The 57,671-nt window shown below is 42.4% G+C and carries 57 protein-coding genes and 1 riboswitch (2 of these 58 only partly in view); of the genes, 54 read left to right on the top strand and 3 right to left on the bottom strand.

Annotated elements, in window-relative coordinates; translation table 11 throughout:
- The 8 genes from deoB to MKX62_RS21835 all read left to right on the top strand — a co-directional run.
- A protein-coding gene (gene deoB / locus MKX62_RS21870) for a phosphopentomutase (protein ID WP_340742331.1) crosses the window boundary here: on the top strand, window positions 1–1,116 show its 3' portion. It extends 78 nt beyond the left edge of the window; 1,116 of the gene's 1,194 nt are visible here — the last part of the coding sequence; its start codon lies beyond the left edge, outside the window; it ends in the stop codon at window positions 1,114–1,116.
- Between the two features lie 14 nt (window positions 1,117–1,130).
- Window positions 1,131–2,429, top strand: coding sequence for a pyrimidine-nucleoside phosphorylase (locus MKX62_RS21865; RefSeq protein ID WP_231885839.1), 1,299 nt, complete (start codon window positions 1,131–1,133; stop codon window positions 2,427–2,429).
- A gap of 968 nt (window positions 2,430–3,397) precedes the next feature.
- Window positions 3,398–3,751, top strand: coding sequence for an anti-sigma factor antagonist (locus MKX62_RS21860; RefSeq protein ID WP_067210483.1), 354 nt, complete (start codon window positions 3,398–3,400; stop codon window positions 3,749–3,751).
- Window positions 3,741–4,187 (top strand): anti-sigma F factor, encoded by a 447-nt coding sequence (gene spoIIAB, locus MKX62_RS21855; protein ID WP_067210481.1) that lies wholly within the window; start codon window positions 3,741–3,743, stop codon window positions 4,185–4,187. The genes MKX62_RS21860 and spoIIAB overlap by 11 nt, the downstream gene beginning before the upstream one ends.
- Window positions 4,188–4,190: 3 nt before the next feature.
- Window positions 4,191–4,979 carry a SigF/SigG family RNA polymerase sporulation sigma factor gene (locus MKX62_RS21850; RefSeq protein ID WP_067210478.1) on the top strand — a complete coding sequence of 263 codons (789 nt, stop codon included), beginning with the start codon at window positions 4,191–4,193 and terminating at the stop codon, window positions 4,977–4,979.
- Between the two features lie 4 nt (window positions 4,980–4,983).
- Window positions 4,984–6,435 (top strand): spore germination protein, encoded by a 1,452-nt coding sequence (locus tag MKX62_RS21845; RefSeq protein ID WP_067210476.1) that lies wholly within the window; start codon window positions 4,984–4,986, stop codon window positions 6,433–6,435.
- 66 nt (window positions 6,436–6,501) lie between these two features.
- The gene (lysA, locus tag MKX62_RS21840; protein WP_340742330.1) at window positions 6,502–7,830 is read left to right on the top strand and encodes a diaminopimelate decarboxylase; all 1,329 of its coding nucleotides are present in this window, start codon (window positions 6,502–6,504) and stop codon (window positions 7,828–7,830) included.
- 505 nt (window positions 7,831–8,335) lie between these two features.
- Entirely contained in the window at window positions 8,336–8,701 is a 366-nt protein-coding gene (locus MKX62_RS21835; RefSeq protein WP_335339500.1) for a GNAT family N-acetyltransferase, read from the top strand.
- Here the strand turns inward: MKX62_RS21835 and MKX62_RS21830 are convergent, their stop codons facing one another.
- Entirely contained in the window at window positions 8,702–9,214 is a 513-nt protein-coding gene (locus MKX62_RS21830) for a DUF309 domain-containing protein (RefSeq protein WP_067210470.1), read from the bottom strand.
- Between the two features lie 45 nt (window positions 9,215–9,259).
- Here MKX62_RS21830 and MKX62_RS21825 point away from each other — a divergent pair, with 45 nt between their 5' ends.
- From MKX62_RS21825 to MKX62_RS21760, 14 genes are all read left to right on the top strand, one after another.
- Window positions 9,260–10,009 (top strand): segregation/condensation protein A, encoded by a 750-nt coding sequence (locus tag MKX62_RS21825; RefSeq protein ID WP_067210467.1) that lies wholly within the window; start codon window positions 9,260–9,262, stop codon window positions 10,007–10,009.
- A 1-nt stretch (window position 10,010) separates the two neighbouring features.
- Entirely contained in the window at window positions 10,011–10,622 is a 612-nt protein-coding gene (scpB, locus tag MKX62_RS21820; RefSeq protein ID WP_067210465.1) for an SMC-Scp complex subunit ScpB, read from the top strand.
- Window positions 10,619–11,620 carry a D-alanyl-D-alanine carboxypeptidase family protein gene (locus tag MKX62_RS21815; RefSeq protein WP_187045149.1) on the top strand — a complete coding sequence of 334 codons (1,002 nt, stop codon included), beginning with the start codon at window positions 10,619–10,621 and terminating at the stop codon, window positions 11,618–11,620. Before scpB ends, MKX62_RS21815 begins: the two co-directional genes overlap by 4 nt.
- A 322-nt stretch (window positions 11,621–11,942) precedes the next feature.
- Window positions 11,943–12,674, top strand: a complete 732-nt coding sequence (locus tag MKX62_RS21810; protein ID WP_067210459.1) for a pseudouridine synthase — start codon at window positions 11,943–11,945, stop codon at window positions 12,672–12,674.
- Between the two features lie 259 nt (window positions 12,675–12,933).
- Window positions 12,934–13,464, top strand: a complete 531-nt coding sequence (gene resA / locus MKX62_RS21805; protein ID WP_338656328.1) for a thiol-disulfide oxidoreductase ResA — start codon at window positions 12,934–12,936, stop codon at window positions 13,462–13,464.
- 17 nt (window positions 13,465–13,481) lie between these two features.
- Window positions 13,482–15,131: a cytochrome c biogenesis protein ResB gene (resB, locus tag MKX62_RS21800; protein ID WP_340742329.1), complete on the top strand. Its 1,650-nt coding sequence runs from the start codon at window positions 13,482–13,484 to the stop codon at window positions 15,129–15,131.
- Window positions 15,131–16,315 (top strand): c-type cytochrome biogenesis protein CcsB, encoded by a 1,185-nt coding sequence (gene ccsB / locus MKX62_RS21795; protein ID WP_067210451.1) that lies wholly within the window; start codon window positions 15,131–15,133, stop codon window positions 16,313–16,315. Before resB ends, ccsB begins: the two co-directional genes overlap by 1 nt.
- Before the next feature lie 596 nt (window positions 16,316–16,911).
- Window positions 16,912–18,174: a group II intron reverse transcriptase/maturase gene (ltrA, locus tag MKX62_RS21790; protein WP_340741359.1), complete on the top strand. Its 1,263-nt coding sequence runs from the start codon at window positions 16,912–16,914 to the stop codon at window positions 18,172–18,174.
- Window positions 18,175–18,384: 210 nt separating this feature from the next.
- Window positions 18,385–19,737: an IS1182 family transposase gene (locus tag MKX62_RS21785; protein ID WP_338652378.1), complete on the top strand. Its 1,353-nt coding sequence runs from the start codon at window positions 18,385–18,387 to the stop codon at window positions 19,735–19,737.
- Between the two features lie 613 nt (window positions 19,738–20,350).
- On the top strand, window positions 20,351–21,070 hold the full coding sequence (locus tag MKX62_RS21780) for a response regulator transcription factor (RefSeq protein ID WP_340742328.1): 720 nt from the start codon (window positions 20,351–20,353) through the stop codon (window positions 21,068–21,070).
- Window positions 21,063–22,847 carry an ATP-binding protein gene (locus MKX62_RS21775; RefSeq protein WP_187045147.1) on the top strand — a complete coding sequence of 595 codons (1,785 nt, stop codon included), beginning with the start codon at window positions 21,063–21,065 and terminating at the stop codon, window positions 22,845–22,847. Before MKX62_RS21780 ends, MKX62_RS21775 begins: the two co-directional genes overlap by 8 nt.
- Before the next feature lie 45 nt (window positions 22,848–22,892).
- The gene (sigX, locus tag MKX62_RS21770) at window positions 22,893–23,456 is read left to right on the top strand and encodes an RNA polymerase sigma factor SigX (protein WP_067210443.1); all 564 of its coding nucleotides are present in this window, start codon (window positions 22,893–22,895) and stop codon (window positions 23,454–23,456) included.
- A complete protein-coding gene (locus MKX62_RS21765) occupies window positions 23,422–24,654 on the top strand; it encodes a hypothetical protein (protein ID WP_340742327.1) in 1,233 nt (410 codons plus the stop codon). Before sigX ends, MKX62_RS21765 begins: the two co-directional genes overlap by 35 nt.
- 76 nt (window positions 24,655–24,730) lie before the next feature.
- Window positions 24,731–24,862: riboswitch (FMN riboswitch) on the top strand.
- A 209-nt stretch (window positions 24,863–25,071) separates the two neighbouring features.
- Complete coding sequence (locus tag MKX62_RS21760) at window positions 25,072–25,653, top strand: ECF transporter S component (protein WP_340742326.1); 582 nt, start codon at window positions 25,072–25,074, stop codon at window positions 25,651–25,653.
- 203 nt (window positions 25,654–25,856) lie between these two features.
- Here MKX62_RS21760 and MKX62_RS21755 read toward each other — a convergent pair whose 3' ends face one another.
- The gene (locus MKX62_RS21755; protein WP_067210431.1) at window positions 25,857–26,108 is read right to left on the bottom strand and encodes a ferredoxin; all 252 of its coding nucleotides are present in this window, start codon (window positions 26,106–26,108) and stop codon (window positions 25,857–25,859) included.
- 109 nt (window positions 26,109–26,217) lie between these two features.
- Between MKX62_RS21755 and MKX62_RS21750 the strand changes: the two genes are divergently transcribed.
- From MKX62_RS21750 to MKX62_RS21730, 5 genes are all read left to right on the top strand, one after another.
- Complete coding sequence (locus MKX62_RS21750; protein ID WP_067210428.1) at window positions 26,218–27,258, top strand: helix-turn-helix domain-containing protein; 1,041 nt, start codon at window positions 26,218–26,220, stop codon at window positions 27,256–27,258.
- Complete coding sequence (locus tag MKX62_RS21745) at window positions 27,258–28,694, top strand: RecQ family ATP-dependent DNA helicase (RefSeq protein ID WP_340742325.1); 1,437 nt, start codon at window positions 27,258–27,260, stop codon at window positions 28,692–28,694. The genes MKX62_RS21750 and MKX62_RS21745 overlap by 1 nt, the downstream gene beginning before the upstream one ends.
- Before the next feature lie 193 nt (window positions 28,695–28,887).
- The gene (locus tag MKX62_RS21740) at window positions 28,888–29,550 is read left to right on the top strand and encodes a LysM peptidoglycan-binding domain-containing protein (protein ID WP_067210423.1); all 663 of its coding nucleotides are present in this window, start codon (window positions 28,888–28,890) and stop codon (window positions 29,548–29,550) included.
- 222 nt (window positions 29,551–29,772) lie between these two features.
- The gene (locus MKX62_RS21735; RefSeq protein ID WP_067210420.1) at window positions 29,773–30,558 is read left to right on the top strand and encodes a metallophosphoesterase; all 786 of its coding nucleotides are present in this window, start codon (window positions 29,773–29,775) and stop codon (window positions 30,556–30,558) included.
- A gap of 18 nt (window positions 30,559–30,576) precedes the next feature.
- Entirely contained in the window at window positions 30,577–31,551 is a 975-nt protein-coding gene (locus tag MKX62_RS21730; RefSeq protein ID WP_340742324.1) for a YpdA family putative bacillithiol disulfide reductase, read from the top strand.
- A 67-nt stretch (window positions 31,552–31,618) separates the two neighbouring features.
- Here the strand turns inward: MKX62_RS21730 and MKX62_RS21725 are convergent, their stop codons facing one another.
- Window positions 31,619–32,557 carry an asparaginase gene (locus MKX62_RS21725; protein ID WP_340742323.1) on the bottom strand — a complete coding sequence of 313 codons (939 nt, stop codon included), beginning with the start codon at window positions 32,555–32,557 and terminating at the stop codon, window positions 31,619–31,621.
- 59 nt (window positions 32,558–32,616) lie between these two features.
- Here MKX62_RS21725 and prsW point away from each other — a divergent pair, with 59 nt between their 5' ends.
- From prsW to MKX62_RS21590, 27 genes are all read left to right on the top strand, one after another.
- The gene (gene prsW / locus MKX62_RS21720; RefSeq protein WP_067210413.1) at window positions 32,617–33,300 is read left to right on the top strand and encodes a glutamic-type intramembrane protease PrsW; all 684 of its coding nucleotides are present in this window, start codon (window positions 32,617–32,619) and stop codon (window positions 33,298–33,300) included.
- A gap of 101 nt (window positions 33,301–33,401) precedes the next feature.
- On the top strand, window positions 33,402–34,166 hold the full coding sequence (sleB, locus tag MKX62_RS21715; RefSeq protein WP_370570005.1) for a spore cortex-lytic enzyme: 765 nt from the start codon (window positions 33,402–33,404) through the stop codon (window positions 34,164–34,166).
- A gap of 93 nt (window positions 34,167–34,259) precedes the next feature.
- Window positions 34,260–35,546: a PepSY1/2 domain-containing protein gene (locus MKX62_RS21710; RefSeq protein WP_340742322.1), complete on the top strand. Its 1,287-nt coding sequence runs from the start codon at window positions 34,260–34,262 to the stop codon at window positions 35,544–35,546.
- 125 nt (window positions 35,547–35,671) lie between these two features.
- Window positions 35,672–36,313, top strand: coding sequence for a flagellar brake protein (locus tag MKX62_RS21705; protein WP_340742321.1), 642 nt, complete (start codon window positions 35,672–35,674; stop codon window positions 36,311–36,313).
- 258 nt (window positions 36,314–36,571) lie between these two features.
- Window positions 36,572–37,249, top strand: a complete 678-nt coding sequence (gene cmk / locus MKX62_RS21700; protein WP_338656346.1) for a (d)CMP kinase — start codon at window positions 36,572–36,574, stop codon at window positions 37,247–37,249.
- Window positions 37,246–37,830 carry a lysophospholipid acyltransferase family protein gene (locus MKX62_RS21695; protein WP_067210403.1) on the top strand — a complete coding sequence of 195 codons (585 nt, stop codon included), beginning with the start codon at window positions 37,246–37,248 and terminating at the stop codon, window positions 37,828–37,830. The genes cmk and MKX62_RS21695 overlap by 4 nt, the downstream gene beginning before the upstream one ends.
- A 78-nt stretch (window positions 37,831–37,908) precedes the next feature.
- Window positions 37,909–39,057 carry a 30S ribosomal protein S1 gene (gene rpsA, locus MKX62_RS21690; protein ID WP_067210400.1) on the top strand — a complete coding sequence of 383 codons (1,149 nt, stop codon included), beginning with the start codon at window positions 37,909–37,911 and terminating at the stop codon, window positions 39,055–39,057.
- A 656-nt stretch (window positions 39,058–39,713) separates the two neighbouring features.
- The gene (ltrA, locus tag MKX62_RS21685; RefSeq protein ID WP_340741359.1) at window positions 39,714–40,976 is read left to right on the top strand and encodes a group II intron reverse transcriptase/maturase; all 1,263 of its coding nucleotides are present in this window, start codon (window positions 39,714–39,716) and stop codon (window positions 40,974–40,976) included.
- A 261-nt stretch (window positions 40,977–41,237) separates the two neighbouring features.
- Window positions 41,238–41,927 carry a peptidoglycan recognition protein family protein gene (locus MKX62_RS21680; RefSeq protein ID WP_187045136.1) on the top strand — a complete coding sequence of 230 codons (690 nt, stop codon included), beginning with the start codon at window positions 41,238–41,240 and terminating at the stop codon, window positions 41,925–41,927.
- Window positions 41,928–42,798: 871 nt separating this feature from the next.
- A complete protein-coding gene (der, locus tag MKX62_RS21675) occupies window positions 42,799–44,109 on the top strand; it encodes a ribosome biogenesis GTPase Der (RefSeq protein WP_067210395.1) in 1,311 nt (436 codons plus the stop codon).
- Window positions 44,110–44,142: 33 nt separating this feature from the next.
- A complete protein-coding gene (locus MKX62_RS21670; RefSeq protein WP_067210392.1) occupies window positions 44,143–45,165 on the top strand; it encodes an NAD(P)H-dependent glycerol-3-phosphate dehydrogenase in 1,023 nt (340 codons plus the stop codon).
- A gap of 182 nt (window positions 45,166–45,347) precedes the next feature.
- Entirely contained in the window at window positions 45,348–45,542 is a 195-nt protein-coding gene (locus MKX62_RS21665; RefSeq protein WP_445683559.1) for a DUF2768 domain-containing protein, read from the top strand.
- A complete protein-coding gene (locus MKX62_RS21660; protein ID WP_340742319.1) occupies window positions 45,542–46,264 on the top strand; it encodes a hypothetical protein in 723 nt (240 codons plus the stop codon). Before MKX62_RS21665 ends, MKX62_RS21660 begins: the two co-directional genes overlap by 1 nt.
- Before the next feature lie 77 nt (window positions 46,265–46,341).
- Window positions 46,342–47,820 carry a stage IV sporulation protein A gene (gene spoIVA / locus MKX62_RS21655; RefSeq protein WP_067210387.1) on the top strand — a complete coding sequence of 493 codons (1,479 nt, stop codon included), beginning with the start codon at window positions 46,342–46,344 and terminating at the stop codon, window positions 47,818–47,820.
- Window positions 47,821–47,982: 162 nt separating this feature from the next.
- Window positions 47,983–48,255 (top strand): HU family DNA-binding protein, encoded by a 273-nt coding sequence (locus tag MKX62_RS21650; RefSeq protein ID WP_067210384.1) that lies wholly within the window; start codon window positions 47,983–47,985, stop codon window positions 48,253–48,255.
- Window positions 48,256–48,432: 177 nt separating this feature from the next.
- Window positions 48,433–49,002 (top strand): GTP cyclohydrolase I FolE, encoded by a 570-nt coding sequence (gene folE, locus MKX62_RS21645; protein WP_067213970.1) that lies wholly within the window; start codon window positions 48,433–48,435, stop codon window positions 49,000–49,002.
- Between the two features lie 68 nt (window positions 49,003–49,070).
- Window positions 49,071–49,292 carry a trp RNA-binding attenuation protein MtrB gene (gene mtrB / locus MKX62_RS21640; RefSeq protein ID WP_067210381.1) on the top strand — a complete coding sequence of 74 codons (222 nt, stop codon included), beginning with the start codon at window positions 49,071–49,073 and terminating at the stop codon, window positions 49,290–49,292.
- A gap of 50 nt (window positions 49,293–49,342) precedes the next feature.
- Complete coding sequence (locus MKX62_RS21635; protein ID WP_340742318.1) at window positions 49,343–50,077, top strand: heptaprenyl diphosphate synthase component 1; 735 nt, start codon at window positions 49,343–49,345, stop codon at window positions 50,075–50,077.
- Window positions 50,078–50,095: 18 nt separating this feature from the next.
- A complete protein-coding gene (locus MKX62_RS21630) occupies window positions 50,096–50,794 on the top strand; it encodes a demethylmenaquinone methyltransferase (protein WP_340742317.1) in 699 nt (232 codons plus the stop codon).
- Window positions 50,795–50,818: 24 nt separating this feature from the next.
- Window positions 50,819–51,799 (top strand): polyprenyl synthetase family protein, encoded by a 981-nt coding sequence (locus MKX62_RS21625; RefSeq protein ID WP_067210375.1) that lies wholly within the window; start codon window positions 50,819–50,821, stop codon window positions 51,797–51,799.
- An 85-nt stretch (window positions 51,800–51,884) separates the two neighbouring features.
- Window positions 51,885–52,331, top strand: coding sequence for a nucleoside-diphosphate kinase (ndk, locus tag MKX62_RS21620; protein ID WP_067210372.1), 447 nt, complete (start codon window positions 51,885–51,887; stop codon window positions 52,329–52,331).
- A 103-nt stretch (window positions 52,332–52,434) separates the two neighbouring features.
- On the top strand, window positions 52,435–53,205 hold the full coding sequence (locus MKX62_RS21615) for a CheR family methyltransferase (RefSeq protein ID WP_340742316.1): 771 nt from the start codon (window positions 52,435–52,437) through the stop codon (window positions 53,203–53,205).
- A gap of 114 nt (window positions 53,206–53,319) precedes the next feature.
- Window positions 53,320–54,501 (top strand): chorismate synthase, encoded by a 1,182-nt coding sequence (aroC, locus tag MKX62_RS21610; protein ID WP_340742315.1) that lies wholly within the window; start codon window positions 53,320–53,322, stop codon window positions 54,499–54,501.
- 1 nt (window position 54,502) lies between these two features.
- Window positions 54,503–55,609, top strand: coding sequence for a 3-dehydroquinate synthase (gene aroB / locus MKX62_RS21605; protein WP_340742314.1), 1,107 nt, complete (start codon window positions 54,503–54,505; stop codon window positions 55,607–55,609).
- On the top strand, window positions 55,609–55,971 hold the full coding sequence (gene aroH / locus MKX62_RS21600) for a chorismate mutase (RefSeq protein ID WP_067213969.1): 363 nt from the start codon (window positions 55,609–55,611) through the stop codon (window positions 55,969–55,971). Before aroB ends, aroH begins: the two co-directional genes overlap by 1 nt.
- Window positions 55,972–55,999: 28 nt before the next feature.
- The gene (gene hisC / locus MKX62_RS21595) at window positions 56,000–57,100 is read left to right on the top strand and encodes a histidinol-phosphate transaminase (RefSeq protein WP_067210361.1); all 1,101 of its coding nucleotides are present in this window, start codon (window positions 56,000–56,002) and stop codon (window positions 57,098–57,100) included.
- On the top strand, window positions 57,097–57,671 hold the 5' portion of the coding sequence (locus tag MKX62_RS21590; RefSeq protein ID WP_067210359.1) for a prephenate dehydrogenase. Its footprint extends 526 nt past the window's final position; 575 of the gene's 1,101 nt are visible here — the first part of the coding sequence; the start codon lies at window positions 57,097–57,099; its stop codon lies beyond the right edge, outside the window. Before hisC ends, MKX62_RS21590 begins: the two co-directional genes overlap by 4 nt.

The following is a 57,671-nucleotide window of genomic DNA, read 5'->3' as shown; positions in this document are numbered from 1 at the left end:
GCATTCGGCGATGAAGGTGCTGATACGCTGGGACACATCGGGGAAGCAATGGGAGGCCTGCATATGCCGAACATGGGCAAACTAGGTCTTTCTAATATTAGGGAAATTCAAGGTATTTCCGTTGCGGAAGAACCACTTGCTTTTTACGGTAAAATGCAGGAAGCATCTGTAGGGAAAGATACGATGACGGGGCATTGGGAGATCATGGGTCTTAACATTGACACGCCATTTAAAGTATATCCAAACGGCTTTCCGCAGGAATTGATCGCGGAACTTGAACAAAGAATAGGACGTAAAGTAATCGGCAATAAACCGGCTAGTGGCACCGCAGTCATTGATGAATTTGGCCAGGAACATATGGAGACGGGCGCAATTATTGTCTATACGTCTGCAGATCCTGTGCTACAAATTGCGGCGCACGAGGGGATTATTCCAATTGAAGAACAATACCGGATTTGTGAAATCGCACGTGAGTTGACATTGGAACCAGAATATTTAGTTGGTCGCGTCATTGCACGTCCATTTATTGGAGAACCGGGCAACTTTACACGAACAACAAATCGACATGATTATGCACTTAAACCATTTAATCGTACAGTGATGAATGAATTGGTGTCTGCGGATTATGATGTTATGGCGATTGGCAAAATTGCTGATATCTTTAACGGTGAAGGCATTACCGAATCCGTTCGCACTGTGAGTAATATGGACGGCGTCGACAAATTACTTGATGTTATGAAAAAAGATTTCAAGGGCCTCAGTTTCACGAATCTCGTTGATTTTGATGCGTTATTTGGACATCGGAGAGATCCGCTTGGTTACGGCAATGCACTACAAGAATTTGATGTCAGGTTGCCAGAAATTTTAGAATCACTGCGTGATGACGATCTACTTATTATTACAGCGGATCACGGTAATGATCCAACTTATCCCGGAACGGATCATACCCGTGAATATGTCCCACTCGTGGTCTACTCGCCTTCATTAAAAACTGGTGAGGAAATGCCACTGAACGAGACTTTCTCAGATATTGGTGCTACGATTGCGGAAAACTTTGAGGTAAAGATGCCTGAGTTTGGTAAGAGTTTCTTGCGTTTATTAAAAGAAAAGGTGTGATGAAATTGTTCAGAATGGTAGATGTAATTGAGAAAAAACGAAACGGTGAAGTCCTTACAAAAGAAGAAATCACCTTTTTTGTGAACGGCTATACAGTTGGTTCGATTCCGGACTATCAAGCGAGTGCATTCCTTATGGCAATTTACTTTAAAGGGATGACTGCAGAGGAACAGGGATATTTGACGATGGCGATGGTCGAATCTGGAGATCAGATTGACTTATCCGCAATCGAAGGGATTAAAGTCGATAAGCATTCTACGGGCGGAGTTGGCGATACGACTACGTTAATTCTCGTCCCCCTTGTCGCGGCGTGTGGCGTTCCTGTCGCGAAAATGAGTGGAAGGGGTCTTGGTCATACAGGCGGGACTCTCGACAAGCTAGAGGCCATAGAAGGGTTCCATATCGAATTGACAGAAGAGCAGTTCGTCAAGCAAGTGAATGATTTGAAATTAGCGGTCATCGGCCAAAGTGGCAACTTGACGCCTGCTGATAAAAAACTCTATTCATTGCGCGATGTGACAGCAACTGTTGACAGTATCCCGCTAATTGCCAGCTCAATTATGAGTAAGAAAATTGCTGCAGGTGCAGATGCGATTGTCCTCGATGTTAAAACGGGTGACGGTGCATTCATGAAGACTGAGGCAGACGCAAGAGCTCTGGCTCATTCGATGGTGGCGATTGGTAAACAAGTCGGTAGAAATACGATGGCGGTTATTTCGGATATGAGCCAGCCGCTTGGGTTTGCAATTGGGAACTCGCTTGAAGTGATTGAAGCGGTTGAAACGCTAAAAGGGAATGGTCCTGAAGACTTGACGGAACTATGTCTAGTTCTTGGTAGCAAGATGATTGTTGCAGGCGAAAAAGCTACTTCAGTTGAGGAAGCTAGGGAAATGTTAAAAGCGGTCATTACTGACGGTTCAGCACTTGAACTGTTTGGTAAACTGATTGAAGCGCAAGGCGGAAATGGGGCAATCATTCATGATACGTCTCTATTACCGACAGCGAAATATCAGATTGAAGTACCTGCACTTTCATCGGGTTATGTAACGAAGATGGAAGCGGATGACATCGGTGTTGCCGCAATGCTTCTTGGCGCGGGTAGAGCAACAAAAGATGATGAAATCGATCTTGCGGTAGGTATTGTGCTTACTAAAAAAATCGGAGATGCTGTGCAAGAGGGAGAACCACTTGCCATTATCCATTCGAATACTGAAGCTGTAGAACAATCCATGACACTGATCCAAAAACATATAACGATTGGAAAAGAAGCTGTGGAAAGCCCACGCCTTATAGGCGACATGATTACGGGCTAAATAGTAGTTGAAAATAAAAGCTACCCTATCAACCGAATTTGGTTGATAGGGTAGCTTTTTGAAATTAATCAAACCCGCAGCCAACCGAGCATATCTGAGCCAAACCAATCATACCCGCAACCCAACCGAGCATATCCGGCCCAAACCAATCAAACCCGCAGCCAACCGAGCATATCGGAGCCCACCCAATCAAACCTGCAGTCTGGCCGAGCATATTCGGCCCAAACCAATCAAACCCGCAGACCGACCGAGCATATCCGAGCCAAATCAATCATACCTGCAGCCCAACCGAGCATATCCGGCCAAAACCAAATCATACCTGCAGCCAACCGAGCATATCCGGTCCAAACCAATCATACCTGCAGCCAACCGTGCATATCCGTCCCAAACCGATCATACCCGCAGCCCGACCGAGCATATCCGAGCCAAACCGATCATACCTGCAGCCCAACCGAGCATATCCGGTCCAAACCAATCATACCTGCAGCCCACCCGAGCATATCCGGTCCAAACCAATCATATCCGCAGCCAACCGAGCATATCGGAGCCCACCCGATCATACCCTCAGCCCGACCGAGCATATCCGAGCCCACCCGATCATACCCTCAGCCCGACCGATCATATCCGTCCCCACCCGATCATACCCGCAGCCAACCGAGCATATCCGGTCCAAACCAATCATACCTGCAGCCAACCGAACATATCCGAGCCAAATCAATCATACCTGCAGCCCAACCGAGCATATCCGAGCCCACCCAATCATACACACAGCCAAACCGAGCATATCTGCCCCCAAAACATTTCTTTTTTTATCGGATGTGTAAATCGTATGGAAGACGTACATACTTTCATCAGTAGTGGGCAATGTCGAAACATAAGAACTTTACGCTGACTGTGACTAGTTCTGTCAGGCGAAAGGGTTTCGGCCTCCAAATGTGGAATATTTCGCAGGAAGGAGGGGGTTCAGCATGGCTGACATCGAAATTATTGACAATGGGATTTTAATTGCAACACTGCAAGGGGAATTGGACAATCATGAGGCAAATCGAATCCGGTCCCACATTTCTTCATCTATTTATAGCGGACAAGTCCGAGCGATTATTTGGGATTTGTCGAGGCTTGGTTTCATGGATAGCGCAGGAATCGGGCTCATTCTTGGAAGGATGCGCGATTTAGCACCTGTGGAAGGGGAAACGCTCATTTTGAATCCGTCCACGACAATGGAGAAGATATTCACATTTTCCGGTCTTGGACCAAATATAAGACATAGTACGGTCGATTTAGCGATCGGTGAAATCGGAGGGGTATTACATGAACAATGAAATGACGTTATCATTCGTCGCAATTGAGGAAAACGAAGCACTGGCAAGGATGGCAATGACTTGTTTTATAACGCCGTTGGACCCGACTATTGAAGAAATTTCAGAATTTAAGACCATTGTGTCGGAAGCCGTGACGAATGCAATTATTCATGGCTACGAATGTGATGGGAAGAGTCTTGTCACAGTCCGCGCTGTGATTGAAGAAAACAAAGTTACAATGACGGTCCGCGATGAAGGAATGGGTATTTTTGACGTAGAACAGGCGATGGAACCGATGTTTACGACACGCCCCTTCATGGAGCGTTCAGGAATGGGATTTACGATAATGGAAAGCTTTGCCGACAGTTTGTCCGTCGAATCAGTATTGGGAAATGGAACAATCGTCAAGTTCGAGAAAACGTTTTCTCCGGTCCCGGAAGCAAGCAGAATGAGGTGACCCATGGACGCATCCGTTGAAGTGAAACCTGCATTGTTGACCCAAGAAAAGATGAGAGAACTCATTAAAGTTTCTCAAGAAGGTGATAAAGAAGCGAGAAGAATGATGGTGGAGGGAAATACGCGGCTTGTCTGGTCTATTGTCCAGCGGTTTGCTTCCCGTGGCGCAGATCCCGAGGATTTGTTCCAAATTGGTTGTATTGGGCTTATGAAATCAATTGATAAATTCGATTTGTCGTATGAAGTGAAATTTTCTACTTATGCGGTACCTATGATTGTCGGAGAAATTCAGCGTTTTCTAAGGGATGATGGAATGGTGAAAGTGAGTCGATCCATCCGTGAACTTAGTTTCAAAATCCGGCATGCAACTGATGATTATATTAAATTGCATGGAAAATCGCCATCGATTTCAGAGGTTGCAGCAGTCTTGGAGGTATCCGTCGACGATATTGTTCTCGCATCTGATGCTTTACGTGATCCTGCATCACTTCATGAACAGCTATATGAAAGCGAAGGAGATAGCTTAACGCTGATGGATCAGTTGCGAGATGATCGGTCTGAAAGAGTGTTCGACCATATCCCACTTCGGGATGTCATTTCTAAATTAAATAAACGAGATCAAACGATCATTTATATGCGTTACTATTTGGATTGCACGCAAAGTGATATTGCAGAAAGAATTGGCATATCACAAGTCCAGGTGTCACGGCTTGAAAAGAAAATTTTAGCCCAATTGAAATTATGGATGGGCGTTGATTCGGAAGAAATTATACTAAATGTGAGGACGGATTGAACTAATGGAAAAGCTATTCCAATCGGTGAATGAAGGGGAAGAGTGGTTCTATACCTGTTTCGGTAAAGACAAGACGTTCGATGCTACTGCCAGATCATTGCATCTTTGGGATATGCCTGCTCTGTTGCTTTATATTAATGGACTCATAGACAGTGAAACAATCACGACTTTATTGACTGAAATGCAAGGGGCTAGAGGAAAAGAGGACGAAAACCAGGAGGATGGAGGGGAACGATTCCTCTCCTTTTTCCCGTATCACGCCGTTTCCAATGTGAAAGATAGGGACGAATTACTTACTTCAATATTAAGTGGACAGGCAGCCTTCATCACGCCTGATGGCTATGTGTTTACCATTGATATTCGGTCTTATCCAGGCAGGCAACCTGAAGAGCCTGACAATGAAAAAGTCGTCAGAGGATCGAGAGACGGATTTACGGAGAATCTTATTCAAAATACCGCGCTAATTAGAAGGCGGCTTCGTACTGAGGATTTACGATTTGAAATGCATAAAGTGACGATGAATGGGAAAACAGATGTTACAATCACCTACATGCAAGGGGCAGCAAGTAAAGAACATCTTGATTATATTCGTGAAAGGCTGGATGCTATTCACCATGATGGGCTGACAATGACGGATAAGTCGCTTGAAGAATTTTTGTTCAAACAGCGGTTTCATCCAATGCCTTTCGTTCGTTTTACAGAGCGTCCTGATATATGCGCGGCGCATTTATTGGAAGGGCATGTCGCTATCATCGTGGATACATCACCTTCTGTTATACTTGTTCCGGCTCCACTATTTCATCATTTACAACATGCTGAAGAATACCGTCAAGCCCCGCTTATTGGAACATTTGTCAGGATTATGCGTTTGTTTGCAGCTACCATGAGTCTTGTTCTTTTACCATTTTGGTACTTGCTCGCAACGAACCAACACTACTTACCCGATTTCCTCAGTTATATAGGACCGAAAGATATCGGGGAAATCCCATTACTTGTTCAGCTTCTTATCGCAGATGGCGGAATCGAAATACTTCGAATGGCGGCTATTCATACACCGACACCGATGTCGACCGCGATGGGGCTTGTTGCAGCGATTGTCATTGGACAAGTAGCGATAGACGTTGGTCTTTTCACCCCGGAAGTTGTTTTATATGTGGCGGTAAGTGCAATTTTCACATTCTCAATACCTTCTTACGAATTAAGTCTTACGACAAAAATCTTCAGGATTTGTATTCTGTTGTCGACTGCATTATTAGGAGCACCCGGATTTTTCTTGTCCATAACCGTACTATTCTATTACTTATGTGCATTGAAGCCAATGGGGGTACCGTATTTGTGGCCCGCTGTACCATTTTTTCCAAAGGCAATGTTACGTGTTCTTATTAGGTTTCCAATGACTGCCGATGCACCTAGACCGTTTATAACGGATTCTCCTGATCGAGACCGTGTCTCTTAGATCATTGCCTCAACCCTTCTTTATATGATAAAATTTTAGTTATCTAATTCGAGAGGGGCAGGCAACATGCATTTATATGGAACACAATCAGTCAACGAACGTGGCCATCTGACAATTGGTGGCACAGATACGGTTGATCTCGCACATACTTATGGAACACCACTTAACGTCTATGATATTGCCTTGTTCCGTGAACGGGCAAGCGCCTTTAAGAAAACATTTGAATCGATGGGCATCCGTGCGCAAGTCGCTTATGCGAGTAAGGCATTTTCGTCTATTGCTATCTACGAAATCGCCGAACAGCAAGGACTTTCTCTAGATGTTGTTTCTGGAGGGGAATTGTTTACAGCGGTGTCTGCGGACTTCCCGCGTAATCGAATTCATTTCCACGGTAACAATAAAAGCTTTACCGAATTACAATATGCTTTTGATGAAAAAATAGGATGTATCGTTATTGACAATTTTTCTGAAATCGAACTGGTTAAGGAAATCGCTGAATCTCGTAAAGAGTCTATGAACGTACTTATCCGTGTAACACCGGGAGTGGAAGCTTCTACACATGATTATATTACGACAGGCCAGGAAGATTCGAAGTTTGGTTTTGATTTGAAAAATGGCCAGACAGATGAGGCTTTCCTTCAGTTGTACAATCATCCTTACATCAATTTGTTAGGTATGCATTGCCATATTGGTTCTCAAATATTCGAAACAGATGCGTTTCGTTTAGCGGCAGAGGCGCTTATGAATAAGATGGTTGCCTGGCGCGATAATTATGAATTCATCTGCACAGTTCTGAACTTAGGTGGCGGATTTGGTATTCGTTATACTGAAGAAGACAAACCGCTTGAACCGTCAGTATATGTCGAAGAAATGGCGACGGTTGTTCTTTCAATGACGCGGAGCCATAACTACCCATTGCCAGAAATTTGGATTGAACCCGGCAGATCGCTAGTCGGAGATGCAGGTACAACTTTGTATACTGCTGGTAGCTCAAAAGAAGTGCCTGGTATTCGGAAATATGTCGCAGTTGACGGTGGAATGTCGGATAATATTCGACCGGCGTTGTACGGTGCAAAATATACTGCCGTTTCGGCAAATCGTATGAACGAACCTCACGTCGATAAAGTGACGATAGCGGGGAAATGTTGTGAATCCGGTGATAAGCTTATTGAAGAGGCTCAACTCGCTGATCCAACTGAAGGAGACATCATCGCTGTTTTCTGCACAGGTGCTTATGGCTATTCGATGGCTAGTAATTACAACCGTCTTCCAAAACCGGCAGTTGTATTCAGTGAAAATGGACAACATCAGCTTGTCGTCCGCAGGGAAACTTATGAAGACATTGTCAGATTAGACATTCCGTTGCAACTAGTAAGACGGGAGGAGAGGATTTGAGAAAACGCAACATCCTCCTTTTCATCTTCATTGTAGTTGCAGCTATTATGTGGGGAGCGGTATACTGGAAGTTCGTCATGCCAATTATTGATCCGCGATAAAGTGAAACTTCAATCAGTAGGGGGCTTTTCTTCCACTGATTGTTAGTTGCGGCCACAGGGATTATGTTCCGATTGATCTGGCTTTTCCGGAAGTGGGTCCTCCACTTAATGTGTTAAATCACTATATATATTGAACAAATGAATACCTATATAAACTGAGCGAAGGCGGCCTTTCAAGGGGTAGCAGAAGCCAAAAGAATGGCTGCGCAGCTGCCTGACTGATGGCGGAAGGAATCCCCTAGCGCCGCAGCGAATACGGTGGGATTTCTGTATGTCAATATATGTAGGCCTTAAATGGGCTCTTACTGCCCATTTAAGGCGCGATAAAGGAAACTGCTTATCATTGGAAAACGTAGTTAGTTCTATCCAATGACCAAAGTGTTTTCAGAAAAGAAGGGATTCAATTGATACTTTTGCGTTATAAGAAAACGTACGAAAAAATTGCGATGGGGCTGCTTTCTTATATGCCCGGCGATAAAACCGTCAAGAAATTGCAGGAATGGATTCAACGATATGAAACAGATGATAGTTGGCAACTATATCTTTTGAAAAAAGATGAGGACTTCATCGGTTTGATAGGCATCGAATTAGGGGAAGAAGACTACACTTTACAGCATCTCTCTGTCAATCCATCTTTCCGTGGTGAAGGAATTGGTCAAGAAATGGTCATGAAGCTGCAAGCGCTCTTCCCTGATAAAACATGTATTGGAACTGAAGAAACTGATTTATTCATACAGAAATGTAAGCCTAAAGAAGAAGGTTCAGACTAATTAACGTCTGCCCTTCTTCTTTTCTTCGCGTTCCCGAAGAATATCACTACGGTCTCTGAGCATATGTTTATGAATGACAGCATCACTGCCGAATGGTAGAAGTGTCATAGATTGTTCCAACTTACTAGCCAGGTCAGTAACGTTAGCTGATAGGATAGTGATGGGGAACGATTCGAATGGCAGATCTTGCTCCAAACGGTTGACTGCTTTTGTAACATCGTAAACTAATTGGTCAAAATCAATTTCTTCCGTGTATTTAGGGTAGTTAGCAAGGAAAGTCGGAAACTTTGTCATTGCTTTGTTAAGTGTACGGGATGCTCCTGGTTTATTGCCTCTACGCCAATGATACATTCCTGTCGCAAGGAGGATATAGGCTGTCAACGGGTGATCTTTATCGCTGTCAGGAATAGACTTCCAATACTCCTCCAGTACTTCGTGGCATTCAAAATAGTCTTGATTGCCATTGAAATAAACAATAAAATTTACGAATAGCGGATGATGATACGGATGCATGTAATCAGCCCTTTCCATAGTCTGAAAGATAGGTAGGTGTCACGAATGACATATCAAGTAAAATTAGAGGCTTTCGAAGGGCCACTAGATCTATTATTGCATTTAATCAACCGACTTGAAATTGATATATATGATATCCCGATGGCGGAACTGACAGCGCAGTACATAGAACACCTCCAAGCGATGCGAGTACTGCAATTAGATGAGTTAAGTGAATACCTCGTCCTCGCTGCGACGCTGATTGAAATTAAGAGCAAAATGCTTCTACCAGTCCACGAAGGAGATGAGTTTGATGACGACTTTGATTTTGACATGGAAGACGATCCACGTGACGAGTTAGTTGCGCGCCTGATTGAATACAAAAAATATAAAGATGCAGCAATTAGTCTGAAAGAGTCTGCAGATGAGCGATCCGGTCATTTTACCAAACCACCCGAAGATCTTACGGAGTTTGGTGAAATTGTGGCGAGTGAATCAGATGAAAGTTTGAACGTTTTCGATTTAATTGGCGCGTTTCAAAAGATGCTTAACAGAAAACGTTTGAAGGCACCTATGATAGCAAGTATATCTAAGACGGAAGTTTCTATCAGTGAAAAGATGGATGAAATTATGGCAATACTAGAAAAGGGCGGCGGGAAATGTGATTTCTACTCCTTATTCGACAAAGGCGAAACAACAGATCTTGTCGTAACTTTTTTATCGTTGCTTGAATTGATGAAACGGCGGGACATCATTGTCAATCAGGAAGGTAATTTTGACGATTTGACAGTATCGTACCGACGGGAGGATGAGTGAAATGGAATTTAAAGACCGTTTGCCTGGGATGATCGAAAGTTTTTTATTCATAGTAGGGGATGAAGGGTTAACGATTAAACAGTTAACATCTCTAGCTGAGCGTAAAGAATCAGAGGTTACTGAGGCAATTGACTGGCTACGTATGAGTTATGAAGAGCGCAAAGAGAGCGGCATTATGCTGAAGCAGTTTGGAGGGGCATATCGTCTTGTGACGAAAGCTGACTTCGCGGAAGATATAAAACGGTTGTTGGAAAATCCATCTCCGAAATCCATGACCCAGGCATCACTTGAAGTATTGGCAATTATCGCATATAGGCAACCTGTGACACGTGTTGAAATTGACGATCTTCGGGGTGTTAAATCCGAGGGACCTATCAATACGCTAATTGCCAAGGGACTCATAATGGAAAAAGGTCGATCGGAAGGAAGTGGACGAGCGATTCTCTTTGGCACAACAGACTTGTTCCTGGACCGTTTCGGTTTGGCATCACTAAATGGATTGCCACCCCTTTCGCAGGAAGAAGAAGGCGAGACAGTTGAAACAGACTTGTTCATGACAAAGTTCCAAGAAGCGTTTGCGATGGAAAATGATGGAGGAGGAAGCATTTCTTGAAACGGGCGATAATCGTTGTCCTATTTTTCACGTTACTAGTTGGCGGAGGTTTGAAAGAAGTCGCTGCGTCCGGCCAAGCATGGGCCGTTATTGACGCTGATACAGGCAGATTGTTGGAAGGTCATAATGAAAACGTTAGACTGCCGATAGCCAGTCTAACAAAAATCTGGACGGCTTTTACGTTCCTTGAAAGTGTTACAGAGCCCGGAGACGTCATAATTTCGCCACAAGCTGCTTCGGCCGAAGGTTCGTCCCTTTATTTACCGCAAGGGATGAAGATTGAAGCAGATGCCCTGCTAACTGGTCTAATGCTACGGTCAGGCAACGATGCAGCGCGTGCGTTAGCAGAACACGCGGGCGGTTCAATGGACGGCTTCGTGGACCTGATGAACGACAAGGCACTGTTGTATGGATTGAATGATACTGTCTTTTCGAATCCGTCAGGTCTGCATGATGAACGTCACTTGTCTACTGCATACGAAACAGCGCTCATGCTACATTATGCTATGGAAAATGACCAGTTTCGTACTATTGCTACCACAAAGAATTTTAGTTATCAGGGGAAGGATCAAGCCTATAGCTGGCGTAACAAACACCGCCTCCTACATTCCGAATCGACTGCGATTGCAGGAAAGACTGGTTTTACAAAAGCCGCGGGCAGAACGCTTGCAACTTATTTCGAGAAAGATGGCAAAAACATCATCGTTGTCACTCTGAACGATGGTGACGACTGGAATACACATAAAAGTTTGGCCAATAACGTGTTTTCCTCATTCAAGTTGGTGACTGTCGCTAAAAAAGGGGTATATGATATTCTACCCGGTGTAGAAGCAGAACTGTCCAAGCCAATCCGTTTGTTATTGAAAAAAGGGGAGAAATCGAAACTATCAAATGTTATTATTATCCCCCGTGGAAAAAATGAAAAAAGTACAGGGCATTGGACCGTGTCACTCAGTAATGAGCCACTTATTACGACGGAAGTACTTATAAAACAATGAACTTGTTACCAATGGCAAAAAACACAGCAAACTTCAAGCGAATATTAATCGAAAATATGCAATTGTGACGGTTTGGGGAAGACTGACGCCATATAGGTCAGTCTTCTTTTCATTTGCTACAAAGTGTGACATAATTTTTTCAAAGGTAAGAAAGTATAAGTTTCTTGACATGGAACAGTGTCTAGACTTCAGGCGCCAGCCGCTTGGCTCATAAGCAATCCAGCTATGTGGCAAAGAGCGCCACGTCGCTGGATTGACTTATGACCATCGCGTCTAGCGGGCGCCTTCCGCTTTTCTTACAGAATGAAGATGGGGTGACTTAATGGAAAGATTACAGAAAGTGTTGGCACAAGCAGGCGTGGCATCACGTAGAAAATCAGAAACACTAATTGTTGCAGGAAAAGTGAAAGTGAACGGTGTCGTCGTAACAGAGCTTGGAACAAAGGTATCTAGTTCGGATCGTGTAGAAGTTGAAGGAGTTCAGCTTGTTAAAGAGACTTACGTCTATTTCTTATTATATAAACCAAGAGGAATCATTTCGACAGTGGATGACGAGAAAGGCAGGAAGACGGTGTTAGACCTATTCCCGCAAATCGAACAACGGATTTTTCCGGTTGGGCGTCTAGACTATGATACATCCGGTGTTATTATCATGACGAATGATGGCGATTTCTCTTACTTAATGACACATCCGAAATTCGGTATTAAGAAAAAGTATATTGCAAAAGTAAAAGGAATCCCTAGTCGTGAAGCGTTGCGCAAACTTGAGACTGGAATTGACCTAGAAGACGGTAAAACTGCCCCTGCACATATAAAAATGCAGTCAGTAGATAAAAAAACTGAAACTGCGCTTATTGAGATTACAATACATGAAGGAAGAAATCGTCAAGTACGCCGTATGTTCGATGCAATTGGATGTCCGGTCCAAAAACTTCGCAGGGAATCATTTGGTAACGTAACAACTCACGGAATGAATGCTGGAGAAGCTCGGGAATTAACAAAACATGAAGTGAAACAGCTACGTGTACTCGCGGAAACAGGTAAAATAGGCTGATTGTGAGTCAATTGCGCCTCGATTTAATTGCGTCTAAATTTTGAATTGCGCTTGTAGCCGCAGGACGCGGCGAACTCAGGTTGCCTTCCCAAACTCCTGTCAAAATTTGTGACATCCGCCTGGGGCTTGCCGTAACTAGTAGGAGACTTCTACTGATTACGGCAATTGTTCACAATCCCTTCAATTATGATGCGTTTATACAAAGGTCTATTTGTTATAATTAAAGGCAGAACTTATTTATTGTAAGGAGGCATTACGTATGGCTAAGGCGGATCAAAAGAAAACACGTCTTATTATAAGGACAATCGTCCTGTTACTTCTCGTCTCGGCAGTTGTCTATACAATCGCTTCAAAAGATAAAGTGAAGGTATTAGCAGTTGGAGATAAAGCACCCGATTTTGAGCTTGTCGATTTGGAAGGTAACAAACAACGACTTTCTGATTATAAAGGTGAGGGAGTTTTCTTGAATTTTTGGGGAACTTGGTGTCCCCCTTGTAAAAAAGAAATGCCCTATATTGAAAGACAACACAAAGCTTTTGAGGGAAAAGGCGTCCATGTACTGAGCGTTAACATCGCGGAATCACGGTTGAAAGTTGAGACGTTCAGGGATCAGTATGGAATGACATTCCCAATTGTGATTGACAAAGGTAAAAGTGTCATGGGGGTCTATAATGTCGGGATACTTCCGGCGACATACCTCATTAATAAAGATGGCAGAATAGAACAAATCATAACCAGGGAAATGACTGAAAATGAGATTGTTACATTCATGGAAAGCATTCAACCCTAATAAGGAGTAAATCCAAAATGAGCAAAATCAAATGCCAGTGCGGTCATGATAATCCATTTGGCACAGTGCTTTGTGAGCGATGTGGTAGACCGCAGACTGAAGAAGCGAAAGAAAGCAAACTTGTCGACATGCGTTACGAAGGTGCGGCAAGAAGATCGCAGACATATAAACGGTCGATCATCGATAAAATATGGAATTTCTTTTCGAGTGTAAAAATTGGAATTAGTATTATCGTTGCCGTTCTCGCAACTGCTGCGATAGGTACTATTTTTCCACAGAAACTGTATGTAGCCGCGTCAACTGAGGCGGAGTATGCAGCTTACTACGAACGGCTTTATGGATTGGCAGGCACGATTTATTACAAACTTGGTTTTCATGACATGTATAATAGCTGGTGGTTCATTACGTTGGTCGGGATGCTTGGAACTTCCATCATTATTGCCAGTGTCGACCGAGTTATACCGCTTTATAAATCATTGAAAAGGCAACGTACAAAACGCCATCCTTCATTCATGAAAAAACAACGAGTCTATGGTGAAGGACCGTCGGAAGACCCAGAAGCTGCACTTATAAAAGCTGAGGGGAAACTGAAGGAACTTCGTTACAATGTGAAAATCGAAGACGGAGCTTTGCTTGCAGAGAAAAACCGTTTTTCAAGATGGGGTCCGTACGTCAATCATTTAGGACTTATCATTTTTCTGTTTGGTATTCTACTACGCGGTATTCCTGGGTTTTATGTTGATGAAACAATGTGGATTCGCGAAGGGGAAACACGCTCTATTCCAGGTGCAGAAGGTTATTATTTGGAAAGCAAAAATTTCATTATGGAAAACTACACGAAAGAGGAAGCTGATGAGGTATTCGGCGATGCGCTTGAACGTGTCGGCATGATTGCGAAAAACTATCAGACGGATGTCGCTCTATATCAGACACCTGAAGGCGGTCTTCCAGGATCTGATGAAATGGACTTCGTTAAAGAATACTCTATCATTGTTAATAAGCCATTGAAATTTGATGGATTCAACGTTTTCCAAATGGATTTTCGTTTAGATGAATTAAAATCGATGACATTCCAATTAACTGAAAAAGCTACGGAATCTTCACTTGGGGAGTTTACAGTCGATCTTACTAATCCGGAACGTGAATATGAACTTGATAATGGCGCGCGCGTTATTTTGAGCGATTATTATCCGGATTATGACGGGATTGAAGACGGAGAACCGAAATCGAAATCTCCAGTACCGAATAATCCAGCATTCATCTTTAAAATGGTGACCCCAGCCAAGTCGGACGGCGAGATGAGTTTCGTCGCCATCAAACAAACGCTTGAAACGGAAGTCAACGATTATAAGGTGAAATTCGTTAGTGCAGAAACCCGTGATATATCTGGGCTGACAGTACGCAAAGATAAAACATTATATCTCCTTTTACTAGGAGGAATTATCTTTATGATTGGTGTTTCGCAAGGATCTTATTGGAATCATCGACGAATCTGGATTCAAAAAGGACCTAATGGAGAGCTACTAGTTGCAGGACATACGAATAAAAACTGGTTCTCCTTGAAAAAAGAGTTAGATCAAGTGAAAGACGTTGCTAATTTACCGACCTATGAAGACAGACAGGACAAGGAATCTATCTTGCGAGATAAGGAAGTGGACAAAGTATAATGGGACTTGCATCGTTAAGCGCTAACTTGCTGTTAGTTTCATTTATCGCTTACCTCGTCGCGACGCTATTTTTTGGCGGCGCGGTGAAAGGCGCTAAATCTGAAGCATCTTATAAAAATAACCGTTGGGGAAAAATTGCGATTACCATCACGGTCATCGGATTCATTACCCATGTAGGTTACTTCATCACACGCTGGATTGCATCAGGTCACGCACCAGTAAGTAATATGTTCGAATTTACGACTGCCTTTGGGATGATGCTCGTTGGGGCATTCATTCTTCTGTATTACTTATATAGAACACCATCACTCGGCTTGTTTGCTTTGCCGATTGCGATTATTATTATCGGCTATGCAAGTATGTTCCCGAAGGAAATTACACCACTTATTCCAGCACTGAAAAGTTACTGGTTGACAGTTCATGTAATTACAGCTGCACTTGGTGAATCGATCCTCGCGATTAGTGCCGTAGCTGGGTTAATCTATTTATTGAAGAATATCGATTTGACGAAAAAGTCGAAACAGCGGTTCTGGCTAGAGGCGGTTATTTTCACGCTTATCTTAGTAGTCGGTTTCGTATTATCTTCGTCAACGTTTAAATTGACTGGCTATGAAGCACATTTCACTTATATTGATAAAAATGAACAAGCTGCTAAAATTGAGTACAATTATCCACCACTTTTCGGTATGTCTGGCTATGAATCGCTAACACCGGACGCGATGACGCCTTGGGCTGAAATGCCACCAATCGTCAATGCGAAGACGCTGACGACGTTCGTCTGGTCAATCGCAAGCGGAATCATTCTCTACTTGATTCTTAGACTCATTTTCCGTCGTCCAATTGCGGCATTGTTGCAGCCATTCGCTAAAAAAGCGAATTCGCAACTAATGGATGAAATTGGATACCGTGCGGTTATGATTGGTTTCCCTATCTTTACACTAGGTGCTCTCATTTTCGCAATGATCTGGGCTCACGAAGCGTGGTCAAGGTTCTGGGGATGGGATCCAAAAGAAGTATGGGCCCTTATCACATGGTTATTCTATGCTGCATTCCTTCACGTGCGTTTATCACGCGGTTGGGATGGCGAAAAATCGGCATGGCTTGCGGTTATCGGTTTCGTCATCATTATGTTTAACCTGATTGCCGTGAATTTGATCATCGCAGGGTTGCATTCATACGCTTAAGCGAGAACTGCCTAGTAGTTATCTAACTACTAGGCAGTTTTTTTGGTGCGCCCAGCATGGGTGTAGTCTATAGGGTGCAAGTCCCGAACTGTGAAGGCAGAAGTAACAGTTAGCTTAACGCAAGGGTGTCCATGGTGACGTGGAATCTGAAGGAAGCGAGCAGCAAACCTCCGGTCTGAGGAACACGAACTTCATATAAGGCTATGTACGATTGGGTGAGTTTGCCAAACAAAACAAAGCCCTTTCTGCCGAAGGTCGTATGTAGTAAATGAAGCAGATAGGTGGAGGGAAAGACTACGTTCTTACCTGGGGAGGTCTGATTGATACGCCAAGTACACTTGGTAACCTACTCAGTGATGGGTAGCTGAACAATCAGAAGTCAGCAGAAGCCATAGTACCATTCGAACTCGAGAAGAATGGGAAGGGCTGAACAATTAAGAGAGAACAACATCTTGGCATTCAGTAACCTGCGAAGAACACAGATAACCGATAAGGCATGCTTGAAGGAGGAAGTGGTGAATCCCACGGGGGACTTCGAGATGGTGGAGCAGAGCTGGTATAAGAAGAAGCGTTGTTCACGGAAAGAGGCGTAACCAATGTTGATGGAACGAATACTGTCGCGTGAAAATCTGCTTTCTGCCCTGAAACGGGTGGAACGCAATAAAGGGAGCCATGGTGTAGATGAAATGCCCGTACAAAACCTACGAAAGCACATCTTGGAACACTGGGAATCCATGAAAATGGAACTTCTTGAGGGTACTTATAAGCCGCAACCTGTCCGCAGGGTCGAAATCCCGAAACCTGACGGTGGCGTGCGGTTATTAGGTATCCCTACCGTGACGGATCGTCTCATTCAGCAAGCCGTTGCCCAAGTATTATCTACTTTGTATGATCCAACGTTTTCCGACCATAGCTATGGTTTTCGACCAAAGCGAAGCGCCTACGGCGCAATAAGGAAAGCGAAAGGATATATACAGGAAGGTAATCGGTGGGTAATCGATATAGACTTGGAGAAGTTCTTCGACAAAGTGAACCATGATAGGTTAATGGGAACACTTTCGAAACGAATCGAAGACAAACGTCTGCTTAAGCTAATCCGTGACTATTTGAAATCAGGAATCATGATAAATGGTATCGTGACAACCAGTGAGGAAGGTACGCCGCAAGGTGGCCCACTCAGTCCATTACTTTCCAATATTGTCCTTGATGAACTAGACCAAGAATTGGAGGAAAGAGGACATAAATTTGTCCGATACGCTGATGACTGTAACATCTATGTGAAAACACAGAGAGCAGGTAATAGGGTCATGAGTTCTGTCACTTCATTTATTGAAGGGAAACTTAAGTTGAAAGTGAATCTGGGTAAATCTGCAGTTGACCGTCCATGGAAGAGGAAATTTCTCGGATTCAGTTTCACCAATGGTAAAGAACCGAAGGTTCGCATCGCCAAAGAAAGTGTGAAACGGATGAAGAATAAAATTCGCGAAATCACTTCAAGGAAGAAACCTTATCCCATGGAATATCGGATAAAGAAACTCAATCAATATCTGATGGGTTGGTGTGGCTATTTCGCATTGGCAGATACGCCAAGCGTGTTCATTAAATTCGATTCTTGGATTAAAAGAAGACTCCGGATGTGTATGTGGAAGAACTGGAAAAAGCCAAGTACGAAGGTGAGGAAACTCATTGGATTAGGTGCGCCGAAAGATAAGGCATACGAATGGGGTAACTCACGTAAAAGTTACTGGAGAATTTCTAAAAGTCCCGTATTACATAGAACCCTCGGAAACTCCTACTGGAGTTCCCAAGGGCTCAAAAGTCTACTGTCACGTTACGAAACTTTGCGTTATCAATCTTAATTGAACCGCCGTATACCGAACGGTACGTACGGTGGTGTGAGAGGTCGGGAGTTAATCACTCCCTCCTACTCGATTTTTATAAGTGAATCAATTTCATATCTCTGAGCCCTTGCGGCTCTAAGTATAAAACGGCAAGAAAATAGAGCACCTCCCCAAATCCTGTATAATGAGAGTTCTGACACACACATTAACAGACTGGAGAAATGCTCTATGCCTATTATACGACAAGAAAGCCTGTTTGACATGAAAGTTTTATTTGATTTGGAACCTACCCATCGATTTAATTCAATTTTATCCGGTATTGAGATTCATCCGATCCTTGACGTAGTAATGAAAAAGTCTAGATTCGGACCTAAACAATCGCTTAATTACTCTGCAATGATCTATTCATTGATCATCCGAATCACCGAGCGTATTCCTTTTATTAAAGACTTAGTAAAACGTCTCTCTACAGACTTACGATTTAAAGTTGATTGTGGATTCTTGGTATCAGATGAAATCCCATCCGAAGCTTCTTATTCACGTATGATCACATTGATTAGCGATTCTGATGCGTTAGAAATTGTTCAAGAAAGCCTACTTCTTCAGGCTATATCAGAAGGTTTCGTCTCAGATGAAACGATAGCCATTGATGCAACGCATGTAGAAGCACGTGATCGTGCTCCATATAAATCAGATAAGGTTGAAAAAGAACCCCAAAAACGAGGGCGTAAAAAGAAAGAGGAACGTGAACAATGGCTAATTGATAAAGCCGAAATAGAAGCGAATCTTCCGGTTTACGAAAAGAAAATTGAATACCAACTTGATATACCGCTTAAGGAACTTCGTTCCTCAGTTCCCACACAACCAAAGTGGGGAATAAAGAAGAACAGTGAAGGGAAAAACGTATTTTGGTACGGATTCAAATGTCATCTGGCAGTTGGGACGAAGAGCCAATACATTCTTCAATCTCTGTTTTCCTCTGGTAATCTTAACGATGGAAAAGCTGCAATCCCATTATTAAAAGGTACTAAAGAACGCCTTCCGTTATTGAAAATAAAACATGTGACAATGGATGCTGGTTACGACTACCAACCAATTTATGAACAGATTTATCGTAATGGAGCGCAATCTATCATTGCTTATAATAAGAAGAACGAGCCCGAGCCAATAGGCTTTGATGAGCATTTCGCACCCACATGCGTGCGGGAACATTCCTATCGTTATGATAGCTTCGATGCGAAGTACAAAACGTTGAAATACACACGGCCAAACGAATGTAAGGACTGCCCATTAGCTAACGACAGTTTATGTCAGAAAATCTATAAAAAGAAAATTTCTGGCGATCTAAGACGTTACACAGCACCAGCACGTGGGTCAATGAAATGGGATGAAATTTATAAGGAACGAAGTTCCGTTGAACGTGTAAATGCTTATCTAAAAGGCTTTTTTCTGCTAGATCAGATTTATCATTGTACCGGAGTCAAAGCCAAAGTTCATTTCGACTTGGTTCATATTGCATACAATGCCAGTAAACTTGCAGTTGATCGTCTTACACAGCTTCAACTATCCGCAACAGCATAATCGTCTATTTCATTCGTTTTTTTAAGAAATCATTTCAAATTCTGTTTCTTTATGATTTTTTAAAAGTACGCATTATGAAATTGATTCAAGTGAAAATAAAAATCCCCTTCAAATCTACTTCGGTGCTTAGTTTATGCTATACATTGGCTCAACATATATAAAGGGGGATTATAAGATTCGGTAATGTCAATGTGTTGTAACTTCGAGGTTTCAAGTCAAGTGGTTGGGGCCGTTTATGATCGGTTGGTAAGGGTATATGGTGGGTGTGTGTCGATTATGATCGGTTGGCAAGGTTATATGCTCGTTCGTACGCCGATTATGATCGGTTGCAAGGTTATGCTCGTTTGTGTGTCGTTTATGATTGGTTGCAAGGGTATATGCTCGTTCATGTGGGGTTTATGATCGGTAGTCAAGAGTATATGCTTGGTCATGCGTCGATTATGATCGGTTGGCGAAAGTATATGCTTGGTTGTGTGTTCACTTTTGATCTTACTAGACACCGGTTCGCCATTTTGAAGTTGCGCTTAAGAACGTCGCTACGGCTTTTCTGTTTCTTTTTTGCACAACGACTTGTACAATGAGGATAGTAGCTAGTTGAAAGGGGTAATCATTTATGGAAGAAAAAGTGACGTTGTTAGTAGTAGACGACGAGGAGAGAATCCGTCGTCTGTTAAATATGTATCTTACTCGTGAAGGGTATGAAGTCGAAGAGGCTGTCGATGGCGCGGATGCACTCGAAAAAGCGCTTATGAATAACTATGATTGTATTTTACTCGATTTGATGATGCCTGAAAAAGATGGATTAGAAGTGCTAGAAGAACTAAGAGAAAAGAAAATTATGACGCCTGTCATGATGCTGACGGCAAAAGGCGAAGAGTCAGACAGAGTAACTGGTTTTGAGTCGGGTGCTGATGATTACATAGTGAAGCCTTTTAGTCCGCGTGAAGTTGTTCTGCGGGTTAAAGCAATTCTTAGAAGGTCTGTTACGTTTCCAGGTGCCGCTTCATCATCTACATCGAAGGACTTGGTCGTCTTCCCTCAATTAACGATAGATCACGATGCACACCGGGTTACAGCTGAAGGAGAAGAAGTTGGGCTGACGCCGAAAGAGTACGAATTGCTCTATTTTCTTGCGAAGTCGCCTGACAAAGTATTCGACAGAGAACAGCTGTTAAAAGAAGTGTGGCATTATGAATTTTTCGGAGATCTCCGTACTGTAGATACGCATGTCAAACGGCTACGTGAAAAGCTAAGCCGCGTTTCTGAACAAGCAGCAAAAATGATTGTTACTGTTTGGGGAGTCGGTTACAAGTTCGAGATTCCTAATGAATAGAATATGGAATTCAATTGTCGGGAAGCTATGGGCAACCATATTGCTTCTCGTTTCTTTTGTATTATTTATTGTTACGGCCTTGCTCCTTGAATTCCTAGATGACTTCCATACACAACAGGCTGAGGAATCATTGCGAAGGGAAGCAACAACGATCGGGAAAATTGTTAATGATCACGAAAGTCAAACTTCGATGAACTTGATTATTGATGACATTCTTGACGACGAAACGAATGCGATGATTGTCGATACCAATGGGGAAGTTACGCATTCATTCCATAAAGGATTGAACAAGGATAGAATAGAAAATAAAGTGCTCTATGAATCCATGTTTTATGCAGCTGAAAAGAATAATAAACAAGTTGTAAAAGAGATGATCTTACCTTCGATTAATGAAGAGAATGTCATGGAACAATACCTTGTTCTATCCTATCCACTTGAAAAAGGAGAGCAACTCGGTAGCTCAGTTATCATTTATCAAAGCCTTGAAGCCGTCCATAGGACAACAGAAAGTACTACACGTATCGTATTCTTATCAGCATTTATTGCCTTTATTTTAACAACATTTTTCGCCTTTTTCCTGTCAACAAGAATTACTTCCCCTTTACGTGGATTGAGGCAGGCGGCATTTGAATTATCGAAAGGGAATTTCGATACAAGATTGCCTGTAATGCAAAATGATGAAATTGGCCAGCTTGCAACTGCATTCAATCAGATGGGTAGACAGCTTAAATACCACGTTGAACTTATTAATCAGGATAAAGAGCAGCTTTCAAGCATCCTTACATCGATGACTGATGCTGTCATTACATTTAATCGAGATTATACAATCCTGCTAAGTAATCCACAAGCTGAACAGTTATTGCAGAATTGGTATTTTAAAAATGGCGCACAAGAGGGTAACCATCATATCCCACCGGCGATTTTTCATATGCTTGAACATGTTATTACGTTCGCTGAGGAAGTTGAAGATGAATTAGAATTAGGTGGACAGTTTTATGGAATCTCTATTAGCCCGTTGTATAGCGGAAATAGTATTCGTGGGGCAGTTGCTGTCTTACGTGATATGACAGATCAGCATAAGCTTGAGAAACTTAGATCCGACTTCATAGCAAACGTATCTCATGAACTTCGGACACCGATATCTATGTTGCAGGGGTATAGTGAAGCCATTATTGATGGAGTTATAACAAGTGATGAAGAGCGCGACGAAATGGTACAGATCATACACGATGAATCGAAAAGGATGGGCCGACTTGTGACGGATCTTCTCGATCTCGCAAGGATGGAATCAGGACATATGCGACTTTACAAAGACGATCTATCGATGATTCCTTTTCTCGACCGGATAGTCAATAAATTCATGCAAGTTGCGCGTGAAGCAAATGTCGATTTGACTTTCGAATTCTTGGAAGATACAGTACTCATTTCAAATGTAGATGAAGACCGTATGGAGCAAGTATTGACGAATTTAATAGACAATGCAATCCGCCATACACCTGATGGGGGAAGTGTTAGACTTGGAATACAAAAACAAGTTGATATGATTGAAATAACAGTGACAGATACAGGTGTTGGAATTCCGCAAGAGGATTTACCGTATATCTTCGAACGATTTTACAAAGCAGATAAAGCGAGAACTAGAGGAAAAGGCGGAACAGGTCTTGGTCTCGCCATCGCCAAAAGTATTATCGACTCTCATGGTGGCAAAATCGCTGCAACAAAAGGTGACACTGAAGGAACAATTTTCAGTTGTATATTGCCTTTAAAAAAGATGTAACTTAATAGCTTGAAATACGACTAATTGATAGAACGGGGGAATTTCATGGACGACTCCGTTTTCCATCGGCTTTACGAACAGTACCATCAGGATGTGTTCAAGTTTCTTATCTATTTGACGAGAGACCGTGACCATGCTGAGGACCTCATGCATGAAGTCTATGTGAGGGTACTGCGTGCTTACGCCGGTTTTGAGGGGAAAAGTTCCGAGAAGACATGGCTCTTTTCAATTGCTAAAAATGTAGCAATCGACCATTTCAGGAAAAATACAGTTCGTAAAAAGCATCTGTTCGATAAATTCGACTGGGAAAAGAGCGAACTCGTATCGACAGGTATCCTGCCGGAAGAAATCGTAGCACTCAGTGAAGAGATGCAAGAGCTGCTGCAAGCACTTAATACATGTACTGGTGATCAGAAAATGGTTATCATCATGCGCTATTTCCAAGATCTTTCCATAGCTGAAACAGCCGAAATTCTTAGCTGGACAGAAGGCAAAGTGAAGACAACACAACATAGGGCGATCAAAGCATTACAAAAGAAATTGAATGCTCTTCCGACAGAAGGGGGGAAACTAGATGACCCACAAAGATTGGAACGACAACAAGATTGAAAAACTCCTCGGTGATGTGCCTGACATATCAGATAATCGTCAAATGTCGGAAATACTGGCACGGCTGAAGCAAGATGAACGGCTGAACACGCCTCACCGTAAAAAATCAAAGAAATGGATGCCAGCACTTGTCGCTGTTGCTGCTTTGCTTGTTATCGGCCTGTTGGTTCCTTCTATGTTTGGTGAAAATGAATTATCAATGAAGGACCAAAGTACCGACAATAAAATGATGCAGAGTGAGGACGCCGAACCTTCTGCAAGAGGTGCGAGTTTGGAAAATGAATCGATTACGGATGAAGAAGCGGAAATGGGCACAATGGATGGATTTTCTACTAAGATGGCATCTGAAACAGGGAGGACACACCATTTTGCTGTCTACTCCGAAGACGTTACCGATAGTACACTATTCCATTTAGGTCTTGCAGGTGATCAAGCTTTAAGCATTGCCGTTACATTTATCATTCCGAACAGTCAAATCAATGAGGATATTGGTTTCTTGGAGCCATCGAGTTATGATTTGTACAAAAAGTATGCGGATCGTCTCGATGAAAGTGCACTAGGTTTTCAAGAGTATCATCCTTATAAAGGCAACATCGCCGCAGAGGATCATGTAATTATCCACCAGCTACCGCAAGGTCATGGTTATGACATAGGTTCGGGATCGATGGAAGTCTATCTCGACTCTTTACAAGATACGTTTTACGGTTATCAGGAGGTCCGATTTGAGAACGAGGATGGAACTGCGACCATGTTCTCTGAAGTAGGTCAACCGAGCACACCGTTGATTTTGAAAAGTGGTCGTAATCATTTGAATTACTATATGTTTGAACAACAAGATGGACAGCAGTTTCTTACATCGAACTTTTCCCAACCGCAGCCATCGTTGAACGAGGCATTACAGCAAATGAAAGTGAAGCCGAATGATGTTTTCAAGCCAGTCATTCCAAGTACTTTAAATTTTGAAGTAAAGGCAGATGACAAATTGACGACCATCAAATTCACACAACCACTGGATTTGGACGCGATGGAGCCGGAAAAAGCGATGCAAATGGTTGAGGGCATGCTCCTGACAGCAGCTGATTTTGGTGAACAGCTTCAATTCGAAAATGTCGTTCAAGAAGAATGGAACGGTTTTAACTTCAGCCAGCCTTTACCGGTACCGGTTGGATCTAATCCACTTCCACTTATATTGAAGTAAATAGAAAGACCTTTGTAAACAGCCTTGTTTACAAAGGTCTTTTTTTTGTATACAATAAGGTTGTAACAAAATATTGATTCATCTTCGGGGCAGGGTGTAATTCCCGACCGGCGGTAAAGGAAAGTCACTTTCCAAGCCCGCGAGCTTAACAGCTGATACCGGTGTAATTCCGGAGCCGACAGTATAGTCTGGATGGGAGAAGGTGAAGGTGCGGCCATCTTTTTGTGTTGTCTACAAAAAGAGGTGCTTATTTAAATGTGGGTTAAAAGAGAAAGAAACAGTCTCTTTTCTACTCTCTATTTGAGTATACCTTTCAAATCCCTCGAGCTTATTTGCTTTTGGGATTTTTTGTCGACATAAACAAGGTGGAACGGCCTTTCCTCTTTTGAAGTGAATCGCAAAAGGAGAGAGGAACAAATGAATAACAAAAAGTTGCGAAAGATGATTCTCATCGCGATGTTAGGGAGTATTGCAACTGTTTTGATGCAGTTTAACTTCCCATTACCTGCACTACCTGGATTCCTGAAAATTGATTTCAGTGAGATTCCAGCGGTTTTGGCAATAATGACGATGGGACCTGTAGCAGGTATTGCGGTCGAACTGCTTAAAAATATAATGCACTGGTTCATGTCAGGTAGCCCGACAGGTGTTCCTGTTGGTGAAATTGCAAACTTTGCAACAGGCGTGCTTTTCATAATGCCGATTTATTTTATCTTTAATAAATTTAAAACATCTATTGGTCTAGCTGGAGGCCTCATTGCTGGAACTGTCTCGATGGCTATTGGCATGAGTGTCTTGAATTACCTACTGTTTTTACCAATGTATACGTATTTCATGAATTTCCCAGCCATGGCAGGGAATGAGTTAGCTACTTTTATTGTTTTAGGAGTTCTACCATTTAACTTGATCAAGGGAATTATGCTAATGATTATTTCCATGCTGCTTTTCAAGAGTATGAAAAAATGGATTGCAAAACAGCGTACCCAATTAACTTCATAATATAAAAAAAGGTCGTCCCGGGATTTTCCAGGACGACCTTTCCACGTTCGATTTATCTAGCTTCGTGACAGTGGTCTCTCAGCCAATTGGTAGAGCCACTCACGAGTCTTTAACACTATTGTAGAGTAACGTCTGTCTGGAAGCCAGCACGACAAGTTGTCGTAGTTTTAAAGCGACTTCTGTTATCGACAGCGCTTGCCTAGTTAATCTTCGTATTTAAGTGCATCGCCATCAAATGGTGCGTCGGCGGTTTTGATAGAATCGGTTGGGCAGCCATCGAAAGCGTCTTCTAGGTCTTCCATCAGTTCTTCTGGAACTTCAGCTGTTCCCATGTTATCATCGAGGATAACATAAGCAATTCCTTCATCATCATAATCGTATATATCCGGGGCAGCAGCTCCACACGCACCACACGCTATACATGTATCCTGATCAACGATTGTATATTTAGGCATAGTCTTTCTCTCCTCTTTTCTCCGTACAAACAATTTACTTCACCTTTCATTCTAATGATGTTGACAAGAGTTTTCAACAAAAAACATTTGTTAATCGGAGGAATTCAAAATGAAACTATCTTCAATACTATTAACCATCATAGGCAGAATAGACGGTGAACGAACAATCTATGCGGGACTTCACCTATTACGCGGCAAAAGATCGGGACAAACACTGCAAGATGTTGAATATTATGGTTTGAAGGAATTCTTTGGTATTGTACCAAAACTGACAGCTGAACGATTCGATGAGGCGGCTAAACAGTTAAGTGATAGGGGTTTCATCTCAACAATGGATGATTCTTTCGTCAAACTGACGGAGCAAGGTCGCGTGGAAGTTGGCAAATTACCGTCCTACCGATTTAACGGCTGGGATTATAGAGGAAGGGAAATGATTTTTTTCGGAAGGTTATCGCTTGTTGTGCAGACGGTTTCGAATTTCAAAGCAAAGGAAAAATCGTTTATGCCCGCTCAAAAAGACCGTGATATTCAAACTTTTGTTAAAATGCTACTACATAATCAGCGAATCAGTGATCCAGTATTTGCTAAAGGCGTCAGCGAAGAAATTCGGCTATGTATTACTCGAAGTGAAATGGATGAAAGACAAAAAACAATTATCACTCATCGCTTAAGTGGTTTCGGACTGACAGGCTGGACATGGGATCAGTTAGCAGATAATTTGAAACTAAATCCATTCGATATCCGTCTACTATTTATAGAAGGTCTACATATGATGCTTGCTGTCATTATTCTGTCTCCTGATTTGCCTTTTTTGCGAAAAATAGCTGAAAGCGTCAAGGTTTCGACATATTTGACGGATTCCTCTGTAAAAACGAAGCAACTTTTTGATCGTGGCTTTTCTCTTGAAGAAATTGCGATGGCGCGCAACTTGAAACAGAGTACAATTGAAGATCATTTTGTAGAAATGTCTATTAATGATACAGAATTTCCGCTAACACAGTTTGTTTCTGAGGAAGATGCAGAAGCAGTAGCTGGAAAAGTGAAGGAAATTGGAACCCGTAGACTTCGCTTGCTGAAATCTGAATTCGAAACGCTTTCCTATTTTCAACTTCGTCTCATCTTAGGTGCGCGGACGGGAGGGGGCAACTAATGGCTATTCACAAATTATTAAAAGAGAGATTCGGTTTTGATCAATTCAGGGCAGGACAAGAAGATGTCATTCGAGATGTGATTGCGGGCAAGGACACGATTGCAATTTTACCTACAGGTATAGGGAAGTCACTTTGCTACCAATTACCTGCCTATGTACTTGAAGGTACTGTCTTAATCGTTTCACCACTCGTTGCGTTGATGGAAGACCAGGTAGCAATCATGAAAAGGAACGGTGAAAAAAGGGTTGTTGCGTTAAACTCATTTCTTTCTTATTCGGAGAAAACCAGGATAATGGGGGAATTAGGCCGCTATAAGTTCATTTTCATATCACCTGAAATGTTGTTGCAAAAAAATGTGACTGCTCATTTTCGTAACATTCATTTGTCGTTAATTGTTGTTGATGAGGCTCATTGTATTTCTCAATGGGGATTTGATTTTAGACCAGAATATTTGCGGCTAGGAGAATTTTTTGAAGGATTAAACCGACCAGGTATTTTGGCTCTTACCGCAACGGCCGATGATAAAGTAAAGGCTGATATTTGCAGGTATCTGCAACTTCAAATGCCTGCAATTCATCAACATTCGTTGGACCGCCCTAATATTTCTTATTCAATTGTCAAAGTTGATAATGGGATGATGAAAACGGAGTGGATTAAGAATCGTATAGTAACGACGGCGGGTCCTGGAATCATTTATGTGGCATCGCGAAAGCGGGCTGATGAACTATCTCAGCTTCTTCAGCTGGAGGGTGTTTCTGTGGCATCTTATCACGCCGGCAAAGAGCAAGAAGATCGAGCGTTCATTCAGGAACAATTTATCACTGGTGAAATTAGCTGGATATGTGCTACAAATGCGTTTGGAATGGGTATACATAAAGACGATATCCGTCAAGTGATCCATGAACATGTACCTCAAGCTATCGCAAGTTACATTCAGGAAGTGGGGCGTGCGGGACGTGATGGTGATTTAGCGGCAGCGACGTTACTTTTTTCGTCCGATGACGAAGGAAGAACGCGTTTCATTATCCAAGACGATCTCCCTCAAGAATGGGAAATCAAGCACTATAAAAGTCTTCTCGTAGAGAACTATCCGCCTGCTGAAGCAGCTGAACTGGCACGGATTAGCGAAACAGGAAAACGTGTCATAGACTACTACATCGAACGGATGCCGATTGAAGATGTCATTATTCGTATGTCTGAATTGATACGTGAAAAAGAAGCGCAACTACAGACGATGCTTCGATTAGTTCATTCTGAAAGATGTATTCGGGAAGAGATTTTAGGTTTTTTCGGCGAGGCATGTGGAATGAAACCGAAGTTTTGCTGTTCGGTTTGTGGAACAGCGGATGGTCTAAAGCTTGATGTACAAAAAACAATCGTGTTGGATAAACGAATGGTGGATTGGGAGGAAAGGTTGACGGGGCTTCTTGGATAAGAAACCTGTTGTCCATTTAACTTCATTCTGAAGAACTATGCCTGATGACTCGTGGAACAAGGAAAGTTGCAGTTCAATCGCCCCTCTGAGTAACCAATATCCTGTTGGTGCAAATACAGCAAGGTGTATTTGATTTTTACGACAAAATTCGTCATAATGAAAGAATAGCACGATGTGATAGGAGAATGTAGCGATGAAAAATGATGATTATAAGACTGACTTTGAAGAGCACAGGAAGGAAATCGGTCTAGACGATGGTCATGAGGTTAGCAAGCTTCCATCGCGTAGCGAATTGCATAGGAAAGGTCGTAAACCTAAAAAGAAATCCAGCCATACGATGATTAATGTTATTCTTGGGTTATTCACACTTATTCCGGTACTCATTTTAGTGTATATTATTTCCGATTTTTATACTCCGGGTGATCGTACGTCAGCAAAAGGTGGGGAAACCGGCACGCTCTTTGAAATGAACAGTGAAAAGCCAGTTGAAAAAACTGCTGATGCTGATAAAGACGATGAAAAAAAAGCAACTAGTAATGAGGACGAAAAGAGTGCTGTGAAAACTGAAGCTGAAGCAAAAGTTGAGGAGAAGCCAGTATCTAAACCAGTAGTGAATGTCAATCCAACACCAGAAAAGAAACCAGAAGTAAAAGTAGAAACGAAGCCGGAGAAGAAACCGGAAGTAAAACCGGAGTCTAAACCAGTAGCAAAAACGCATACGGTTGGTAGTAATGAAAACCTTTATCGTATTTCTTTGAAATATTATGGTAACGGTGGAGGCGTCGAAAAAATCAAAAGCGCAAACGGCTTAACATCGAATGAAATTGGGGTTGGACAGAGACTTGTCATTCCTTGAGGAATAGCAGTATGAAAAAGGCGAAGTATAGATTCTTTGCCTTTTTCTTATGATAATAGGGAAATCTGGGTTTTTTGACACGGAACTGTGTCAAGCTCCAAGCGCCAGACGTTCGGGTCATAAGTGAGCCCGGCTAATCGGCAAAAGAATGCCGCTTCGCCGGTCCGCCCTAAGCCTGTCGCATCTACATGGCACTTTGCGCTTATCTTATGAAGGGTGGGCATGATTACGGTTAATAAAATGATATGGTCATCTGTTTCGCTGATGATTGGATTTTTAATATATATGTTTATGAGTGCTAGAAGAAGGAATGTTATTTACCATAATATGAATGTTGCGTCTGATAGTCAGGCTGACAAAAAAATGTCGGTATTTTTCATTTCAGATATCCATCGGCGTAAAATCGATGATAAATTGCTAGCGAAAGTTCAATCTGCCCATGATATCGATATTGTTATCATTGGCGGTGATCTAGCTGAAAGAGGAGTACCACTAGTACGGATAGCTGAAAATATCCGTAAGTTAGCGCAATTGGGACCGTTATTTTATGTTTGGGGTAATAATGACCGTGAAGTTGGAGAAGAAGAAATGCGAGAGATTATTACTCGTTATGGCGGGAAAATCCTTGACAACGAAAGTAGTGTTATTCCTGGACATCCGCGTTGGGGTATAGCTGGAACGGACGATCCGTCAAGTCGAAATGTCGATATTGACTCGACCCTCCGTGTTGTCAGTCAGTATGACAATGTTATTTTGGTCACGCATACGCCTTCGCTTTTTAGGAAAGTGGAGCAGTTATATGAGCCTCGATTGATGCTTGCGGGGCACACACATGGCGGACAAATTCGAATCGGGAAATACGGTCTACAGGAAAAAGGATCGTTCCGATTGAAGAAGGGTAGAGCGAAGCTAATCAGTAATGGATACGGCACGTCTACGTTGCCACTGAGGCTTGGTGCGGCGCCTGAATGTCACGTCATCGTCATAAATTATGGAGAAGTGTACTAAAGGAGTGTATTAAATAAAATGATACAAAAAGATGTAATAGTGGTAGGGGGAGGTCCATGTGGCCTGTCAGCAGCAATAGAACTGCAAAAACAGGGACTGGATGTTCTTGTTATCGAAAAGGGCAATATAGTCAATTCGATTTATCATTATCCGACGCATCAGACGTTTTTCAGTTCAAGTATGAAGTTGTCTATAGGGGATATTCCATTTATCACGGCTATAGATAGACCGAAGCGGAATGACGCACTTGTTTATTACAGGAAAGTTGCGGAACTGAAAGAAATTCCTATCAATAGTTTTGAAAAGGTAGAGGATGTTGCGAAAATAAGTACGGGATTCCATATTTTGACGGATAAAGACGAGTATTTAGCAACTAATGTGGTAATCGCGACTGGCTACTACGACAATCCAAATCAACTCGGTATTGAAGGGGAGGACCTCCCGAATGTCTTCCACTATTTTGAAGAGGCACATCCTTACTTCAGAAAAAAAGTGGTTGTAATTGGAGGAAAGAACTCTTCCATCGATGCTGCTCTCGAATTGGAACGTGCTGGGGCACTGGTTTCAGTTGTTTACCGCGGTTCCGATTATTCACCAAGTGTTAAGCCCTGGATTTTACCTGGTTTCGATAGCCTTGTTCGTAGTGGTGAAATTGCCATGCATTTTAATGCGGATGTTGTCAAAATCACGGATGCTTCCGTCACGATTGATATCGAAGGGGAATTGTTTGACATTGAAAATGATTATGTCTTCGCAATGATTGGCTATCATCCCGATCACACTTTCCTAAAAAAGGTTGGTATTTCGATTGAAGAAGAAAGCGGTCGCCCTTCTTTTGACGAAGAAACAATGGAAACGAATGTCGAAGGGCTCTTTATTGCAGGTGTTATTGCTGCGGGGAACAATGCCAATGAGATTTTCATCGAAAATGGTAAGTTTCATGGTGAAATAATTGCGCGTACGATTGATGCAAAACAAAATAGTGTAAAATAAAAGCTACCCTTCAATCTAGGAAAACAGGTTGAAGGGCAGCTTTTTGACATTTACATCTACAACAATTTTACTTCGTACAAAGTTCGAGTAATAGTTTTAAGCGTGCTTTTTGGCCACTTAGCCCGTGTTCGAAGCGTACACCCATATCTTTCAGCATCTTACCTCCGCCTTCATACGCATAAATATCCTGTGCAATCCCATTGAAGCATCGGGAAACTAGGATGACTGGAAGACCTTCAGAAAGTAGACGTCTGATTCCGCCGACCACATCAGGTGGGACGTTCCCTTGTCCTAGTCCTTCAAGTACGACACCGTCATAGCCAAGAGAAGATATCGAAACAAGCAAGTCGGATTCCATTCCGGCATAGATTTTAAACATGGCTACTTTTTTGTTGATGGACACGACAGGGAGATAGGTTCTTGATAATGGTGCATGGTGGAAATGAATGGCTGACTTCGTTACAATGCCGATGGGTCCATATTGCGGACTTTGAAAAGTAGAGACACTACTGCTATGTGTTTTCGTCACATTCGTCGCTGTGTGGATTTCATCATTAAGTACGACGAGTACCCCTTTATCGTTTGCGTCGTCTGCTGCGGCAACTCTGACAGCTGACATCAGGTTATAGACGCCGTCCGATCCAATTTCATTGGAAGAACGCATTGCACCCGTCAATACAATTGGGATATTGAAATTTGTTGAGAGTTCAAGGAAATACGCTGTCTCTTCAAGCGTGTCTGTGCCATGTGTAATGACAATACCATCAAAGGAATTATTCTCCGTCAGACGGGAGATCAGCTCTTCGAGTTCAAGCATTCGTGCTGGTGTAATATGTGGAGAAGGTAAATTAAAAGCTTCCACTTCTGTTATGTTGGCGAATTGCTGGATGTTGTCTATTTCTAATGCGAGAGGATTTGCAGCACTTAACATTACTCCGCCGGTTTTGGTATCCAGTTCCATTGAGATCGTACCGCCTGTATGAACAAGCAGAATGTTTTTCTTCATAGTAGTTCCTCCTGTTTAAGGGAAATCATGGTATAATAAAGCAAAATGGGGGCCGGCCGATGTTCATATTGTTCACTGTAGCGATTGCGCCGGGATTGGCGCTCTTTAGCTATTTTTATTTGAGAAAACAGATTGCGAAAGAACCATCACTTACATTATTTCATACATTCATATACGGCGCTATCATGACTTTTCCGATAATGTTTATCCAACACGTATTTGAAGAGGAAAACATCTTCTCCCACTTTTTCATTCGGAATGTTATTTTTACAAGTGGACTTGAGGAGTTCTTTAAATGGCTCATCCTGTTGCTTGCCATTTATAGGCATGTTGAATTTGAAGATGCATACGATGGGATCTTATATGGTGCCAGCGTGTCATTAGGTTTTGCGACGGTTGAAAATATTATTTATCTACTTACATTTGGAGCGGACACCGCATTTCTTCGGGCTTTATTGCCGGTTTCCAGTCATGCACTATTCGGTGTAGTAATGGGCTATTATTTTGGCCGAGCAAAATTTGCAGTAGAATCAAACATCAATATGTATTTGTTTCTAGCATTCCTTGCCCCATATAGTCTTCACTTCATCTATAATGGCATCCTCGCTGTAGATAATCTCTGGCTCTATCTGATTATACCTTTCATGCTGTTTCTTTGGTGGTTTGGCTTAACTAGAGTTAAATATGCACATACGTTCGCAATGCAGCAATTCAGACGCAAAGCACGAACAAACACAAAATGATTCAGCTTTTGCTGGATCATTTTTTATTTGTTAATAATATTGCTGATCTTGGACAAACTATAGAAAAAGGAGGAATGAAAGTGAAAAAACTGGTCATCCGTATGATAACAATCATCTTGCTCCTTGGATGTGCTTATGCAACCTCACCTGTCCAAATAAAAGCATTCAGTTCCCAAAATGTCGCACGCGGCGCATTTGGAGATGATGTAATCGAGCTGCAGTCGAGACTTCAGTATATTGGTTATTACACTGGGACGATTGATGGAACATTTGGCTATGGAACCTATTGGGCATTGCGCAATTTCCAAGAGAAGTATGGACTTCCGGTAGACGGAATTGCAGGATTGAAGACTCGGAAAAAATTGGTGGATGCATCACAGTATGATGAGAAGTTCGTAAAAGATAATTTGAATAAAGGGAATAAGTTCACGTATTACGGAAGTAAACCGCTTGCATCTCAGGTAGGTCAAGGAGCGGGTAAAACGGAAAATATCCAATTGCCAGCAAAATATTCGGATCAGGATCTTAAGCTGATGGCGAATGCTGTCTATGGTGAGGCAAGAGGAGAACCGTACGAAGGGCAAGTTGCAGTAGCTGCAGTCATATTGAACCGGGTTGAACATCCAGATTTTCCAGATACAGTTGGCGGTGTCATCTTTCAACCGCTTGCTTTCACAGCGGTCGCTGACGGGCAAATTTGGCTAACACCGAACGAACGGGCAAAAGAAGCCGTTCTCGATGCTATTAATGGATGGGATCCTTCCGAAAATGCAATTTACTACTTCAATCCAATTACAGCGACGAGCAAGTGGATTTGGTCACGACCTCAAATTAAAAAAATTGGTTTGCATATATTTGCCAATTAATCAATACGGAAAAGTATTGAAAACTAGTGATAAAGGAGGGGAGGCGGAATTTTCCGGAAACAACGAAAGTTTCCGGCGATATTTTGCCGAAATATGAAAAAAATGATTTTTGTATTAGTGTACTCAATAGCAGCACTTTCAATCTTTTCTTACGGTAAAGCAGCTGAAAATGAACAATTATCTATCGCACTAAGTGGACAATACGCCAGTAAAATGACAGATGCATCGGAGAAACTGGAAGAATTGGATAATGCGGTGAAAAAGACTTTATTATTTAATGAGGCGGATGGATCCTCAAAAGCGCGAGATGACATTTGGCGTCTGTCATCCGATATTAAAAACTCTGTTTCTTCATTACCGATGGATCCAAGCTTTTCAACATCGTGGTTGAATTATCTTGGACGTCTTGGTAATTATGCCAAGGAAGCAACTCGTGTAGCCGATAACGTCGAATATCACCGGGTTATGGAGCTGGCTTCTAAGAACCTTCGCTCAATGGCGGATGAGTGGCAAGTGGCAACTGCGGGCATGGTAAGTGGGAATTTATCGATAGACGGTTGGAAAAAGAGATTGGACGTTGCTGATTCAGGCCATGATTGGACCGCTATGGGTACTAGTGTTAAACAGTATACGGAGAGTGATTTCCCACTGACAGCAAGTGAGTCGGATTCTATGAAGAAAAAAGATTTGAAAAATATTGCGGATCCTGAAGTGACTCGTGAAGAGGCCATAGCTGAGTTCAAAAAACTTTTTCCACACCTATCTAATGAGACTATCGGTGTAGAAATGAGTCAACCAGGCTCACCTTATCCGTTTTATCACATTCGTTTTGCCGAAGCTGAGTCAGTCGGTTATATTGATATCACGGAAAAAGGGGGGCATGTCCTTTCATTCCTTACAGAAAGGCCATTTGGCAAGGAGATTCAGCCGTTTGACGAACTTAAAAAGAAAGCAGAGACGTTTTTAAAAGATGCAGGTTATAAGGACCTTGTTTACGAGGAAGCAAGGGAAAATAATACGGCTTGGCATATGGTATTTGTCAGAGTAGAACCGGAATATGGAGCGAAAGTATTTTCAGATGTAATCCATTTAAAGATTGCAAAAGATAATGCGGGCATCGTTGGTCTGGATGCTTCCGAGTATATTCGGAAAGAGAAGACTGAACGACAGCCGATCACGAAGAAGAATTGGAAGACATTTTTCCATTCGTGCGTCGAAATTGTCAAAGAAGAATATGCATATGTTGAAAATGATCGGTTAGAACAAAGGCTAACGCACTATTTGACAGTTACGATAAATGAGAATGGGCAAATAGGCACATATGCAGTAATCGTCGATACGGAGACCTCTGAAGTGATCAAAACCGAGAAATTACAGTAAAATGAAGTGTAAATAGTCATTGGAATTTCCATCCCGTCATGACATAATAGTATCTATGAATAGCGACACGCGCCGATAGCGCCTGAAGCTAGACCATATGACATAGGGATGGCGGGTGCTTTAATATGCTACTTTCGATTGGGACGATTATTGTTATCGATAAAGACTTTACAAAAGATAGCGAAAAGTTCAAAAGTAAAGTGGTTGATATAGGAGACGGTTTCGTAATGATTGACTACCCAAGCCATATTGAGACGGGACGGACAGCATTTTTTATGGATGGCACGCAGTTGCACGTTACATTCATAGATAGTATGAAAATGTCTTATGCTTTCCGGACTGAAGTGAGCGGCCGCCTTAATAAGGGAATTCCAATGATTAAATTATCCTATCCTGGTGATGAACAGCTTATCAAGATTCAACGACGTGAATTTGTACGGGTAGAATCAGCAATTGATATTGCTGTTGAGAAAGATGGACGCTTCAGCCAGTTTGTGGCGGCAGACCTTAGCGCAGGCGGAGTCGCGCTAACTCTCCTTAACCCCGACACTTTCAAAGAAGACGAGCTGTTATCGCTGACCATCGTGCTACCTTTCATGAACCGTGAAATTAAATATGTCAAAGCTGATGCACGGGTTATAAGGGTTTTTGAGAAAGATGGCAGACTAATTGCCTCATTACAATTTGAGACAATCAATCAAGTTGAGCGTCAATACGTTATCCGATTCTGTTTTGAACGGCAGTTGCAAATGAGAAATGAAAAATAGAATTTAGTTGGGGGGAAGTCTGTGTGAATGAGACTTTTCCCTTTTTAATTGTCCAAACTCCAGCCAGTTAACCAAGGCTCTTACGCTCTTCTTGGTGTCTAGACTCTAGGCGCCTAGACCCTCGAGTCGCTTCAGTCCTTAAGTTAAAGGCAAAAAGCGCCTTTATCTTAAGGCCCTCCAGCGCTTTTCGGGTCTACCCAGGCGCTTACGCTTTTCTTGTGATACAATATTGTCTAATTGACTACGGGGGTAGATGAAATGGCATTAGAGATAAAAATCGCGATTGATGGTCCGGCTGCGGCTGGAAAAAGTACAATTGCTAAAATCACAGCTGAAAAATTGGGCTATACGTATATCGACACAGGTGCTATGTACCGCGCACTAACGCATAAAGCGTTAGTTCACAACATAAATACTAGGGATGGACAAGAACTTGAAAAGTTATTGGAAGAGACGGAGATAGTTCTTAGGCCATCAATAAACGGCCAAGCGGTCATTGTAGATGGTAAAGACGTAACAGAAGACATCCGTTCACAATTAGTGACGGCTTCTGTATCCTCTGTCGCTACTCATATGGGTGTCCGTCAGCTGATGGTTGATAAACAGCGGATTCTAGCTATAGGTGCGGGTGTTGTAATGGACGGGCGCGATATCGGGACGGCTGTCCTGCCGGATGCGGAACTAAAGATTTTCATGACAGCCTCTGTTGAGGAGAGAGCGATGAGACGTCATATTGAAAACGAAAAACGTGGCTTCACAACGTCTCTTGAACAATTGAAAGCTGAAATTGCTGAACGTGATCGCGCGGATAGTGAAAGAGAAGTGTCTCCACTCAGACAAGCGGAAGATGCTGTTCTTATCGATACGACTTCGATGTCAATTACAGATGTGGCGGAAAAAATCAGTGAACTTGCAGAAAAGAGGATGAACTTATGAACTTATATCCACTTGGTAAAATGCTCTGCAGTGCAATATTTTATCCGTTATATCGCATTAAAGTAATTGGTGCGGAGAACTTCCCGAAAGAAGGGGGTGTTCTGCTTTGCACGAATCACATCGATAATGTCGATCCTCCGGTTGTCGGTAGTACTTGTCCTAGGCCTGTTCACTTCATGGCAAAAGAAGAGTTATTCAAAATGCCATTGCTAAAAAGTATTCTTCCGCAAGTGAATGCATATCCTGTGAAACGGGGTATGAGTGACAGGGAAGCATTCCGGAATACATTGAAAATCCTTAAATCGGGAAAAGTTGTCGGGATGTTTCCAGAAGGAACGAGAAGTAAGACAGGGGAACTTGGTAAAGGGCTTGCAGGCGCAGGATTCTTCGCGCTGAAGGGTGGCGATGCGGTCGTTATGCCTTGTGCAATTATAGGGCCTTACAAAGTGTTTAGAAGATTGAAAGTTGTCTATGGTAAACCGCTAGATCTGACAACTTATCGTGAAAGTCGGACTTCAGCTGAAGACATGACAGAGATCATCATGAGTGAAATTCAAAAACTTATCGAACAAAATAAATAAGATAAGGGTAATTTTTTGTTATTTTGAATAGATTCGAATAATATAGAAGTAGGATTCTTTATGAAGGAGGACTACATAATGACTGAAGACATGAACTTAGAAGCAGCGAACATCTACAATGAAGGTGACCGTGTTACTGGGAAAGTGACTAAAATCGAAGAAAAGTCTGTGACAGTTGAAATTGCGGGAGCACCTTTTGATGGTGTTATTCCAATCAGCGAACTATCGAGCCTTCACATTGAAAAAGCTGAGGATGCAGTTGCAGAAGGCGATGAAATTGAACTGATTATCACGAAAGTGGAAGAAGATAATTATGTCCTTTCAAAACGTAAAGTCGATGCAGAAGATGCATGGGGTTCTCTTGAAGAGAAATTCAATAATAAAGAAACAATCGAAACAGAAGTAAAAGACGTTGTTAAAGGCGGACTAGTTGTTGACCTTGGTGTACGTGGTTTCATTCCGGCATCACTTGTTGAAGATTATTTCGTCGAGACTTTTGAAGAGTATAAAGGTCGTATGATGACATTTAAAATTGTTGAAATGGATAAGGAAAAAAATCGTTTAATTCTTTCTCATCGTGCAGTTATCCAAGAAGAAAAAGCATCACAAAAAGGTGAAGTTTTGGATAATCTCAAAGAAGGTGAAGTACTGGAGGGGACTGTTCAACGTCTTGCAACATTCGGTGCTTTTATTGATATCGGTGGCATTGATGGACTTGTTCATATATCTCAACTTTCTCATGATCATATCGAGAAAGTTTCAGACGTTCTAAAAGAGGGCGACAAAGTGAATGTGAAGATCCTTTCAATCGACCGTGATTCAGAACGAATTTCACTATCCATCAAGGATACATTGGCTGGTCCGTGGGAAGGAATTGAAGAGAAGGCTCCTAAAGGATCTAAGTTTGAGGGGACTGTGAAACGTCTCGTCTCATATGGTGCATTTGTAGAAGTGTTCCCTGGCGTCGAGGGGCTTGTCCATATTTCGCGTATATCCCACCAACACATCGGTACTCCGCATGAAGTGTTGAAAGAAGGTCAAAAAATCGATGTCAAAGTACTAGAAGTCAATACGGATGATAAACGTCTATCTTTAAGCATTAAGGATCTTATTGAAAAAGAAGACAATAACTCTTATGGAAATTATGAGATGCCAGAAGAAGCATCAGGTTTTTCACTGAGCGATGTCATCGGAGATCAGCTGAAGAACTTTTCAACTAAAGATTGACTAAGAAATGTTGTTTAATTTACTTGATGTGACTAATTTGTGAACTTAATGAACGAGAATTTGAAAAGATGATGATGCCCCTTATGGGCATCATCATCTTTTTTGGTGCGCCCAGCATGGGTGTAGTCTATAGGGTGCAAGTCCCGAACTGTGAAGGCAGAAGTAACAGTTAGCTTAACGCAAGGGTGTCCATGGTGACGTGGAATCTGAAGGAAGCGAGCAGCAAACCTCCGGTCTGAGGAACACGAACTTCATATAAGGCTATGTACGATTGGGTGAGTTTGCCAAACAAAACAAAGCCCTTTCTGCCGAAGGTCGTATGTAGTAAATGAAGCAGATAGGTGGAGGGAAAGACTACGTTCTTACCTGGGGAGGTCTGATTGATACGCCAAGTACACTTGGTAACCTACTCAGTGATGGGTAGCTGAACAATCAGAAGTCAGCAGAAGCCATAGTACCATTCGAACTCGAGAAGAATGGGAAGGGCTGAACAATTAAGAGAGAACAACATCTTGGCATTCAGTAACCTGCGAAGAACACAGATAACCGATAAGGCATGCTTGAAGGAGGAAGTGGTGAATCCCACGGGGGACTTCGAGATGGTGGAGCAGAGCTGGTATAAGAAGAAGCGTTGTTCACGGAAAGAGGCGTAACCAATGTTGATGGAACGAATACTGTCGCGTGAAAATCTGCTTTCTGCCCTGAAACGGGTGGAACGCAATAAAGGGAGCCATGGTGTAGATGAAATGCCCGTACAAAACCTACGAAAGCACATCTTGGAACACTGGGAATCCATGAAAATGGAACTTCTTGAGGGTACTTATAAGCCGCAACCTGTCCGCAGGGTCGAAATCCCGAAACCTGACGGTGGCGTGCGGTTATTAGGTATCCCTACCGTGACGGATCGTCTCATTCAGCAAGCCGTTGCCCAAGTATTATCTACTTTGTATGATCCAACGTTTTCCGACCATAGCTATGGTTTTCGACCAAAGCGAAGCGCCTACGGCGCAATAAGGAAAGCGAAAGGATATATACAGGAAGGTAATCGGTGGGTAATCGATATAGACTTGGAGAAGTTCTTCGACAAAGTGAACCATGATAGGTTAATGGGAACACTTTCGAAACGAATCGAAGACAAACGTCTGCTTAAGCTAATCCGTGACTATTTGAAATCAGGAATCATGATAAATGGTATCGTGACAACCAGTGAGGAAGGTACGCCGCAAGGTGGCCCACTCAGTCCATTACTTTCCAATATTGTCCTTGATGAACTAGACCAAGAATTGGAGGAAAGAGGACATAAATTTGTCCGATACGCTGATGACTGTAACATCTATGTGAAAACACAGAGAGCAGGTAATAGGGTCATGAGTTCTGTCACTTCATTTATTGAAGGGAAACTTAAGTTGAAAGTGAATCTGGGTAAATCTGCAGTTGACCGTCCATGGAAGAGGAAATTTCTCGGATTCAGTTTCACCAATGGTAAAGAACCGAAGGTTCGCATCGCCAAAGAAAGTGTGAAACGGATGAAGAATAAAATTCGCGAAATCACTTCAAGGAAGAAACCTTATCCCATGGAATATCGGATAAAGAAACTCAATCAATATCTGATGGGTTGGTGTGGCTATTTCGCATTGGCAGATACGCCAAGCGTGTTCATTAAATTCGATTCTTGGATTAAAAGAAGACTCCGGATGTGTATGTGGAAGAACTGGAAAAAGCCAAGTACGAAGGTGAGGAAACTCATTGGATTAGGTGCGCCGAAAGATAAGGCATACGAATGGGGTAACTCACGTAAAAGTTACTGGAGAATTTCTAAAAGTCCCGTATTACATAGAACCCTCGGAAACTCCTACTGGAGTTCCCAAGGGCTCAAAAGTCTACTGTCACGTTACGAAACTTTGCGTTATCAATCTTAATTGAACCGCCGTATACCGAACGGTACGTACGGTGGTGTGAGAGGTCGGGAGTTAATCACTCCCTCCTACTCGATTTGCATAGGAAATGATACTATTCCCGATCCCGGGATAATTAATAACGTAGGAATTGTCATAGGGGTTGTCTAAATAGTTGCATATAATAGTAAGCAAGGTATTTTCTTGTCGGCGTGATAAGTGAGGGATTAGTAAGAGGCCTTTATTCCGCCGACAGGGCTTTAGTAAAAAAAGAAGGTGAATAATATGCCATATACAATAATCAACAACTACATTCCGACGTCTCTTTATCCACTGAAAGCAACGTATCCGATGACGCCGGAATACATCACCATCCACAATACAGCCAATGATGCGACGGCAATCAACGAGATTGCTTTCATGACGCGGAACACAACTGCGACGTCGTATCATGTGGCAATCGATGATAAACATGCAGTGCAAGCTATCCCGTTTACACGCAACGGTTGGCACGCTGGGGATGGTCAAGGGGCAGGTAATCGGAAATCCATAGGGATTGAAATCTGTTACTCACAATCAGGCGGTCCAAAGTATGTTAATGCGGAAGCGAATGCCGTCGACTATATAGCACGCATACTTAAGCAATACAGCTGGGGTATAGATCGTGTTAAATGGCATCGGGATTGGAGTGGTAAAGAATGTCCGCACCGTATCATAGATGAGGGGCGTATGACGACCGTTCGCAATGCCATAGTTAAACGTCTGGCAGAATTGAATATCCCAACGCTACCAAAGGAGGATGCACGCATGTTTAATCCAAGCTCAGCAACGTTAAAAGTTGCTTATGAACAATACTTGTCGGATGCCGTAAAAGAAGGTTTAATTTCCGACAAATGGTTAACGGACTTTAGGGCAGGTAAGTTGTCACTAGATGATGCACTCGCACTAAAAGTCTTTATTGACCAGCGCAGATGAGGTAATTAAGGTAGGGAAGATCAAAAGGCGGTAAATCCATCAAGGACAGTCGTCATTTTCAAAAGAAAAGAACGTATAAGATTTCAGCGGAGCGGTGTCTAGATTCCAGCACCTAGCCTTCCTTTATCTTAAGGCTCTCTAGTGCTTTTCCGGTCTACCAAGCGCTTGTGCTTTTCTTATTTGTCATAATAAGAACGTTCGCTCCATATGTTGGTGGAAAGGGAGGGAATGAGTGTGCGTAATCAATTGGTCAAGTCGATGAAGTATAATGAGTCATTAGATATGATGTACCTGGCGAATGACGGTCAAATTAGTAAGAGGCGAATAAGGGTGCTGGATGTCGGTGAGGTATCTTTCAGAGCATACTGTTTTCTGCGTAAGTCGAATCGTACGTTTACAAACGACAACGTGTTGGCGCTTGTTCCCATCATTATAAAAGAAAGATCCGTGATCTAACAGTTAGACGTTTACAGATTGTAGTATGAAGTGTTGCGCTATTAATAGAAGAAATAAATTTAAAATTCGCAAAGTATAGCGCGGCAGGTTTCATTTACGCTGTGCGAGAATCAGTAGCAGTGATAGTGGATATGCGGAAAGTTAATTGGTAATAATAAGAAAGAGCGACTTCTCAGAAATGGGATAGTCGCTCTTACGATTATCAATACGAATTGTAGGACTTACTTCATTTTCAAAGTTCTCAAAAAGCCCCACATACAAATAGTTTAGCCTTGCGTAAGTTAAATTCACGTAAAAATGATATACTGTCGTAGTGTGACAAAGACAGTGTTTACAGTTATAAATGTGCCTGTTTAGACGTGTTAATGATTATTGTGTATAATATGCAGAAGATAAGCTGGAAGGATGTTAGATTATGAATAAACCAACAGTAGCGATCGTCGGTAGGCCGAACGTCGGGAAATCGACAATATTTAACCGAATCGTTGGTGAACGAATTTCAATCGTAGAAGACGTTGCGGGTGTTACACGTGACCGTATTTACAGCTCCGCAGATTGGCTCGCACATGAGTTCAACCTTATTGACACAGGAGGAATCGATATTGGAGATGAGCCTTTTCTTGAGCAAATCCGATTACAAGCGGAAATTGCAATAGACGAAGCGGACGTTATCATTTTCCTTGTGAATGGTCGTGAAGGGGTAACAGATGCTGATGAGCAAGTTGCCAAGATCTTGTACAAAACGAAAAAACCTATTGTACTTGCTGTAAACAAAGTTGATAATCCAGACATGCGGGACATGATTTATGATTTCTATTCCCTTGGATTCGGAGAACCGTATCCGATTTCTGGTGCGCATGGACTAGGTTTAGGGGATTTGCTTGATGCAGTAGCGAATGATTTCCCAGAACCAGGTGCTGAAGAAATTGAAGATGATGTCATCCGGTTTTCGTTAATTGGGAGACCTAACGTTGGTAAATCATCACTTGTCAATGCATTTTTAGGTGAGGAACGGGTCATAGTTAGTGACATACCTGGAACAACAATAGATGCTATCGATACGGCTTATGAATATGATGGACAGAAGTATAAAATTATTGATACTGCTGGTATGCGTAAAAAAGGGAAAGTGTATGAAAATGTAGAGAAATATGCTGTTCTTCGTGCACTAAAAGCGATTGATCGCTCTGATGTCGTTCTTATCGTTATCAATGGTGAAGAAGGCATACGTGAGATGGACAAGCGCATCGCCGGCTACGCAGAAGATGCTGGAAAAGGCGTCATGTTTGTTGTTAATAAGTGGGATGCTGTCGAAAAAGATGATAAGACGATGAACAAGTTTATTGCGGATATCCGTGATAATTTCCTATTCCTCGATTATGCACCGATTGCTTTTGTTTCAGCAAAAACAAAACAGCGTGTTAATACGTTGTTTGAAAAAGTTAAATTAATTAATGAGAACCATGCACTACGTATTCAGTCAAGTGTCTTGAACGAAGTGATTGAAGACGCTGTTGCAAGAAACCCTGCACCTAATAATAAAGGACGCAGATTGCGTATTTATTATGCTACGCAAGTAGCTGTTAAACCGCCAACTTTCGTCGTCTTTGTGAACGATGTAGAAATCATGCACTTCTCTTATGAACGCTTTTTACAAAACCGTCTTCGGGAGTCATTTGGCTTCGAAGGAACTCCGATCAGGATTATTACTCGAGCAAGAAGCTGATCGACGTTACGGGAGAAAGGATGTCTGTATGAAATGGAAAAAGTAACTGTTATCGGAGCCGGAAGCTGGGGAACTGCGATTGCTTTTGTTCTTGCTGAAAATGGTCATGATTGCTTACTTTGGGCGAGGCGTTCTGACCAGTCCGCTGAAATTAACGAAAATCATACAAATAAGTCATATTTACCAAGTATTTCTTTACCTACTAATTTGAAAGCAACATCAGATTTGGAAGCGGCGGCGATGCATAGTGATACTGTCATCATCGCTGTTCCGACCAAGGCGATTCGTGATGTCTGTTCTGAACTGAATGCAATGGCGATTAGCCCTAAATTAATTGTCCATGTTTCAAAAGGTATTGAACCAGATTCGTTAAAACGAATCTCAGAAATGATTTCGGAAGAGCTAGATTCCTCGAAAACAAAGGCTATTGTTGTTCTCTCGGGTCCAAGTCATGCTGAAGAAGTTGTTCTGCGTCATCCGACGACAGTAACGGCTGCATCATTCGATTTGGAAGCGGCAGAAAAGATTCAGGACCTATTTATGAACCATTATTTCCGTGTCTATACAAATCCGGATATAGTTGGTGTGGAAATCGGAGCTGCGCTTAAAAATGTAATTGCATTGGCAGCCGGTATTTCTGATGGACTAGGTTATGGTGATAATGCCAAAGCTGCGCTTATTACGCGCGGATTAGCGGAGATTTCAAGACTTGGCGTGAAAATGGGTGCGAATCCACTTACATTTTCAGGTCTGACAGGTCTAGGCGATTTGATTGTTACATGTACGAGTGTTCATTCACGCAATTGGAAAGCGGGCAATATGCTCGGAAAAGGGAATAGTCTAGACGAGGTCGTATCAGGCATGGGTATGGTCATCGAAGGTGTACGGACGGCTAAAGCGGCACATCAGCTTGCAGCCCAGCACGGAGTCTCTATGCCGCTCACAGAGGCACTGTACTCCATACTATTTGAAGGAATACCGCCGAAACAAGCTGTGGACCAACTTATGAACCGTATGAAGAAGCAGGAAGTTGAAGATCTCTTCGGCAACCGTTGACTCTGTAATTCAAAAAGACTTGTGAAAAACGTCAGATTACGTTGCTAGCCTCCCCCTCCGCTCCACACGTATAAAAGCCAGCACATTACGTGCAAGCGAGGGACTTGGGGCTATGCTCACTGGTCCTTTTCTTCTGCCTTTTAAATACTGATTATACGAAAGGAGGACTTCCTTTGTCCTCGATGGATAAAATGTGGCTGTCGTTCTATGCGATGGGATTCATGGTTATTTCCATGGGTCTTATTTATGTGAGTCGGCATAAGCTTCAAAATAAAGGTTTGAAATTACTATTTGCTATAATAGCCTATTCTTTACTAATCTTCTCATTTTTTGCGATGATTTATCTCGTATTTAATGGGCCGACAGGAGGGGCATGATGACTATGTCAGTAAAAAAAATCGGGCTACTCTTCATATCTTCCTTGGTTTTTGTTCTATCTGGATGTATGTACCCGTCCGAAAAAACAACTGGACAGGAAATCCCGTATGCTGATCAGCTGGAATCAATGCAAAAAGCGGTTGATGCTTATCAGCAAAATTCGGGAGGATTATTGCCTATCAAAACACGTGATCTTGAAACAGATATTTACATCAAATATCCCATTGAGTTCTCCAAAGTTGTACCAGCTTACACGGAGAAAATGCCTTCAAATGCGTATGAAACTGGTGGGATCTATCAATATGTGTTGATAGACGTTGAAACGACTCCAACGGTAAAGCTTGTTGATTTGCGCTCAGCGGAACATATTCGCGATTTAAACCTAAGGAAAAACGTCAATGGTCGAGCTCCATTCAAGGAGTCCGTGGGTGACCATGTCTATACAGTCGATTTCGAAGCAATGGGCTTTAAAGAGCCGCTGACGGTTCCTAGCCCCTATTCAGATGCAATCTTGCCGATTGTTATCGGTGGGGATGGTGTTTTTTACATCGATTATTCGATTGACTTAAACCGAGTGTTGCAAGAAAAGACCCAAACTGTTAAACCAGGGGAGGATATTCGTCACCTTTTAACGGATAACTATCCTGTTTTACCGGCTTATTCATTACCTTATACAGTGAATGCAGACAACGAACCAATATTCATGAACAAATCAAAATGAAAAACGTTTCATGCCACGTGCATGAAACGTTTTTTTTTTACATAAACTAATATGCGCATCTAAAGGAGGACGATAGAATGAAAGAGGAATTATATGAAAATCTGGCTAGACGCACAGACGGTGATATTTATATCGGTGTCGTCGGACCTGTTCGTGTAGGAAAATCTACGTTCGTGAAAAGAGTTATGGAAGAAGTCGTTATTCCAAATATGACGGAAGCATCGGATCGAATTCGTGCGCAGGATGAGCTTCCTCAGAGTTCACCAGGCTCAGTTATTATGACATCAGAACCGAAATTTGTGCCCGCCCAAGGGACTTCGGTATCTGTAGGGGATGGTGAGCTGAAGTTTCAAATCAGGCTTGCAGATTGCGTTGGCTATGTGATAGACGGCGTAAAAGGCTATGAAGATGAGAATGGCCCGAAATTGGTTCACACGCCATGGCACAACGAACCAATACCGTTTGAAGAAGCGGCGCGTATTGGTACGGATAAGGTGATTCGTGATCATTCTACGATTGGTATTCTTGTTACAACGGATGGAACAGTAAACAATATTCCGCGGGCAGCAGCACAAGTTGCTGAAGAGGAAATCGTTAATAAGTTGAAAGATATTGGTAAGCCTTTTGTTATTGTTCTGAATTCTAAAATGCCGGCCAATGACAGAACGATCGCATTAAAACAGGAACTACATGAAAAATATGGGGTTCCTGTCATTGCGATAAGTGCTGATCAGTTAAACGCACAGGAAATTCAACTTATTTTAAAAGAAGCATTGTACGAATTCCCGATTTCTGATATTGAAGTCCAAAAACCAGATTGGATGGAAGTGCTCGGAAGTGAACATGAACTGAATGCCAACATCGACAGAGTGATTAATGAGGGATTTTTGGGTGTATCAAAAATCCGTAAAATACAGGAGTTGGCAGAAAGTTTAAAAGATGAAAAATATGTTAGGCATGCAGAAGTCATTGAAGTAGATGCTGGTAAAGGGAAAGCAATCGTGAAAATTACTATGGATGAACAGGCTTTCCGTGAAATTTGTGAAGGAATTATGGGACAGGAAATCGGCTCGAAAAAAGACTGGTTGTTGTTTGTTCAGGAAGCGGCCAAAGCGAAAAAGTCGTATGACATGTACTCGGAAGCAATCGATACAGCTAGAAAGCAAGGCTACGGTGTTGCTCTTCCGACAATTGAGGATTTCAATCCTTCTGCACCGGAACTTATCAAACAGAACAACTTTTTCGGCGTTCGCATGAAAGCAACGGCACCGTCGCTTCACATTATTCGGGTTGATATGGAAGCCGAATTTTCTCCATTAATCGGTTCCGAATTTCATAGCCATCATTTATTAAAAGAATTAAAGAATGCTTATTTGCATGATAGAGAGGCATTATGGGAAACACAGCTATTCGGAACACCGCTCCATGAAGTCATGAAAGAAAGCATTCGTTTCAAAACAGCTTCTGTTCCGATGAAGGCAAGAAAACGTCTGCGGGAGACGATTGAACAGATGGTGAATGATGGAAATAAAGGCATGATTACATTTATCGTCTAAAGGAAAAAGATCCGTCAAAAGCGGATCTTTTTCCGTTTTTTTAGCTAAAAGTGCATGATATTAGCGATTACGCGATAATATTGTTGCGTCAGGGATTTTCTTGTGATACTCTTTTTACAGTATTAGAAGCTAGCTAATGCCCTTTGAGAGGAGGTGAATGGTGTGAATAAAACAGAATTGATTACCTCTGTAGCTGAAGCAGCAGAACTAACTAAGAAAGATGCTACAAAAGCTGTCGAAGCTGTATTCGATACGATCCAATCTACTCTTGCAAGTGGTGAGAAAGTACAATTGATCGGTTTCGGTAACTTCGAAGTACGTGAGCGTGCAGCTCGTAAAGGACGTAACCCGCAATCTGGGGAAGAGATCGATATCGCTGCAAGCAAGGTACCAGCTTTCAAAGCAGGTAAAGCGCTTAAAGACGCAGTGAAATAATTCTCAAGTTTACATAGAAGTCCGTCCGTCGTATCTAATTCATTAGATACTTGGGGCGGACTTCTTTCCATTTTTATCTTATTGTCCAATGTAGAGTGAACGAACTGTACGGAAATGGGCGAGTATGCTACTATTTTTGTTGGAATAGCTTTATTTCCGATTGGGAGGTTTCGAATGATGAATGTTGTCGATTACGAGAAAATAGAGAAGGCAGTTTCAATGATCTTGGAAGCAGTCGGTGAAGATCCCGAGCGTGAAGGGCTGATAGATACTCCAAAGCGTGTCGCAAAGATGTACGCTGAGGTATTTGAAGGTTTGAATAAAGACCCTAAGGATTATTTCAAAACAGTGTTCCATGAAAATCACGATGAAGTAGTTCTTGTAAAAGATATACCGTTCTACTCGATGTGTGAACATCACCTTGTGCCGTTTTTTGGGAATGCGCATATTGCATACATACCGCGTGATGGAGTTGTTGCTGGCCTGAGTAAATTAGCGAGAGCCGTCGAAACGACTGCCAAAAGGCCACAACTTCAAGAACGTATCACATCCACAATTGCGGAAGCGATGATGGAAATGCTAAATCCAATTGGTGTCTACGTAGTAATCGAGGCGGAACATCTGTGTATGACGATGCGAGGCATCAAGAAACCAGGGGCGAAGACAGTGACTACAGTTGCGCGTGGTATTTACGAACAGGACGATGTGAAACGGGCTGAGATCCTATCACTTATTAAGATGTCTTGAAGCCTTTGCGAGTAACGCCTTTTCTATGATATGATAAGACCATAAAAGAATAGACAGGAGAGGTGAAAATGACACAAACCGACTATATCGTTATAAAAGCGAAAGAAGACGGCGTGAACGTAATCGGTCTGACACGAGGAAACGATACGAAGTTTCATCATACGGAAAAATTAGACCGTGGTGAAGTGATGATCGCACAATTTACTGATCATACGTCAGCAATGAAAATACGTGGCAAAGCTGACGTTCATACCGCATACGGTGTCTTGTCAAGCGAAGGGAAAGACTAATTCGTATTTGACACACTTTTCCGTAGACGTCTTTGAATGGAGATTCGACGATGGAAACCCAAAAAATTAAACTGCATATCGAAAATTATATAGGTGAAGTAGAGAATGCAATTCGCGAGCCGATTGTGGATAGAGATGTTGGTCAAATAACAATCGATGCTGTAAAAGCCTTTATTCTCCTGTTGCCAATGTTGAACGGGGAAAGGTGGAACAATCGTTTACATACAGCGTCAATCGCAGTTGGTGCTGTTCACGCTGCTTTTGATGCGCATGATTCGATTAATGTATCTGACGCTACATCAAAGCAACAGCAACTTACTGTTTTGTCGGGGGATTATTTCAGCGGAATCCATTATCGGCTACTCGCCTCTCTGCCTGAATTTGGTTTCATCCGTTCCTTGTCTGAAACAATCGGACAAATTAACGAGACAAAGACGATTTTTCACGACCAATTACCAGATGGACCTGAAAAGTTGATTGAAACAGTTAGAATCATCGAAGCAGGGTGTATAACTGATTTTTTATATACATTCGGATTTGCACAATATGTCCCGCTAGCCAGTGCAGCATTGTCGCTTTTATGGTTTGAAGAAGGGAATGCTGAATGCAATTCTATTTCGGATAAGCGTTCACGCCGCACAATGAATGCTGCTGATGCGGATCATGCGGTTTTTCAGCTTCATGCTGAAATGCAAAAAGCACTTGATGCAGCAGATTATCTTCAGCCTTTTTTACAGCGAAAAATCCGTAACCTAGTGACACCGCTAATTGGTAAACTGAATTGAAGAAAAGAGGTATAACTCTTGTCGATATCAAAAGAACAGAAAGTCCACACCGTTTTTGAAAAAATATCCGTCGATTACGATAAGATGAATTCCGTAATCAGTTTCAACCAACATAAGAAATGGCGCGATGACATCATGTCACGCATGAACGTCCACGAAGGTGCTCGTGCATTGGACGTGTGTTGTGGAACTGCTGATTGGACGATCGCTATTGCAGAGGCGACAGGTGCCTCTGGGCATGTGACAGGACTCGATTTCAGTGAAGGCATGTTAGAAGCCGGCCGGCCGAAAGTTGCAGCATATCCAACTATTACGCTTGTACAAGGGAATGCGATGGAATTGCCGTTCCCTGACGACTCGTTCGATTTTGTTACAATTGGTTTCGGATTGCGTAACGTACCGGATTATTTAACAGTATTAAAAGAAATGAATCGTGTCTTAAAGCCTGGTGGAATGATTGCATGTCTAGAAACTTCTCAATCTGAACTTCCAGGCTACAGGCAATTATTCCGATTTTATTTCAATTTCATCATGCCCGTTCTCGGGAAAATTTTTGCGAAAAGTTACAAAGAATATTCATGGCTTCAAGAATCGGCAAATGATTTTCCAGGGATGAAACAACTTGCCCAGCTATTTACGGAAGCGGGCTTCACTGAAGTGTCCTTTAAGTCATACAGTGGCGGCGCCGCGGCTGGTCACGTTGGATATAAACAATAAAGACAGCAGGGGAAGGTAATCGTTTTGGAGAAATTGAAGTTATTGTCACTTTATGGTGATTTTCGAAAGGATCTCGCTTATATAGAAAAGGAACTTGAACGATCCCTCAATTCATCTTCCCCTATCATTCGGCAAGCATCACTTCACCTGCTTCGTGCGGGTGGAAAAAGGATTCGACCTATTTTTGTTATCCTGTCATCCAAGTTTGGCAACTATTCGTTGGAGGATGTGGCAAAGGTAGCTGTCTCACTTGAGCTTGTCCATATGGCGTCTCTTGTCCATGATGATGTTATCGATGATTCAGATATGCGTCGTGGCCTCGAAACAGTAAGGGCGCGTTGGGATAACAGAATTGCGATGTATACGGGGGACTTCATCTTTTCACGTGCACTTACATCGATAGGTGAGATTGAAATTCCTGCTATTCATCAGCTACTTGCAGAGACTATGCTTGAAATTTGTAAAGGTGAAGTCATCCAGATTGATCATCAGCGAAAAACCAATCAGACGATTCGGGATTATTTGCGCCGCATTAAACGAAAGACCGCACTTCTCCTGTCCTCCAGTTGTGAACTTGGTGCGCTTGTTTCAGGAGCGGACCCTGCGAATGTAAGGAAATTGCGTCGCTTCGGTTATTTTGCAGGCATGGCTTTTCAAATTGTCGATGATATTCTTGACATTACATCAACGGATGAAGAGCTTGGAAAACCGGCAGGCAGTGATCTGTTGAATGGTCATCTGACTTTGCCCATCCTATACATAAAAGACGATGTGAATTTCCAACCTTATATGAAGCGGTCGTTTGACGGGACTTTAACGGAATCTGATCGTGAAGAAATGTTGACTTATATTCGCGGAACAGAGGCCATTCAGATGGCGCAAGCTGTGAGCGATTTGTATTTGCAAAAAGCAATGGATGAAATAAATGAGTTGCCTGATGGTGATGCAAATGCTAAAAAGGCATTCATGCAAATATCTGCTTTCATTGGCAGACGTAAGTATTAGTGCATTAACAGTTGAAAAATCAGGCATCGGGTGGTACGATCGAAAAGGAGAAATCCTGATACATATATAAGAAGGAGTGTTAAATATGGAAAGAACATTTTTAATGGTTAAACCAGACGGCGTTCAACGTAATCTAATCGGTGAAATCGTGGGTCGTTTCGAAAGTAAAGGTTTCCAACTTGTAGGCGCTAAGCTTATGACAATTTCACAAGAACTTGCTGAGCAACACTACGGCGAACATAAAGAGCGTCCTTTTTTCGGCGAGCTTGTTGATTTCATCACATCAGGTCCTGTATTCGCAATGGTTTGGGAAGGCGAAAACGTTATCTCAGTTGGCCGTCTAATGACAGGCGCAACGAACCCGAAAGAATCTGCACCTGGAACAATCCGCGGTGACTTCGCTGTTACTGTTGGCAAAAACATCATTCACGGTTCAGATGCTCCAGAATCAGCTGTTCGTGAAATCGGTCTTTTCTTCAAGGAAGAAGAACTTGTTACTTATGACAAATCAATGAACAACTGGATCAATTAATTACCTTAAACAGCCCTGCGAATTTCGCTAGGCTGTTTTTGTTCTTTCGAAATGGGTTCCAATCCGTTATAATAGTAAGAATATATGAACGGGGGGACGCAGGTTGCCGGATTATGCTGTATTTATTGGAAACGTCAAGAAAAAGACGGGTATCGATCTGTCACTTTATAAAGAAGCACAGATGAAAAGAAGACTCACTTCTCTATATGAGAAAAGAGGGTACCGAAATTTTATAGAGTATTATGAAGCTATACATAATGATAAAGAGCTACTTGAGGAATTCCTTGATCGGATGACCATCAACGTTTCTGAATTCTACCGCAATGCCCAGCGCTGGGACGTGCTGGAAAAGAAGATATTCCCCAAGCTCCTTGCTCAAAGTAAAAAACTGAAGATTTGGAGTGCTGCCTGTTCCACGGGTGAAGAACCATATTCGATCGCGCTTGTTTTATTATCGCATGTGCCACTGCGTGATATATCAATCTTGGCGACAGATCTGGATTTAGGCGTAATTGAACGGGCGAAAGTCGGTTTATACCCTGAAAGAGCTTTGAAGGAAGTGCCTGCCTCAATCGTGAAACAGCACTTTGTCAATGAAGGTCATTTTTATCAAGTGAAGGATGACATCAAACGGACTGTGACATTTAAGCAACAAAATTTGTTAGAAGACCGATACGATACAGGGTTCGATTTAATTGTCTGTCGCAATGTAATGATTTACTTCACAGAAGAAGCGAAAGATCAGATTTACACGAACTTCTCCAAGTCGCTGAAACAGGGTGGGATTCTTTTTGTGGGAAGTACAGAACAGATTTTCAATCCTTCAAAATACGGATTAGAATCAGAAGACACATTCTTTTATAGGAAAATTTAAAATATCCGGATAACTTTCCGGATATTTTTAATATAAACATATAGTCAAAAGCATCTTACTTTGGTAGAGTGCTATAAAACGAATGTTAATCCATTCGTCGGAGGAGGAAATGGAATGAGATATTTCACAGCCGGTGAATCACACGGTCTGCAACTAACAGCAATCATTGAAGGGCTACCTGCTCAAATGGAATTGACTGCTGAAATGATAAATGGGGAACTTTCAAGGCGTCAAGGTGGACATGGGCGCGGAAGACGTATGCAAATAGAAAAAGATCAGGTTGTCATTTCATCAGGTGTCCGCCATGGTAAAACACTTGGGTCACCGGTGACGTTGACGGTTGTTAATGATGATTGGAAGCATTGGACATCGATTATGGGGGTAGAACCACTCGCTGATGATGTTAAGCCAGAAGATGTGAAACGACAAATAACGCGTCCAAGACCAGGTCATGCAGATCTTGTGGGCGGCATGAAATACGGTCATCGAGATTTGCGCAATGTTCTAGAACGATCGTCCGCGCGTGAGACGACGATGCGTGTGGCAATCGGTGCGGTCGCGAAACAGTTCCTACGCGAACTGGGTATTGAAACTGTCGCACATGTAACAGAAATTGGGGGATTCACAACAAATCCAGATACATATGCAGGAAAAGGGACGGAAGAGCTCCGCAATATCATCGAGAATGACCCTGTCTACTGTGCAGACCCTGAGGCTTCGAAACTGATGGTACAAGCCATTGATGATGCGAAAGGCCGTGGAGATACGGTTGGAGGCGTCGTAGAAGTGGTTATTGAAGGATGTCCACCTGGAATCGGGAGCTATGTTCAATTTGATCGGAAGATGGACGGGAAGCTCGCGGGAGCGATGATGAGCATCAATGCGTTTAAAGGCGTTGAGATTGGACTCGGGTTTGAAATGGCAAAAATGCCAGGCAGTAAAGTGCATGATGAAATTGCGTGGAGTGAAGAACAAGGCTATTTCCGTAAATCAAACCGATTGGGTGGCCTTGAAGGCGGAATGACGACAGGTATGCCGATTGTAGTCAGGGGCGTCATGAAACCTATCCCTACCTTGTACAAGCCGCTTGAAAGTGTCGATATTGATACGAAAGAACCGTTTGTTGCAACAATCGAACGTTCGGACCCTTGTGCGGTACCCGCAGCTTCTGTTGTAGCAGAACATGTCATTGCAACTGAAATGGCAAAAGCCATTATGGAAGAATTCCGTTCGGACACGATGGGCGGTCTAAAAAAGGATATTGAAGAATATAGACGGTATGTAAAGGAGTTTTAATATGGGGAAACTTACAGTTGCTGTCCGGGATCATCAATATAACGTCCATATAGGTCAAGATACGTACGAGCTATTCGCCACAGAATATGCTGAACTTCTAGGCACAGTCGACCGAATTGCTATCATTGCGGATGAGCGGGTAGCAGCTATCTACTTGCCGCTGCTACAAAAGTCGTTGCAGTCTGTAAACTGTGAAATTAGTGTAAAAACAGTCCCAGCTGGAGAAAGCTGTAAAACATCCGCTGTGTATGTCGATTGCCTATCTTTTTTGTTAAATGAAAAATTCACCAGGGATTCTCTCCTTATCGCATTTGGGGGAGGCGCATGCGGTGATCTCACTGGGTTCGTCGCTGCGACATTCATGAGGGGGATTAGGTACTTACAATGCCCTACAACAATCTTGGCTCATGACAGTGCAGTGGGGGGCAAAACGGCAATCAATATGCCGGAAGGGAAAAATATGGTAGGCTCTTTTCATCAGCCAGTCGGAGTTCTTTTCAACACGAGGCTGTTCGAATCGCTTCCGCCTCGAGAAATCAGATCGGGTATGGCAGAATTGTTGAAACACGCGCTTATTTCAAATGAGGAATGGACGCTTGAGCTATTGTCTACCCCTTCCTTTTCTCAACCAAGCATTGAATGGTTATCACACGAATTGTTACGGGGAATAGAAGTTAAAGCGAAAATCGTCTCAGAAGACGAATTTGAGCATTCGACTCGAAAGTATCTAAACTTCGGTCATACATTCGGCCATGCTGTAGAAGGTGTATGTGGTTTCGGGGGGTTAAGCCATGGAGAGTCGGTTATGATTGGCATGGTATACAGTCTTATTTTAAGTGAAGACACTGGCGCGGTTGATGAAGCGTTGACAATTCGATTCATCCAATTTGCAAATACGCATGGCTATACATTCCAACCAGTTCATGAACATGGATTCGATGTATTTATGAATTACATGGAAAAAGATAAAAAAGTCTCTTTCGGAAAGCTTAATTTTGTTTTGCTTGATGGGATAGGAAAACCCTATGTAAAAGAACTGTCAAAAGCGCAATGTGAACAAGCATTCTATCAATTGAGACAAAGAACGAAAGGGGATGTGAAGAAATGATGGTAAGAGGATTAAGGGGAGCAACGACAGTCGAGAACGACGAAGAACAAGCTGTTCTTGAAGCGACGCAAGCGTTGGTCGAAGAAATGGCGAAAGAGAACAGTGTTTTACCTGGGGATATCATTTCGGTACTTATCTCTACTACGACGGACATCAAATCGACCTTTCCTGCAAAAGCAGTTCGGTCGATTGATGGATGGATATACGTACCGGTTATGTGTACGCATGAGATGGACGTCCCGGGAGCAATGCCATTATGCATCAGAGCGCTTATGCATGTGAATACTGATATTCCGCAACGTTATGTAAAACATATTTATCAAAAAAATGCAGTTAAGTTACGACCGGATTTACAAAAATAACCCATATCTATTGACCGGAGGGAATTTTATGAACTGGAAAAAAGCGCTTGATAGTATGCAACCTTATAAACCAGGTAGATCGATTGACGAAGCAAAACGAATATACGGTCTGGATGATGTTGTAAAACTTGCTTCAAATGAAAACCCGTATGGCTGTGCACCATCCGTCAGAGACTATTTGACATCAGCCGCAATCCAGCATGAATTGTATCCAGACGGCTATGCGGGGGGACTACGGAAGAAACTTGCGGAGAAACACGGAGTTGACGAAACCTCTTTGTTATTCGGAAATGGCTCAGATGAAATCATTATGATCATTTCAAGAGCGCTCCTTGGCAAAGGAGTAAATACTGTTATGGCGACACCGACATTCCCTCAATATGCTCATAATGCAAGAATAGAAGGTGCCGAAATCCGGGAAGTACCGCTGAAGGATGGTCATCATGATTTGGAGGGGTTCTTGGGAGCTATCGATGGTGAGACTTCGGTTGCTTGGCTATGCAATCCGAACAATCCGACTGGTAACTTGATTCCTAGCGACACGTTAAAAGGATTCCTTGAACAAGTTTCAGAAAATATCCTAGTTGTTCTTGACGAAGCGTATTTCGAATACATTACTGGCTCTGAGCATATCGACTCGATTTCATGGCTGGAAAAATTCCCGAATGTCATTATTTTACGGACGTTTTCCAAAGCATACGGATTGGCAGCATTCAGAGTAGGCTATGCAATTGGTGACCCGGAGGTCATTTCTAATCTCAATAAAGTGCGGAGCCCGTTCAACAATAACTCGCTTGGTCTAGCAGTTGCGGAAAAAGCGCTCGAAGATGAAGCATTCATCGAACATTGTCGTAACCTGAATCATGAACAAAGGCTACGGTTTACAAAGTATGCTTCGGACAATAAACTGCATTTATTCGATTCCGAAACAAATTTCGTTTTAATTGCAGTGCCAGGTGATGCAGATGATGCTTCAGAAAAACTGTTGCAGCAGGGATTCATCATTAGAAGCGGAAATGCACTTGGAACCCCCGGTTATATAAGGGTGACAATTGGGTCGGAAGAACAGACTAGTAACTTCCTCAAAGCATTTGATACGTTGTTGCAATCCGAGGGTTCAGCCGTATGAAACCGAATATCGCGATAATTGGACTTGGCCTGATTGGTGGTTCGCTCGGGCTTGCTTTGAAACGTAACCCCGGTCTGCAAGTAACGGGGTACGACCGATCCTTCAGTACGTTGGAACAAGCCTTCCGTAGGGGGATCATTGATACAATTGCCACATCTATTGAGAATGCATGTGAAAATGCGGATGTCATCATCTTTGCAACGCCGGTCAATACGACGGTTGCAATGATGCATCAAGCGGTCAACTGGAAATTGAGAACTGACGTTATTATGACGGATACGGGCAGTACAAAAGGTCCAATAATGGATGCTGCAAAACAATTGCTTGAACGTGGAATTACATTTATCGGTGGCCATCCAATGGCGGGTTCTCATAAAAGTGGAGTAACTGCGGCTAAAGAGCATCTATTTGAAAATGCGTATTACATATTGACACCAGATTCACAAACAGACAGTGCAAAGGTCGAACAGCTCCGCGTTCTACTTGGTCCAACGAAAGGGAAAATTGTCGTGCTCGATTCTGAAGAACATGATCGGATGACGGCAATCGTTAGCCATTTTCCACATCTCGT

It is taken from the genome of Sporosarcina sp. FSL K6-5500 (assembly GCF_038005665.1).
Lineage (GTDB): Bacteria > Bacillota > Bacilli > Bacillales_A > Planococcaceae > Sporosarcina > Sporosarcina psychrophila.
This window is presented reverse-complemented; position numbering and strand designations above follow the sequence as displayed.

Coding starts and splice junctions, on each gene's coding strand:
- MKX62_RS21810 (WP_067210459.1), top strand. CDS start 11,943: ATGGAAAGATTACAGAAAGTGTTGGCACAAGCAGGCGTGGCATCACGT.
- MKX62_RS21775 (WP_187045147.1), top strand. CDS start 21,063: ATGAATAGAATATGGAATTCAATTGTCGGGAAGCTATGGGCAACCATA.
- MKX62_RS21705 (WP_340742321.1), top strand. CDS start 35,672: ATGCTACTTTCGATTGGGACGATTATTGTTATCGATAAAGACTTTACA.
- MKX62_RS21635 (WP_340742318.1), top strand. CDS start 49,343: ATGGAAACCCAAAAAATTAAACTGCATATCGAAAATTATATAGGTGAA.
- resB (WP_340742329.1), top strand. CDS start 13,482: ATGAGCAAAATCAAATGCCAGTGCGGTCATGATAATCCATTTGGCACA.
- MKX62_RS21780 (WP_340742328.1), top strand. CDS start 20,351: ATGGAAGAAAAAGTGACGTTGTTAGTAGTAGACGACGAGGAGAGAATC.
- spoIIAB (WP_067210481.1), top strand. CDS start 3,741: ATGAACAATGAAATGACGTTATCATTCGTCGCAATTGAGGAAAACGAA.
- MKX62_RS21670 (WP_067210392.1), top strand. CDS start 44,143: ATGGAAAAAGTAACTGTTATCGGAGCCGGAAGCTGGGGAACTGCGATT.
- ccsB (WP_067210451.1), top strand. CDS start 15,131: ATGGGACTTGCATCGTTAAGCGCTAACTTGCTGTTAGTTTCATTTATC.
- MKX62_RS21785 (WP_338652378.1), top strand. CDS start 18,385: ATGCCTATTATACGACAAGAAAGCCTGTTTGACATGAAAGTTTTATTT.
- ndk (WP_067210372.1), top strand. CDS start 51,885: ATGGAAAGAACATTTTTAATGGTTAAACCAGACGGCGTTCAACGTAAT.
- MKX62_RS21765 (WP_340742327.1), top strand. CDS start 23,422: ATGACCCACAAAGATTGGAACGACAACAAGATTGAAAAACTCCTCGGT.
- MKX62_RS21680 (WP_187045136.1), top strand. CDS start 41,238: ATGCCATATACAATAATCAACAACTACATTCCGACGTCTCTTTATCCA.
- folE (WP_067213970.1), top strand. CDS start 48,433: ATGAATGTTGTCGATTACGAGAAAATAGAGAAGGCAGTTTCAATGATC.
- MKX62_RS21725 (WP_340742323.1), bottom strand. CDS start 32,557: ATGAAGAAAAACATTCTGCTTGTTCATACAGGCGGTACGATCTCAATG.
- ltrA (WP_340741359.1), top strand. CDS start 39,714: ATGTTGATGGAACGAATACTGTCGCGTGAAAATCTGCTTTCTGCCCTG.
- aroC (WP_340742315.1), top strand. CDS start 53,320: ATGAGATATTTCACAGCCGGTGAATCACACGGTCTGCAACTAACAGCA.
- ltrA (WP_340741359.1), top strand. CDS start 16,912: ATGTTGATGGAACGAATACTGTCGCGTGAAAATCTGCTTTCTGCCCTG.
- sleB (WP_370570005.1), top strand. CDS start 33,402: ATGATAACAATCATCTTGCTCCTTGGATGTGCTTATGCAACCTCACCT.
- MKX62_RS21845 (WP_067210476.1), top strand. CDS start 4,984: ATGGAAAAGCTATTCCAATCGGTGAATGAAGGGGAAGAGTGGTTCTAT.
- aroB (WP_340742314.1), top strand. CDS start 54,503: ATGGGGAAACTTACAGTTGCTGTCCGGGATCATCAATATAACGTCCAT.
- MKX62_RS21710 (WP_340742322.1), top strand. CDS start 34,260: ATGAAAAAAATGATTTTTGTATTAGTGTACTCAATAGCAGCACTTTCA.
- MKX62_RS21740 (WP_067210423.1), top strand. CDS start 28,888: ATGAAAAATGATGATTATAAGACTGACTTTGAAGAGCACAGGAAGGAA.
- MKX62_RS21825 (WP_067210467.1), top strand. CDS start 9,260: ATGACATATCAAGTAAAATTAGAGGCTTTCGAAGGGCCACTAGATCTA.
- MKX62_RS21695 (WP_067210403.1), top strand. CDS start 37,246: ATGAACTTATATCCACTTGGTAAAATGCTCTGCAGTGCAATATTTTAT.
- scpB (WP_067210465.1), top strand. CDS start 10,011: ATGGAATTTAAAGACCGTTTGCCTGGGATGATCGAAAGTTTTTTATTC.
- MKX62_RS21665 (WP_445683559.1), top strand. CDS start 45,348: ATGGATAAAATGTGGCTGTCGTTCTATGCGATGGGATTCATGGTTATT.
- MKX62_RS21745 (WP_340742325.1), top strand. CDS start 27,258: ATGGCTATTCACAAATTATTAAAAGAGAGATTCGGTTTTGATCAATTC.
- MKX62_RS21760 (WP_340742326.1), top strand. CDS start 25,072: ATGAATAACAAAAAGTTGCGAAAGATGATTCTCATCGCGATGTTAGGG.
- prsW (WP_067210413.1), top strand. CDS start 32,617: ATGTTCATATTGTTCACTGTAGCGATTGCGCCGGGATTGGCGCTCTTT.
- mtrB (WP_067210381.1), top strand. CDS start 49,071: ATGACACAAACCGACTATATCGTTATAAAAGCGAAAGAAGACGGCGTG.
- MKX62_RS21830 (WP_067210470.1), bottom strand. CDS start 9,214: ATGCATCCGTATCATCATCCGCTATTCGTAAATTTTATTGTTTATTTC.
- sigX (WP_067210443.1), top strand. CDS start 22,893: ATGGACGACTCCGTTTTCCATCGGCTTTACGAACAGTACCATCAGGAT.
- hisC (WP_067210361.1), top strand. CDS start 56,000: ATGAACTGGAAAAAAGCGCTTGATAGTATGCAACCTTATAAACCAGGT.
- spoIVA (WP_067210387.1), top strand. CDS start 46,342: ATGAAAGAGGAATTATATGAAAATCTGGCTAGACGCACAGACGGTGAT.
- der (WP_067210395.1), top strand. CDS start 42,799: ATGAATAAACCAACAGTAGCGATCGTCGGTAGGCCGAACGTCGGGAAA.
- aroH (WP_067213969.1), top strand. CDS start 55,609: ATGGTAAGAGGATTAAGGGGAGCAACGACAGTCGAGAACGACGAAGAA.
- MKX62_RS21860 (WP_067210483.1), top strand. CDS start 3,398: ATGGCTGACATCGAAATTATTGACAATGGGATTTTAATTGCAACACTG.
- lysA (WP_340742330.1), top strand. CDS start 6,502: ATGCATTTATATGGAACACAATCAGTCAACGAACGTGGCCATCTGACA.
- MKX62_RS21730 (WP_340742324.1), top strand. CDS start 30,577: ATGATACAAAAAGATGTAATAGTGGTAGGGGGAGGTCCATGTGGCCTG.
- rpsA (WP_067210400.1), top strand. CDS start 37,909: ATGACTGAAGACATGAACTTAGAAGCAGCGAACATCTACAATGAAGGT.
- MKX62_RS21735 (WP_067210420.1), top strand. CDS start 29,773: ATGATTACGGTTAATAAAATGATATGGTCATCTGTTTCGCTGATGATT.
- MKX62_RS21750 (WP_067210428.1), top strand. CDS start 26,218: ATGAAACTATCTTCAATACTATTAACCATCATAGGCAGAATAGACGGT.
- MKX62_RS21755 (WP_067210431.1), bottom strand. CDS start 26,108: ATGCCTAAATATACAATCGTTGATCAGGATACATGTATAGCGTGTGGT.
- cmk (WP_338656346.1), top strand. CDS start 36,572: ATGGCATTAGAGATAAAAATCGCGATTGATGGTCCGGCTGCGGCTGGA.
- MKX62_RS21660 (WP_340742319.1), top strand. CDS start 45,542: ATGACTATGTCAGTAAAAAAAATCGGGCTACTCTTCATATCTTCCTTG.
- resA (WP_338656328.1), top strand. CDS start 12,934: ATGGCTAAGGCGGATCAAAAGAAAACACGTCTTATTATAAGGACAATC.
- MKX62_RS21865 (WP_231885839.1), top strand. CDS start 1,131: ATGGTAGATGTAATTGAGAAAAAACGAAACGGTGAAGTCCTTACAAAA.
- MKX62_RS21850 (WP_067210478.1), top strand. CDS start 4,191: ATGGACGCATCCGTTGAAGTGAAACCTGCATTGTTGACCCAAGAAAAG.